Source organism: Roseicyclus sp. (genome assembly GCF_018402035.1).
Classification (GTDB): domain Bacteria; phylum Pseudomonadota; class Alphaproteobacteria; order Rhodobacterales; family Rhodobacteraceae; genus Roseicyclus.
This window is the reverse complement of record NZ_JAGYJN010000004.1, coordinates 167,151-222,313: the sequence shown is the minus strand read 5'-3', so window position 1 is coordinate 222,313 and position 55,163 is coordinate 167,151. Positions and strand designations below refer to the sequence as shown.

The 55,163-nt window shown below is 61.6% G+C and carries 58 protein-coding genes and 5 tRNA genes (2 of these 63 cut by a window edge); 27 read left to right on the top strand and 36 right to left on the bottom strand.

Annotated features, from left to right (window positions below; genetic code table 11):
- Both purM and KG698_RS08975 read right to left on the bottom strand, forming a co-directional pair.
- A protein-coding gene (gene purM / locus KG698_RS08980) for a phosphoribosylformylglycinamidine cyclo-ligase (RefSeq protein ID WP_213685223.1) crosses the window boundary here: on the bottom strand, window positions 1–701 show its 5' portion. Its footprint begins 346 nt before the window's first position; only the first 701 of its 1,047 coding nucleotides appear in the window; it begins with the start codon at window positions 699–701; its stop codon lies off the left edge, out of view.
- A gap of 66 nt (window positions 702–767) precedes the next feature.
- Window positions 768–1,166: a hypothetical protein gene (locus KG698_RS08975; RefSeq protein ID WP_213685222.1), complete on the bottom strand. Its 399-nt coding sequence runs from the start codon at window positions 1,164–1,166 to the stop codon at window positions 768–770.
- Window positions 1,167–1,271: 105 nt separating this feature from the next.
- On the opposite strand from KG698_RS08975, the gene KG698_RS08970 reads away from it, so the two are divergent.
- Window positions 1,272–1,347, top strand: a tRNA-Ile gene (locus KG698_RS08970).
- 117 nt (window positions 1,348–1,464) lie between these two features.
- Here KG698_RS08970 and KG698_RS08965 read toward each other — a convergent pair.
- A complete protein-coding gene (locus KG698_RS08965) occupies window positions 1,465–2,763 on the bottom strand; it encodes an ATP-binding protein (RefSeq protein ID WP_213685221.1) in 1,299 nt (432 codons plus the stop codon).
- A gap of 31 nt (window positions 2,764–2,794) precedes the next feature.
- On the opposite strand from KG698_RS08965, the gene KG698_RS08960 reads away from it, so the two are divergent.
- Both KG698_RS08960 and KG698_RS08955 read left to right on the top strand, forming a co-directional pair.
- Window positions 2,795–3,688, top strand: a complete 894-nt coding sequence (locus tag KG698_RS08960) for an MBL fold metallo-hydrolase (protein ID WP_213685220.1) — start codon at window positions 2,795–2,797, stop codon at window positions 3,686–3,688.
- Window positions 3,689–3,758: 70 nt separating this feature from the next.
- Window positions 3,759–3,833 (top strand) — tRNA-Asn (locus KG698_RS08955).
- A gap of 27 nt (window positions 3,834–3,860) precedes the next feature.
- Here KG698_RS08955 and KG698_RS08950 read toward each other — a convergent pair.
- From KG698_RS08950 to KG698_RS08915, 8 genes are all read right to left on the bottom strand, one after another.
- Window positions 3,861–4,130, bottom strand: a complete 270-nt coding sequence (locus KG698_RS08950; protein ID WP_213685219.1) for a hypothetical protein — start codon at window positions 4,128–4,130, stop codon at window positions 3,861–3,863.
- Between the two features lie 63 nt (window positions 4,131–4,193).
- Window positions 4,194–6,032 carry a CFI-box-CTERM domain-containing protein gene (locus KG698_RS15835; RefSeq protein ID WP_213685218.1) on the bottom strand — a complete coding sequence of 613 codons (1,839 nt, stop codon included), beginning with the start codon at window positions 6,030–6,032 and terminating at the stop codon, window positions 4,194–4,196.
- Between the two features lie 252 nt (window positions 6,033–6,284).
- Window positions 6,285–6,359, bottom strand: a tRNA-Phe gene (locus KG698_RS08940).
- A gap of 330 nt (window positions 6,360–6,689) precedes the next feature.
- On the bottom strand, window positions 6,690–7,547 hold the full coding sequence (gene phnE / locus KG698_RS08935; RefSeq protein ID WP_213685217.1) for a phosphonate ABC transporter, permease protein PhnE: 858 nt from the start codon (window positions 7,545–7,547) through the stop codon (window positions 6,690–6,692).
- The gene (gene phnE, locus KG698_RS08930; RefSeq protein ID WP_300983441.1) at window positions 7,544–8,455 is read right to left on the bottom strand and encodes a phosphonate ABC transporter, permease protein PhnE; all 912 of its coding nucleotides are present in this window, start codon (window positions 8,453–8,455) and stop codon (window positions 7,544–7,546) included. The genes phnE (KG698_RS08935) and phnE (KG698_RS08930) overlap by 4 nt, the downstream gene beginning before the upstream one ends.
- A 19-nt stretch (window positions 8,456–8,474) precedes the next feature.
- A complete protein-coding gene (gene phnC, locus KG698_RS08925) occupies window positions 8,475–9,314 on the bottom strand; it encodes a phosphonate ABC transporter ATP-binding protein (RefSeq protein ID WP_213685215.1) in 840 nt (279 codons plus the stop codon).
- An 82-nt stretch (window positions 9,315–9,396) separates the two neighbouring features.
- Entirely contained in the window at window positions 9,397–10,320 is a 924-nt protein-coding gene (phnD, locus tag KG698_RS08920) for a phosphonate ABC transporter substrate-binding protein (RefSeq protein WP_213685214.1), read from the bottom strand.
- Window positions 10,321–10,779: 459 nt separating this feature from the next.
- Complete coding sequence (locus tag KG698_RS08915; protein ID WP_213685213.1) at window positions 10,780–11,202, bottom strand: cytochrome c family protein; 423 nt, start codon at window positions 11,200–11,202, stop codon at window positions 10,780–10,782.
- Between the two features lie 226 nt (window positions 11,203–11,428).
- Between KG698_RS08915 and KG698_RS08910 the strand changes: the two genes are divergently transcribed.
- Both KG698_RS08910 and KG698_RS08905 read left to right on the top strand, forming a co-directional pair.
- Window positions 11,429–12,745 carry an FAD/NAD(P)-binding oxidoreductase gene (locus KG698_RS08910; protein WP_213685212.1) on the top strand — a complete coding sequence of 439 codons (1,317 nt, stop codon included), beginning with the start codon at window positions 11,429–11,431 and terminating at the stop codon, window positions 12,743–12,745.
- A gap of 24 nt (window positions 12,746–12,769) precedes the next feature.
- The gene (locus KG698_RS08905) at window positions 12,770–13,129 is read left to right on the top strand and encodes a DUF5368 domain-containing protein (protein ID WP_213685211.1); all 360 of its coding nucleotides are present in this window, start codon (window positions 12,770–12,772) and stop codon (window positions 13,127–13,129) included.
- Window positions 13,130–13,294: 165 nt separating this feature from the next.
- Here the strand turns inward: KG698_RS08905 and KG698_RS08900 are convergent, their stop codons facing one another.
- Window positions 13,295–14,335 carry a cytochrome-c peroxidase gene (locus KG698_RS08900; protein WP_213685210.1) on the bottom strand — a complete coding sequence of 347 codons (1,041 nt, stop codon included), beginning with the start codon at window positions 14,333–14,335 and terminating at the stop codon, window positions 13,295–13,297.
- Between the two features lie 420 nt (window positions 14,336–14,755).
- On the opposite strand from KG698_RS08900, the gene KG698_RS08895 reads away from it, so the two are divergent.
- Window positions 14,756–15,883, top strand: coding sequence for a DUF418 domain-containing protein (locus KG698_RS08895; protein WP_213685209.1), 1,128 nt, complete (start codon window positions 14,756–14,758; stop codon window positions 15,881–15,883).
- A 36-nt stretch (window positions 15,884–15,919) separates the two neighbouring features.
- Here the strand turns inward: KG698_RS08895 and KG698_RS08890 are convergent, their stop codons facing one another.
- The 7 genes from KG698_RS08890 to hisD form a co-directional block, all read right to left on the bottom strand.
- Window positions 15,920–16,102 carry a DNA gyrase inhibitor YacG gene (locus KG698_RS08890; protein ID WP_213685208.1) on the bottom strand — a complete coding sequence of 61 codons (183 nt, stop codon included), beginning with the start codon at window positions 16,100–16,102 and terminating at the stop codon, window positions 15,920–15,922.
- A 79-nt stretch (window positions 16,103–16,181) separates the two neighbouring features.
- Window positions 16,182–17,222, bottom strand: coding sequence for a ribonuclease E/G (locus tag KG698_RS08885; RefSeq protein ID WP_213685333.1), 1,041 nt, complete (start codon window positions 17,220–17,222; stop codon window positions 16,182–16,184).
- Window positions 17,219–17,794: a Maf family nucleotide pyrophosphatase gene (locus tag KG698_RS08880; RefSeq protein WP_213685207.1), complete on the bottom strand. Its 576-nt coding sequence runs from the start codon at window positions 17,792–17,794 to the stop codon at window positions 17,219–17,221. The genes KG698_RS08885 and KG698_RS08880 overlap by 4 nt, the downstream gene beginning before the upstream one ends.
- Before the next feature lies 1 nt (window position 17,795).
- Window positions 17,796–18,014 (bottom strand): translation initiation factor IF-1, encoded by a 219-nt coding sequence (infA, locus tag KG698_RS08875; RefSeq protein ID WP_011455993.1) that lies wholly within the window; start codon window positions 18,012–18,014, stop codon window positions 17,796–17,798.
- Window positions 18,015–18,158: 144 nt separating this feature from the next.
- Entirely contained in the window at window positions 18,159–18,614 is a 456-nt protein-coding gene (locus tag KG698_RS08870) for a low molecular weight phosphatase family protein (protein WP_213685206.1), read from the bottom strand.
- Between the two features lie 7 nt (window positions 18,615–18,621).
- Entirely contained in the window at window positions 18,622–19,098 is a 477-nt protein-coding gene (locus KG698_RS08865) for a UPF0262 family protein (protein WP_213685332.1), read from the bottom strand.
- Between the two features lie 2 nt (window positions 19,099–19,100).
- The gene (hisD, locus tag KG698_RS08860; RefSeq protein ID WP_213685205.1) at window positions 19,101–20,426 is read right to left on the bottom strand and encodes a histidinol dehydrogenase; all 1,326 of its coding nucleotides are present in this window, start codon (window positions 20,424–20,426) and stop codon (window positions 19,101–19,103) included.
- Between the two features lie 179 nt (window positions 20,427–20,605).
- Between hisD and KG698_RS08855 the strand changes: the two genes are divergently transcribed.
- The gene (locus KG698_RS08855) at window positions 20,606–21,019 is read left to right on the top strand and encodes a c-type cytochrome (RefSeq protein WP_300983365.1); all 414 of its coding nucleotides are present in this window, start codon (window positions 20,606–20,608) and stop codon (window positions 21,017–21,019) included.
- A gap of 320 nt (window positions 21,020–21,339) precedes the next feature.
- Complete coding sequence (locus tag KG698_RS08850; protein WP_213685204.1) at window positions 21,340–22,086, top strand: PAS domain-containing protein; 747 nt, start codon at window positions 21,340–21,342, stop codon at window positions 22,084–22,086.
- Between the two features lie 42 nt (window positions 22,087–22,128).
- Here the strand turns inward: KG698_RS08850 and KG698_RS08845 are convergent, their stop codons facing one another.
- The 3 genes from KG698_RS08845 to KG698_RS08835 are packed head-to-tail and all read right to left on the bottom strand — an operon-like array spanning window position 22,129 to window position 24,061.
- A complete protein-coding gene (locus KG698_RS08845; protein WP_213685203.1) occupies window positions 22,129–22,593 on the bottom strand; it encodes a DUF2948 family protein in 465 nt (154 codons plus the stop codon).
- Complete coding sequence (gene murA / locus KG698_RS08840; protein ID WP_213685202.1) at window positions 22,586–23,857, bottom strand: UDP-N-acetylglucosamine 1-carboxyvinyltransferase; 1,272 nt, start codon at window positions 23,855–23,857, stop codon at window positions 22,586–22,588. Before murA ends, KG698_RS08845 begins: the two co-directional genes overlap by 8 nt.
- 12 nt (window positions 23,858–23,869) lie before the next feature.
- Window positions 23,870–24,061 carry a hypothetical protein gene (locus KG698_RS08835; protein WP_213685201.1) on the bottom strand — a complete coding sequence of 64 codons (192 nt, stop codon included), beginning with the start codon at window positions 24,059–24,061 and terminating at the stop codon, window positions 23,870–23,872.
- An 84-nt stretch (window positions 24,062–24,145) separates the two neighbouring features.
- Here KG698_RS08835 and KG698_RS08830 point away from each other — a divergent pair.
- Together KG698_RS08830 and KG698_RS08825 are read left to right on the top strand one after the other, a co-directional pair.
- Window positions 24,146–24,220: transfer RNA gene (locus tag KG698_RS08830), tRNA-Thr, on the top strand.
- Between the two features lie 265 nt (window positions 24,221–24,485).
- On the top strand, window positions 24,486–24,842 hold the full coding sequence (locus KG698_RS08825) for a hypothetical protein (protein ID WP_213685200.1): 357 nt from the start codon (window positions 24,486–24,488) through the stop codon (window positions 24,840–24,842).
- 83 nt (window positions 24,843–24,925) lie between these two features.
- Here the strand turns inward: KG698_RS08825 and KG698_RS08820 are convergent, their stop codons facing one another.
- Window positions 24,926–25,564, bottom strand: a complete 639-nt coding sequence (locus KG698_RS08820) for a response regulator transcription factor (RefSeq protein ID WP_367114063.1) — start codon at window positions 25,562–25,564, stop codon at window positions 24,926–24,928.
- A 177-nt stretch (window positions 25,565–25,741) separates the two neighbouring features.
- On the opposite strand from KG698_RS08820, the gene KG698_RS08815 reads away from it, so the two are divergent.
- A complete protein-coding gene (locus tag KG698_RS08815; RefSeq protein ID WP_213685199.1) occupies window positions 25,742–26,182 on the top strand; it encodes a hypothetical protein in 441 nt (146 codons plus the stop codon).
- Complete coding sequence (locus KG698_RS08810; protein ID WP_213685198.1) at window positions 26,179–27,867, top strand: response regulator; 1,689 nt, start codon at window positions 26,179–26,181, stop codon at window positions 27,865–27,867. The genes KG698_RS08815 and KG698_RS08810 overlap by 4 nt, the downstream gene beginning before the upstream one ends.
- Here KG698_RS08810 and KG698_RS08805 read toward each other — a convergent pair.
- Window positions 27,859–28,953 (bottom strand): zinc ABC transporter substrate-binding protein, encoded by a 1,095-nt coding sequence (locus KG698_RS08805; protein WP_300983359.1) that lies wholly within the window; start codon window positions 28,951–28,953, stop codon window positions 27,859–27,861. The two genes, KG698_RS08810 and KG698_RS08805, sit on opposite strands and share 9 nt — an antisense overlap.
- A 74-nt stretch (window positions 28,954–29,027) precedes the next feature.
- Between KG698_RS08805 and KG698_RS08800 the strand changes: the two genes are divergently transcribed.
- Genes KG698_RS08800 through KG698_RS08790 form a run of 3 tightly spaced genes read left to right on the top strand, consistent with a single transcriptional unit; the run spans window position 29,028 to window position 31,083 of the window.
- On the top strand, window positions 29,028–29,531 hold the full coding sequence (locus KG698_RS08800; protein WP_213685197.1) for a Fur family transcriptional regulator: 504 nt from the start codon (window positions 29,028–29,030) through the stop codon (window positions 29,529–29,531).
- Window positions 29,528–30,283 (top strand): metal ABC transporter ATP-binding protein, encoded by a 756-nt coding sequence (locus tag KG698_RS08795; RefSeq protein ID WP_213685196.1) that lies wholly within the window; start codon window positions 29,528–29,530, stop codon window positions 30,281–30,283. The genes KG698_RS08800 and KG698_RS08795 overlap by 4 nt, the downstream gene beginning before the upstream one ends.
- A complete protein-coding gene (locus KG698_RS08790; protein WP_213685195.1) occupies window positions 30,280–31,083 on the top strand; it encodes an iron chelate uptake ABC transporter family permease subunit in 804 nt (267 codons plus the stop codon). The genes KG698_RS08795 and KG698_RS08790 overlap by 4 nt, the downstream gene beginning before the upstream one ends.
- 61 nt (window positions 31,084–31,144) lie before the next feature.
- Here the strand turns inward: KG698_RS08790 and KG698_RS08785 are convergent, their stop codons facing one another.
- A complete protein-coding gene (locus KG698_RS08785; RefSeq protein WP_213685194.1) occupies window positions 31,145–32,344 on the bottom strand; it encodes a crosslink repair DNA glycosylase YcaQ family protein in 1,200 nt (399 codons plus the stop codon).
- 23 nt (window positions 32,345–32,367) lie between these two features.
- Window positions 32,368–34,188: an ABC transporter transmembrane domain-containing protein gene (locus tag KG698_RS08780; protein WP_213685193.1), complete on the bottom strand. Its 1,821-nt coding sequence runs from the start codon at window positions 34,186–34,188 to the stop codon at window positions 32,368–32,370.
- A gap of 246 nt (window positions 34,189–34,434) precedes the next feature.
- Here KG698_RS08780 and KG698_RS08775 point away from each other — a divergent pair.
- Window positions 34,435–34,508: transfer RNA gene (locus KG698_RS08775), tRNA-Gly, on the top strand.
- A 14-nt stretch (window positions 34,509–34,522) separates the two neighbouring features.
- Here the strand turns inward: KG698_RS08775 and KG698_RS08770 are convergent.
- Together KG698_RS08770 and KG698_RS08765 are read right to left on the bottom strand one after the other, a co-directional pair.
- Window positions 34,523–35,188, bottom strand: coding sequence for an SOS response-associated peptidase (locus KG698_RS08770; RefSeq protein WP_213685192.1), 666 nt, complete (start codon window positions 35,186–35,188; stop codon window positions 34,523–34,525).
- A 98-nt stretch (window positions 35,189–35,286) separates the two neighbouring features.
- Window positions 35,287–36,897, bottom strand: coding sequence for a bifunctional UDP-sugar hydrolase/5'-nucleotidase (locus KG698_RS08765; RefSeq protein WP_213685191.1), 1,611 nt, complete (start codon window positions 36,895–36,897; stop codon window positions 35,287–35,289).
- Between the two features lie 122 nt (window positions 36,898–37,019).
- Between KG698_RS08765 and KG698_RS08760 the strand changes: the two genes are divergently transcribed.
- Both KG698_RS08760 and KG698_RS08755 read left to right on the top strand, forming a co-directional pair.
- Complete coding sequence (locus KG698_RS08760) at window positions 37,020–37,355, top strand: DUF952 domain-containing protein (RefSeq protein WP_213685190.1); 336 nt, start codon at window positions 37,020–37,022, stop codon at window positions 37,353–37,355.
- Between the two features lies 1 nt (window position 37,356).
- The gene (locus tag KG698_RS08755; protein WP_213685189.1) at window positions 37,357–38,412 is read left to right on the top strand and encodes a quinone-dependent dihydroorotate dehydrogenase; all 1,056 of its coding nucleotides are present in this window, start codon (window positions 37,357–37,359) and stop codon (window positions 38,410–38,412) included.
- Here the strand turns inward: KG698_RS08755 and KG698_RS08750 are convergent.
- From KG698_RS08750 to KG698_RS08740, 3 genes are read right to left on the bottom strand one after another with little or no spacing between them, the layout of a single operon-like run.
- Entirely contained in the window at window positions 38,396–39,793 is a 1,398-nt protein-coding gene (locus KG698_RS08750) for an MATE family efflux transporter (protein ID WP_213685188.1), read from the bottom strand. The genes KG698_RS08755 and KG698_RS08750 overlap by 17 nt on opposite strands.
- The gene (locus KG698_RS08745; protein WP_213685187.1) at window positions 39,786–40,298 is read right to left on the bottom strand and encodes a PaaI family thioesterase; all 513 of its coding nucleotides are present in this window, start codon (window positions 40,296–40,298) and stop codon (window positions 39,786–39,788) included. Before KG698_RS08745 ends, KG698_RS08750 begins: the two co-directional genes overlap by 8 nt.
- A complete protein-coding gene (locus tag KG698_RS08740) occupies window positions 40,295–40,750 on the bottom strand; it encodes a PaaI family thioesterase (RefSeq protein ID WP_213685186.1) in 456 nt (151 codons plus the stop codon). The genes KG698_RS08745 and KG698_RS08740 overlap by 4 nt, the downstream gene beginning before the upstream one ends.
- 163 nt (window positions 40,751–40,913) lie before the next feature.
- Between KG698_RS08740 and KG698_RS08735 the strand changes: the two genes are divergently transcribed.
- Window positions 40,914–41,276: a MerR family DNA-binding transcriptional regulator gene (locus KG698_RS08735; protein ID WP_213685185.1), complete on the top strand. Its 363-nt coding sequence runs from the start codon at window positions 40,914–40,916 to the stop codon at window positions 41,274–41,276.
- On the opposite strand, the gene KG698_RS08730 is transcribed toward KG698_RS08735, so the two are convergent.
- Window positions 41,273–42,496, bottom strand: coding sequence for a glycosyltransferase family 61 protein (locus KG698_RS08730; RefSeq protein ID WP_213685184.1), 1,224 nt, complete (start codon window positions 42,494–42,496; stop codon window positions 41,273–41,275). The two genes, KG698_RS08735 and KG698_RS08730, sit on opposite strands and share 4 nt — an antisense overlap.
- A 236-nt stretch (window positions 42,497–42,732) precedes the next feature.
- Here KG698_RS08730 and KG698_RS08725 point away from each other — a divergent pair, with 236 nt between their 5' ends.
- The 6 genes from KG698_RS08725 to KG698_RS08700 all read left to right on the top strand — a co-directional run bounded on the left by KG698_RS08725 (window position 42,733) and on the right by KG698_RS08700 (window position 49,378).
- The gene (locus KG698_RS08725; RefSeq protein ID WP_213685183.1) at window positions 42,733–43,134 is read left to right on the top strand and encodes a MerR family DNA-binding transcriptional regulator; all 402 of its coding nucleotides are present in this window, start codon (window positions 42,733–42,735) and stop codon (window positions 43,132–43,134) included.
- Between the two features lie 31 nt (window positions 43,135–43,165).
- Window positions 43,166–44,941 (top strand): acyl-CoA dehydrogenase C-terminal domain-containing protein, encoded by a 1,776-nt coding sequence (locus KG698_RS08720; protein WP_213685182.1) that lies wholly within the window; start codon window positions 43,166–43,168, stop codon window positions 44,939–44,941.
- Window positions 44,942–44,971: 30 nt separating this feature from the next.
- Window positions 44,972–45,184: a hypothetical protein gene (locus KG698_RS08715; protein WP_213685181.1), complete on the top strand. Its 213-nt coding sequence runs from the start codon at window positions 44,972–44,974 to the stop codon at window positions 45,182–45,184.
- A gap of 116 nt (window positions 45,185–45,300) precedes the next feature.
- Window positions 45,301–45,936 carry a glutathione S-transferase family protein gene (locus KG698_RS08710; protein WP_213685180.1) on the top strand — a complete coding sequence of 212 codons (636 nt, stop codon included), beginning with the start codon at window positions 45,301–45,303 and terminating at the stop codon, window positions 45,934–45,936.
- 13 nt (window positions 45,937–45,949) lie between these two features.
- Window positions 45,950–47,161, top strand: coding sequence for an acetyl-CoA C-acetyltransferase (locus KG698_RS08705; protein ID WP_213685179.1), 1,212 nt, complete (start codon window positions 45,950–45,952; stop codon window positions 47,159–47,161).
- 15 nt (window positions 47,162–47,176) lie between these two features.
- Window positions 47,177–49,378, top strand: a complete 2,202-nt coding sequence (locus tag KG698_RS08700; protein ID WP_213685178.1) for a 3-hydroxyacyl-CoA dehydrogenase NAD-binding domain-containing protein — start codon at window positions 47,177–47,179, stop codon at window positions 49,376–49,378.
- 55 nt (window positions 49,379–49,433) lie between these two features.
- Here the strand turns inward: KG698_RS08700 and KG698_RS08695 are convergent, their stop codons facing one another.
- Window positions 49,434–50,522 (bottom strand): mandelate racemase/muconate lactonizing enzyme family protein, encoded by a 1,089-nt coding sequence (locus tag KG698_RS08695; RefSeq protein ID WP_213685177.1) that lies wholly within the window; start codon window positions 50,520–50,522, stop codon window positions 49,434–49,436.
- Window positions 50,523–50,670: 148 nt separating this feature from the next.
- Here KG698_RS08695 and KG698_RS08690 point away from each other — a divergent pair, with 148 nt between their 5' ends.
- Together KG698_RS08690 and KG698_RS08685 are read left to right on the top strand one after the other, a co-directional pair.
- Window positions 50,671–52,302: an AMP-binding protein gene (locus KG698_RS08690; RefSeq protein ID WP_213685176.1), complete on the top strand. Its 1,632-nt coding sequence runs from the start codon at window positions 50,671–50,673 to the stop codon at window positions 52,300–52,302.
- Window positions 52,303–52,376: 74 nt separating this feature from the next.
- The gene (locus KG698_RS08685) at window positions 52,377–53,378 is read left to right on the top strand and encodes a hypothetical protein (protein WP_213685175.1); all 1,002 of its coding nucleotides are present in this window, start codon (window positions 52,377–52,379) and stop codon (window positions 53,376–53,378) included.
- Between the two features lie 12 nt (window positions 53,379–53,390).
- Here KG698_RS08685 and KG698_RS08680 read toward each other — a convergent pair whose 3' ends face one another.
- The 3 genes from KG698_RS08680 to KG698_RS08670 all read right to left on the bottom strand — a co-directional run.
- The gene (locus tag KG698_RS08680) at window positions 53,391–53,954 is read right to left on the bottom strand and encodes a hypothetical protein (RefSeq protein WP_213685174.1); all 564 of its coding nucleotides are present in this window, start codon (window positions 53,952–53,954) and stop codon (window positions 53,391–53,393) included.
- Between the two features lie 332 nt (window positions 53,955–54,286).
- Window positions 54,287–54,919, bottom strand: coding sequence for a uracil phosphoribosyltransferase (gene upp / locus KG698_RS08675; RefSeq protein ID WP_213685173.1), 633 nt, complete (start codon window positions 54,917–54,919; stop codon window positions 54,287–54,289).
- Window positions 54,916–55,163 carry the final stretch of an adenosine deaminase gene (locus tag KG698_RS08670; protein WP_213685172.1) on the bottom strand. Its footprint extends 739 nt past the window's final position, so 248 of the gene's 987 nt are visible here — the last part of the coding sequence; the start codon falls outside the window, past its right edge; it ends in the stop codon at window positions 54,916–54,918. Before KG698_RS08670 ends, upp begins: the two co-directional genes overlap by 4 nt.

The window sequence follows — 55,163 nt, the reverse complement described above, 5'->3', positions numbered from 1 at the left end:
GGTTTCACGTAAAGCCGCGTCGGTGCCAAAAGCGCCGCGCCAAGGCTGCCCTCGCCAAAGGGCGCGGGCGCGTCCCATGCAAGGCCCGTACGTTCCACCACCCGGCGCACCAAGGAATAGCCATTGGAATGGACCCCGTCAGAGGCCAGCCCCAAAAGCACATCGCCCGCCTGCACACCGGCAGGCAAGGCCGCGCCGCGGTTCATCGCGCCGACGGCAAAGCCCGCCAGATCGAAATCACCGGGGGCATACATGCCCGGCATCTCGGCGGTCTCACCGCCAACCAGCGCGCAGCCTGACAGGCGACAGCCCTCAGCGATCCCTGCGATGATGCGCGCGGCGGCATCGACCTCAAGCTTGCCGGTGGCAAAATAGTCGAGGAAGAACAAAGGCTCTGCGCCCTGACAGACCAGATCATTGACGCACATCGCCACCAGATCGATCCCAATCGTATCATAAAGCCCCGTGTCGATCGCGATCTTGAGCTTGGTGCCCACCCCATCGGTGGCCGCCACCAAGATCGGGTCGTCATAGCCAGCCGCCTTGAGATCAAAGAGCGCCCCAAACCCGCCCAGCCCGCTCATCACACCGGGCCGCGTGGTTGCAGCCGCTGCAGGCTTGATACGGTCAACCAGCGCATTGCCCGCGTCGATATCGACACCGGCCTCGGCATAGGTCAGGCCGTTTTGCGGATAGGTCATGAGAAAGCCTCCTTGATTTGGCTGCGCCCCTAGCAGGCGCGGACGCGCGCGTCCATGCGGTTGATGCTATCGCGCCGCGCCGCGCATGGCGCGCCGCCCGATCCACAAAAACAACGCCATCATCGCGCCAGTGCTGAGCAGCACCAAAAGCGTTTGTTGCAACCCCGCAGGATCGGCCAAAATAGCGCGCATCGGTGCCAAGATGATCGCGGGCAAGATAATCTGGACACATGCGAAAATCCCAAGACACATGCCCCAGATGAGCGACCAGTCCGCAACGCGCAGCTTGCGGTTGGATTTGCGGGCGGCCTGATAGCCGATATCGGCAAGCGGCGCGGCAGCCAGAATGACAGCCGTTGCCATCGAATTGGGAAGACCCGCGAGTTGCACGAGAATGCCGAAAATCACCCGCAGCACCAAGAGCCAAGCCAGATAGCGGAGGGCAAGCATCGGCATCAGTTGCATAGGCGTCATCCTTCACTGAACTTGGTTTGGCATAGGCCAAGCGCCCCCAACCCGCAAGTCGCAGCGCTTGACGGGGGGACGATGTCTGATAAGCCATGCGCTGGCGGGCCTGTAGCTCAATGGTTAGAGCAGAGCGCTCATAACGCTTTGGTTGGGGGTTCAAGTCCCTCCGGGCCTACCACCGCCTTGCATGCAGCGATCACTGAACCGGCCATACCGAACCATCCGCGCCAATCATGCTGGACTAGCGCGTGTGGCGTTCGCCTGTTGCGCTGAATGCGATAGAACGCGACATGCTTTAGCGCGGCAAGACCAGATCCACCCGCAGGCCGCCAAGCGCCGCGCTATCGCCCAAGCTTAAGCTGCCGCCATGGCGCTGCGCGATATCGCGCGCGATGGCCAAGCCGAGCCCGACGCCCGACCCCTTGTCTTGGTTGCGCGCTTCATCAAGCCGCGCGAAAGGCACCATCGCCTCGGCGCGCCGCGCGGCGGGAATGCCCGGCCCATCATCCTCAATCGTAAAGCGAATGGATCTCGGCGGAAGGCTGAGGCTCAGCCGCACGGTTGCACCATAGCGATGGGCATTCGAGATCAGATTGCTCAAGCACCGCCTGACCGCTTGCGGACGTAGCATTACCGCCGCACCATGCGCAGGCAGCACCAGATCGACACGCGCCCCCCCGCGCGCCAGATCATCGACCAAGGCCCGCACCAGCGCGACCGGGTCGGTTGCGATGGGATCATCCAAGGCCTCGCCACGCGCAAAATCGAGGAAGGTGGCCAAAAGCGCCTCCATCTCGGCCACATCGCGCAACAGCGCCGCCACCTCCGGCGCCTCGTCGAGCATCGACAGGCCAAGCTTCATCCGCGTCAAAGGTGTGCGCAGATCATGGCTGACCCCCGACAGCATCAAGGTGCGCTGTTCGATCATCCCCTCGATCCGGGCGCGCATATCGAGAAAGGCATGCCCTGCGCTACGCACCTCGGCCGCACCCGAGGGGTGATAGCTGACCAGCCGCCCCTTGCCAAAGGCCTCGGCCGCGTCCGACAGCCGCTTGATCGGCTTGAGCTGGTTGCGCAAGAACAGATAGGCGACCCATGTCATGAAGAGGCCAAAACCGACCATCAACACCAAAAGCTGATGCGGGTTCGAGGCCGATATCCGGCTGCGCGCCACGGACAAAGCGATATTGCCCTCGCGCGTGTCGATGATGATGACAGGGCGACGCCAATCGCTGACCAGATCGACCGCGACCAGCCCCGGCACCTCGCGGCGCAGCACGGCAATCGCCTCGATCCCGGTCAGATCGTAAAACACCCGCTGATCGCGCAACAGATCACGGGGGGCTATGGCGATGTCGATCTCCAGCGCATAGGCCAGCCCGCGCGCCTGCCCCTCGCCGGCGGCGATCGCATCGACAACCAGCCGCAGATCCAGCGCCAGCGCGCTTGACATCTGGCCGGCGACCTCGCGGAAATAGCGTTGCAGGATTTGGCCCGACACGACAATCTGCAGCGTGATGATGGGCACAAGCAAAATCAATGCGGCACGGCCATAAAGCCCCCGCGGCATCATGCGTTTGAGCCATCGAAACATCATGCACCCACATAAACGGGCAGGCAGGCAGATGGAAAGCGAAAGCGGTGTGCGCATGTTGGAAACGGGGCTGCGCTGCGTCACGGCCCCTAACCCCTCGCCGATGACGGCGCAGGGCACCAACACCTATCTCTTGGGCGAAGGTGAGGTGGCGGTGATCGATCCCGGACCGGCCATTCCATCCCATCTCGATGCTATTATGGGCGCTCTTGCACCAGGCGAGCGGATCGGCGCGATCTTGGTGACCCATTCGCACCGCGACCATTCCCCACTGGCGCAAAATTTGGCGCAAAAGACCGGCGCACCGGTCATGGCGGCCGGCCCCTCCGATTGGGGGCGCAGCGCCACGATGGCGGCGCTGGCCACAGCCGGTGCCGTGGGCGGCGGCGAAGGGGTCGACCCCAGTTTCGACCCTGACCAAAGGATTGGCGAAGGTGAGATCATCGCAGGCCCCTGGGGCGAGATCGCGGTGCTGCACACACCGGGCCATATGGCCAATCATCTGAGTTTCGCATGGCAAGGGGCGCTGTTCACCGGCGATCTGGTGATGGGATGGTCCACCTCGCTCGTCTCGCCGCCAGATGGGGATATGGGGGCTTTCATGCGCTCTTGCGCGCGGCTTTTGGGGCGCGATGACCGGGTCTATTTCCCCGGCCACGGCGCGGCGGTCGATGCGCCACAAGCCCGCGTGCAAACCCTGATCGCGCACCGCTTGCACCGCGAAGCACAGATCATCGCGGCACTTGGCACCAAGCCCGGCACGACCGCAAGCGCATTGGCCCATACCATCTATACCGATCTCGCCCCAGCACTCCTGCCCGCCGCCGCACGCAATGTCTTGGCACATCTGATTGATCTTTCAGAAAGAAACCTAGCCGCGCCAATGGGCGCACTCACCGCCGACGCGCCATTCGCGCTGCGATAAGCGAGGGGAGGATTTTTTCCACCACGCCCACTGGACGCCCGAAATCACGCTTGCTATACGCACCCTCAGTTCCGGCGTAGCTCAGCGGTAGAGCAGTTGACTGTTAATCAATTGGTCGTAGGTTCGATCCCTACCGCCGGAGCCAATAATCACCGCAAGCCTCTGATGTTCCTCATGAAACCGCAGTTTCGGATGAAGCGTAGTGGTTTATGGGGTGGCCAGTATCTCGATACAGACTCCACAAAACGGAATCCTTTTCCTTCAGCGGTAAAACCCCGCTGACCTGAGGCGGCATTATCGCACGGATCGCATCCAGCCTTCCCGCAGGACAGGTTTCCCGAGAGCGGCACAGATGTTTGCCGTGCAGGCTGTCGCTCAGTGCGAAGCCCATTGGTTTTCGTTGAGCGCTGCCAATGGCAGCATTAAGGCTGATGACACCCATGCTTCCCGAACGGCGCAGGGACATTGTCAAACGAAACGCAACCTCCGTGCAACATGGCGCGGGTCACGCATCTGTTCGTGCCGCCATGCGTTGACGGTGATGCTTCACAAAACGTGACAAAGCCAGCTTCGTGATTTGCTTGAGACGCGGATAGGGCTCCATCCATCGGGCGAGATATGGCCCAAAGCGGTAATAGAAGATGATAAAGTGCCGCCCGAGTGCCGTTTGGGACAGCACATTGTCCCGGTAAAGGCGGAGATCGGCGACATCGGGGTGATTGGCGTTGCCATAGGCGCAGGTGGCGACAAAGCATGTCCCGCCGGTTCCGGCCTCATCATCGTCGGGCTGTTCATCGTCGTCATCCGAGCCATCGTCGTCATCGGGCGGCCCGTTGTCACCGTCGGAGGCGTCAAGTTCGAGCGACACGAAGGCCACTTCCCAAGGATCAAGGGTCAGGCTCAGCGCACCGGCATTAAAGACCTCCGCAAGCGGCACATCCTCGATCTCTGTGTCGACATTCGGGTCGCGCGGGTCCTGCCCTTCGGCGGCGGTCAAGATGTGGACCCAGCCGCTATCGACGGTGCCGCTGAAACGGGTCAGGTCAAGTTCGATCGTCTGAGCCTCGGCCAAGCGCGCGTTGATGACAAGAAACTGCCGCGCGTCGCTGCCGAAGGCGTGAATGTCGAAATCCCGGCTCGGTCGATCCAACTCAATGGCGCGCAGTCCTTGCGTATTTTCCGACAGGTAGGAAAATACCTTGCCCCCTGGGCGCAGCTCCGTATTCGTGCCCTCGCGCTGCGCGAGCGATACATCGTTTTGCTGCTGCACCGCCCAGAATGCCGCCAGCTCGACATTGTTGACCGCCATTTCGTGGAACATGGCCGCAACGGCACCGGCATGTTTCAGACCAGTGTCCAACCCCTCGCGTTCTGCTTCGGTTGCGCTCGCCCAGTGCAGAACCCCGTTTTGTGTCGCGCTGATGTTCCATTCGGTGACGATTAGCTCCAGATCGCGCCCCACCAAGGCATCGACCTGTTCGGCCTTGATCCAAGGCGCCTGAAAATTGTCGATCGCCTCGTAATCCCTGCTGACATATCGGTGGATGGTGATGGCGTCGATCTTGGCCAAGGCCTCGGGCGTGATCTGCGCAAAGCGTTCCTGCAGCGAGTCCTCATATGTCGCGATGCCGTCGCCATCGATGTCTGCGGTAAAGAAATAGGGCGTGGTCACTAAGCTAAGCAGCGGATGCACATAGCCTTCGGGCAGGTTGCCTACCGCCTGAAACTCTTCGGCAGCGTCATGGATGACATGCGCCATCTCGTCGGCGATCTTGCCGTAGTCGGCGTCACTGACCCCGCACAGGCCGGGCTCGTTGCCGATCTCGATGGCGTGAATGGGCACGCCGCTTTGCAGAACCGTGGTCACATAGTCACGAATGGCGATCTCGTCGGCTTGTGTCAGGATGGTGTCGCGCGTTTCGCCTTCGGCCTTCCAGGCGGTCACGTAGCGCTGGACCGGAACGACGATAATGGCGCCAAGGTCAGCCACGATGGCGTAATCCAAAAAGTCGCTGAGCGGCACCAGTGAAAGGGTGACGGTCTGGCCCAGATCGTTGACGTAGCTGGCGCTCTGCGCATCCGGATTGGCGGGATCGAAAAAGGCTTCGGTGACAGACCCGCCCGGAAAGCGGATAAGTTCAAGCCCCGCAGCCTCGGCACGGGCAGGATAGGTGCCCATGACGCGGTCCTGGCTGAACACGAGATTGCCCCCGAACAGCCGGGCGTCGATCTCGTCACCGACGAAGGTCGGTTGCGGAAGTGAGACTGTCATGGGACCTCGCCAAGCCCGACGCCACGCATTTGCGTAAATCCAGCATCGCGCACGAGGTTGAATATTGCCCACGGCACATCGCATTGATGACGGTCAAACTCACCAAAGCTGACGCGGATGGCGGGTGCCCTCATCGCCAAGATGTCTGCGCGGTCGCACCCCTGAGATGCCCCAGATCTTTGGGCACTTTCATTTTGCCGTAGCGGTCACCCATACCGAGGGCGATGGCCCGTGACACGACCGGGACGCGTCAGATCTATGGTTAGATCAAGAAAAGGGCCATGAGCCCACGGCTTTGATCTTCTTTGCTAAACCTGAAGAAAATGGTGCCCGGGGGCGGAATCGAACCACCGACACGAGGATTTTCAATCCACTGCTCTACCCCTGAGCTACCCGGGCATGGGAACGAAGAACGTTCGGGTGCGCGTGGTCTAAGCGAGGGCCTCAGCACTGTCCAGAGGGTACAGGCAAAAAATCTCGCCACCACACGATCCTACTGGGCTGCGGACGACTGCCCCAGTCACGGCAGCGTCTACCGACATTTGGTCGTCGCGCGCACGCGCCCCCTCCCCGCTCTTGGTGTGGCGAGAGCGGAGAGGGGCAGACACTCTGCTTTACGAGCCGATTTTTACGCCGTGCTCAAAACGGTGGTCTGCAAACAGCATGTTTGGCAGGGGTTTCCACCACAGGACAAAGAGCAATTGACTACCCAAACCCTAAGCCTGACTTTCAGTGCCCGCGCTCACCGATAAAGCGCTTGCGGATCATCCCCGAGCCCCAATCGATCACAGCGATCACGACCAAGATATTAAGGACCACGAAAGCCACTTGGTCAAACATGCCCGCGCGGAAGCGTTCGATGATGATCATCCCCACGCCGCCTGCACCGACAAGCCCAAGGATGGTCGCCGAGCGTGTGGAGGACTCGAAACTATAAAGCGATAGCGACAAGAACACCGGGAAAATCTGCGGCAGATATCCGTATCGGATGATGCGTGCGGGGTCTGCACCAGTTGCGCGCACCCCCTCGACCTGTTTGCGGTCGATATTCTCGATGGCTTCCGAATAGAGCTTGGAGAGATTGCCAATGTCGGAAATCCAGATGGCCAGCACCCCTGCCAGCGGGCCAAGACCCACTGCGCGGACAAAAACCAACCCCCAGACCACACCGTCGATCCCGCGGAAAATATCCAAAAGCCGCCGCACGCCATGGCGGATCACGCCAATTGGCATGGTGTTTTTGGCCGCGAGAAAGCCAATTGCAAGCGCAAAGATCGTGCCCAAGAACGTGCCAAGAAAGGCCATTGCGATGGTTTGCGCAATGCCCACATAGATCTGGCTGTAGTGCCAGCTTGCCATGTCCTGCCAATAAAAGATCCGCGACACCAAGCGCCATGCGCGTTCGGAACTGTCAAAGATCTTGGCAAACTCGAACAGGTGAAACGAGTAAAGCAGGTAGCCGATCGCGATGGACCATGTGGCGATCCGGACCAAACGCATCAGCGGATCACCAAAGGCCAAGGGGTGGCTTTGGCGCACGGCCCTGACATCAGCATCGGTGATATCTGCAAAGCACAGAGCGGTCATTTCAAGGCCTCCTTGCCGATCAAGGCGTGGCGCGCGCGTTCTGACATCAGATCGATCGCCGTGACGGTCAAAACCACCAAAAGCAGCACCGCCGTCACCCGGTCGTCCGAGTAAAAGCTGATGACATGGTTCAGCTCGGCGCCGATCCCGCCTGCGCCCACAAAGCCCACGACAGCCGAGGCACGCACATTGATCTCGAAGCGCCACAAGGCGTAGGAGGTGAAGTTGGGCAAGACCTGGGGCAGCACGCCGTAGCGCATGCGCTGTGCCCATGTACCGCCGACCGCCGTCAGCCCATCGACCGGCTTCATCGAGACATTCTCGTTCACTTCGGCGAACAGCTTGCCCAATGCGCCTGTCGCATGGATGGTGATTGCCAAGATACCGGCCAGCGGGCCGATGCCGACGGCAAAGACGAAGATCAAGGCGAACAAGATTTCCGGCACACCGCGGCAAAACTCCAAGAAGCGTCGCGCAGCAGTCCCAACCCATGGGGCGGGTGTCAGGTTGCGCGCCGCCAGAAAGCTGATCACCACGGCAAGCGCTGTTGCGATCAAAGTGGCGGTGATCGCCATCAAGATCGTTTCCCAGATCAAGGCCAGGTATTTCCAAAAATCATTGTACCAAAAGCCGATGGAACCGGGCGGAAAGCGCCCCTCGGCATTGCGGGATTCAAACAGCAAATCCCATTGAAAGCTGGGCATCACGCTGCCGAAATACTCGAAGATGCGGGGAATACCGGCGGCCAAACGGTCGGGCCAGAAGCGTGAAACATCGATTGACCACAAAAGCATCACCACAAAGCCACCCAGCAACAGCAGGTTGACCCATAGCTTTTGACGCCGCATTTCGGCGCGGTGCGCCTCGAACAGGGCGACGGCATCCTGTCCGGGCTGGATTGGGGGCATCGTCACGGAAACGGCCATATCAAGCCACCGTCGCGCCGGCGGCGACCTGCGTTGCGACCGTGGCATCGCTTGCCGTTGTGCTGCCCAAGCTGGTCGAGGTCATCGCCTCATTGAACGCCTCGGCCGCCTCGGCACCGTAGATCTCACGCGCCATGCGGTCGGTCAGCTGTGCGGCGGTGCCGTCAAAAACCACGCGCCCGTCCTGCATCCCGATGATGCGGTCACAATAGCTGCGCGCCGTGTCAAGCGTATGCAGGTTACACACCACGGTCAGCCCATCTTCGACGTTGATCGCGCGCAGCGCATCCATCACGATCTTGGCGTTCAGCGGATCAAGGCTGGCGATGGGTTCATCGGCCAGCAAGATCTTGGGTTCTTGCACAAGCGCGCGCGCAATCGCCACGCGCTGTTGCTGTCCGCCAGACAAGGTGTCGGTTTGTTGCAGCGCTACATGCGCCATGCCAAGCCGGTCAAGTGCGCGCACCGCAAAGGCACGTTCGCGCGCCGAGAACAGGCCCAGCATCGAGGTGCCAAAGCCATGATGAAACAGCCGCCCCGACATGACATTCGTCAGTACATTCAAGCGACCGACAAGATTGAACTGCTGAAACACCATTGCGCATTCATTGCGCCACTGCCGCAGCTCGCGGCCCTTGAGCGCGGTCACATCGCGCCCTTCATACAAAAGTTGCCCCGATGTCGCATCATTGAGACGATTGATCATCCGCAACAAGGTTGATTTGCCTGCACCCGAGCGGCCAATCACGCCCACCATTTGACCGGGGGGAATATCGAGCGTCACCTCGCTGACCGCGCGCTTGGCGTTAAATTCCTTTGTCAGCTTTCTGAATTCGAGCATCTTCTTCCCCGTCATGGGCCCGGACCTGCCGGAATGCAAAAAGGCCCCCGCACAATAGCGGGGGCCGTTGGTCTGTTTGGGTTCAGCGCGAGGCCGCGATTTCCTGACGGCGCAGGGCGATCGTGGACTCGTAGAATTCGTGCTCGACCGCGACGTAGCCCGCACCATCACCGCCGATGACCGAGGTGTAGCACTCGGGGTGGCGCACATTCATGTTGAGGAACAGGTCAAGGACCGCTTCTTTTGCTTCGACGGGAAGATCCTTGCGCAGAACGGTCGGGCCATTCGGGATCAGGTTCGATTCCCAAATGATCTGGATCTCGTCCATATTCAGCAAGCCGTTATCGACCATCCGGCGCAGGTTGCCGCGGGTGTAGCCCTCGGCATATTCGCCCTGCAGCGAGGACCAAGTCGCTGCTGCATCATACTGGCCGTTCAACACGGCGACGACGCCCTGCTCATGGCCACCCGAAAAGCCGGTGGAACCGAAATAGTCATCCTCGATACCGATCAAACGCAACTCAGCGCGCGGCACCAGATAGCCCGAGGTGGAGTTCGAGTCGGCATAGGCAAGCGTTTTGCCGGCCATATCTTCCAACGACTCGATGCCGCTATCGGCGCGGGTCAAAAGGACCGCGAAATAGCCAAGCGAGCCATCGACATTGGACGAGGTCATCACCGGCTCGACCGCATCGGGATCTTGCAGGAAAATTCCTGCATAACCCGCCGGGCCAAGACCCGCCTGATGCAGCTGACCGGCCAAGAGCCCCTGCATCACGCCAGCGTAATCGGCGGCAGGAAACAGCTCGACCGGGACGCCCAGCGCGTCTTGCATCAATTCCTGCATGCAGCCGTAGCGGCGCAGGCGGTCGGCTTCGTTCTCACCCGACAACAGGCCGACATTATACGTGCCGAAGCCGCTGCGCCAATCTTGCGCCGTGGCCGAGGACACCGAGAGCGCGCCAACAGCCAAGGCTGTCGTTGCGAGAAACAAGTTGCGGAACATGCGTATTCTCCATCTGTGCAGAAAGGGACCCATGCAGCGCTTTGGGCTCCCCGAAACCAGCGATGAGCGGGGGCTAAAGGCAAACTATGAAGGGCGCGTCACAGCTGGATGAAACAATTGTAAACGCCCACCACCAGCGTTCTGACTGACCGATGCATCCAGACGCAAAAACAGCCAAAGCACCCACAGGTCTGCCAGACGGTGTTTTATGCATGAAAACATGCACTGAGCTGACCGGATAGGGGAACGCGTATCGTTCGGCTGCGCGTGGTCACAGCGGGGGACCGCAGCACTGCTCACAGGGCAGAGGCAAAACATCTTGCCCCCGCGCGCAGACTTGGGGGGCAGCATGGCAGGCGATAGGATAGCGCCAATCGCGTGTGGGTGGTCTTTACCGCCATCAACAGATTGCAAAGCACCACTCACAGGCCAAAGACCTGCGAGTGGTGTGTGGCAAGATCACTGAGCGAGCTGGACCAAATAGGCATAGAGATCGCGCGCATCGGTTTCGTTGCGCACGCGGAATGACATGGAGCTGCGCGCAGCGCCATTGCCTGTGGCTTGCCGCACAAAATCCGATGGATCTTGGACATAGGCGACAAAGTTATCCTCGGTCCAAACCACAGCGGCATTCTTGAGCGCCTCAAGCCCGCCGGAGTAGCGAAACCCATCTACGGCGCCTGCTGGGCCACCTGCGACACCATATAAATTCGGCCCACTCCGGCCAGCCCGACCGGCCAGCGTGTCGCCTGTGGGCGTTGTGACCACATGGCAAGCCACGCATTGACGAAAGGCGGCCTCACCTGCGGCGGCATCGCCCTGCGCTGTGGCGGGCGTCGCCGCAAGCAAGGCAAAGACCGCGCTCAATTTCCAAAGTCTCATCTTCTCTCCTCAATGTTGAAGAGCCGTCACTTCGCAGCCATTGCACGGCGCTGCGCCTGTATCTTGGCGGGCAAAACAAATTCAAACCATCGCATATGTTGTCGCGGGTCAGGCATCGCAGTGGCGCAGAACGCGCATCAGATTTGATCTATGTCAATTTTCGCAAATGATATGTTTCGTAAAGACCGGGCGCAGGATCTTGAAGCACGACACAGGGAGACGCGTCATGCCCGGCCAATTTGAAACCAGCCGCCGAAGTTTTTTGGGGCTCCTTGCCGCCGGGGGTGGGGCCGCCGCCCTGCAAGTGCCACAGGCCCAGGCGCAGATGCGCGCCACACATGCGCGCATCGTGATCATCGGGGCGGGGGCAGCCGGCACAGCACTGGCCAATCGCCTCGTGCGCCGGTTAGAGGGCGCGCAGATCACAATCATCGACCCGCGCGTTGAACATCACTACCAGCCGGGCCTGTCACTGGTCGCCGCAGGGCTCAAGCCCGCGCGCTATGTCGTCAGCCAAACCAGCGATTGGCTGCCCGATGGGGTCAGCTTGCGCGCGGAGCGTGTGGTGGCCGTCGATCCCGTGGCCCAAAGCGTCACAACTGATGCAGGCGCGCAGTTGGATTATGATTTCCTCGTCGTGGCACCGGGACTGATCCTTGATCATGACGCTATAGATGGGTTTTCGCTTGATATGGTGGGGCAAAACGGCATCGGCGCGCTTTACGGCGGGCCGCAATGTGCCGCGCGCACCTGGGATGCGGCGGCACGCTTTGTCGAGGAAGGTGGGCGTGCCGTTTTCACCCGGCCCGCGACCGAAATGAAATGTGCCGGTGCGCCACTCAAACATAGCTTTCTGATCGATGACCTTTTGCGCCGGGCGGGCAACCGCGGCGCGGCAGAGCTGGCCTATATCGTGCCGCAAACGTCGCTTTTCGGCGTCCCGATCGTGTCGGAAAAGGTGCGGATGCTGTTCGATGATCGGGGCGTGAACAGCATCTTTCAGCGCACACTGACATCGGTCGATGCCGATCGCAAGATCGCCACCTTTCGCGATCAAGATGGCGGCTTGCATGACGAGGCTTACGACTATCTGCATGTGATCCCGCCGCAGCGCGCGCCTGATTTCGTGGTGCAGTCGGGGCTGTCTTGGGCGGATCGTTGGACCGATCAAGGCTGGGTCGCCTGTGATCCCGCAACGCTGCGCCACAATAGCTATCCCAATATCTGGGCCTTGGGCGATGTCGCGGGCGTGCCAAAGGGCAAAACCGCCGCTTCGGTCAAATGGCAGGTGCCGGTGGTCGAGGATCATCTGATCGCTGCCATCGACGGCCGCGAGGGGACAGCGACCTATGACGGCTATACCTCTTGCCCGCTGATCACGCGCATCGGTCGCGCGATGCTGGTGGAGTTCGACTATCACAACAACCTCGTGCCGTCCTTCCCCGGCATGATCGCACCGCTGGAAGAGCTGTGGATCAGTTGGCTGATGAAAGAGGTGGCTCTCAAGGCGACCTATAACGCCATGCTGCGCGGCATGGCCTGAGGGACAAGGACAAGGATCAGAAAAATGAAAGAATTGACCCTAGAGACCTTGATTGCCGTCTTCCAAGAAATGTTCGGCGCGGGGCTGTTTTGGGCGCTGGTTGCTGCCGCGCTGCTCATCACGGCGGGCTGGATCTATGTGTTGTTCCGCGACCGCAGCCTTGGGATGCGGCAATTCCTGATCGCACAGCTTTTCATGCCCTTGGGCGCGGTTTTGGCGGTGTGGTTCGTCATGGCAATGACCGATAGCCGCCTGTCCGATATCGGCGGCCCTGTCGATCTGATCGTGGTCTTGGGCATCGCGGGTTTGGGTGCCGTCGGGGGCGCGATCCTCGTCTATACCACCGAGCGCTTGTTCTTTCGCAAGGCCACCCCCCCTGCGTGAGACTGGGCCATGCACCACATATAACTGCGTCACCAAAAGGGCCGCCCGAGGGCGGCCCCTTTATGTTGCGGGCCGTGGTGGAAGGGAGGACACCACCCGCAACCTTGGTTTGATGCGCGTCCCCAAGACAGGAGATGGAATGCGCGCGGCCAAATATCGTTGCACCTACATCGGTTCGGGGCGCGGGGTCTTACTGGTCGACGCGGGCAAGATCGGATGCACGACCGTAGGGATCTCGCCCGTTAAGGTCCGCAAGAAGGCGGCGATATCAGCGACCTGTTCGTCGCTCAATTCGGCGCCGAGCTGCGACACCCCCATCACCGCGACCGCCTCTTCCAGCGACCAGACCACGCCCGAATGGAAATAGGGCGCGGTCAGCGCGATGTTGCGCAAGGGAGATGCGCGGAAGACGTAATCATCCGACGCGGTTGCCGTCACTTGGAAGCGACCACGATCCCCCTCGGGCAAAACGCTTGCGCCGGGACGTTCGACCAAGCCGAAGGGATAGTAATCCTGCCCGCCCATGTTCACCCCGGCATGACAAGCCGCACAGCCCTCGTCAATAAAGGCGTTCAGCCCGCGCAATTCTTGCGCGTTGAGCGTGTCTGCGCCGTTGAGATACTGGTCGAAACGCGAATTGGGTGTGGTGAGCGTCGCCTCGAAGGCTTCAATCGCAAGCGCGAAATTCTGAAAAGTGACCGGCTCGGCCTCGCCCGGAAAGGCGTCTTGGAACGCCGCGATATATTCCTCCATCGAATTCAACGTCGCAAGCAGCCGTTCGGGGGTGTTGTTCATTTCAACCCCGGCCTGCACCGGACCCATCGCCTGTTCGGCAAGATCGGCCGCACGGCCATCCCAGAACTGGGCGACATTGAAGACTGCGTTGTAGACGGTGGGTGAATTGCGCGGGCCTTGCTGCCAGCCATGCCCGATGGAGGTCGTCAAGCCGTCAACGCCGCCAAGTCCAACATTATGGCACGATTGGCAGGAAAACAGCCCCGAACGCGACATGCGCGGATCAAAGAACAGCTTTGCCCCAAGGTCGACCCGCTGGCGGCTGATGATATTGCCTGCGATGTCAGGCGTGGACATTGGTATCGGGTCGAAAAGATCATTGGCAAAAGCGCGCAGATCATCATTGGCCCAGGCCGGTGCGGCAACAACCGCCGTGATCGCAATTGTGACGGTAAAGGATAAATGTCTCATGGTCGGTCTCTCGCTGAAAGTGTTGCGCGCTTGCTTTGCCCCGCGGGTCCTGCGCCGACACAAGAACGCATAACGACCGACAATCGTTTGACATAGATCAAGAATTTCGCGATTATGGGGCTGTAAATCTGCGACATGCGGTCACGCAAAGAGGCGGCCTCGGGCTAGGCGTTTCGGGTGTTGTAACGCTCGCCCAAGTGCCGAAAGCCCATAGAATAACATGGCAAGCAGAGCGCACTGCACCCGCGACGCACTCTCCTTTGGCATTGTGATTTACATCCTGATCGATCCGCGCATAGGGCGTGGGCAACGCCATCGGTAGCCTTCGCAAGATTGGTTTGACCTGCCACCATCTCATGAGCGAAGCTACCCCGACTGTCAGAACACCTTGGCTGTTTTCGACAAGGGTAAGGCGCAACCATGATCCCCCAAAGCGACCGAGCCACGCGCGCCTTGATGCCCGATTACCTGCGCCTTATCGCGCTTTTCGGTATCGTCGTGGTCAATGTGCAATTCATCGGCTTTTCTGCGTTGCACGGATTTGCCGATCCGCTTGGCGAAAGCGCGGGTGACGCGGTCGCGCTTTGGCTTGTTAACGGGCTAGCACTTTTCAAGACATATGGGCTATTTTCATTCATGTTCGGCGTGGGGCTTGGGTTCTTGATGCGAGCAGCGCCCCGGCGCGGGCTGCCTTTCGGGCGGGTTTATCGCAACCGGATGATCGGGCTTGCCATCCTTGGCATCGCGCATGGCTGCTTGTTTTTCCCCGGCGATATCTTGACGATCTATGCCATCACCGGGGCGGCACTGTATTTGGCCCGCGATTGGCCCGTGCAACGGCTTATGGGCGCGGGTGCCGCGTTGTTGTTTGCACAGATCGTGATCGCGCCAATCTTGCTGTTGGCCACACCCGCGACACCGCCCGATATCGTCGCGCTCGAGCGTGATATCCTGACCCACGGCAGTTTCTTTGATGCTGTCGCTCTGCGCAGCATTGGGTTTGCCTTTATCATGCCGTCCTTTCTTGTGATCCAAGGCATCGCGGCACTTGGTTGGTTTTGCCTTGGCCTAGCTGCGCTCAAGGCGGGGATGATCGACGACAGCGCCCATCCGCTGTGGCAGCGCGCGCGGCGATGGTGTTTGGGGCCGGGGGTTTTCATGTCACTGCTCGCGGCGGCATTGTGGCAATGGGGCCCGTCGGTGCCCGGTGCGGTTCTGACACTCGTTGCTGCACCCATCGTGACGCTGGGCTATCTTGGCCTGATCGCGGCCATCGCGCGACCACCGGGGCCGATGTTGGCGCAATTGCTTGCTGCGGGTGGATCGAGCCTGAGCATCTACCTGGGGCAATCGATCATCTTATCCAGCATATTCGCGGGCTATGGCTTGGGCCTATGGGGCGCTGTGGACCGCGTGGAGGCGATAGCTATCGCGGTGGCGGTGACGGCGGGCTTGATCGGTGCAATCAGTGTTTGGCGCAGGCGCTTTGCGCTTGGGCCTTTTGAATGGGTCTTGCACCAGATGACCTATCCGCGCGATGCGCGTTAGGGGGCTGTGCGCGGTTTTTGCATGGGGATGAGGGGGTTAATGCGGCTTACTCGGAAGCTGCTCTATGGCCTCGGCGGCGGCGGCAACATCCTCGGGCGCGTCCGAGGGGATCGCGTAGCTGCCATTCAGCCAGCGCGCGAGATCAACATCGGCGCAACGGCGCGAGCAAAAGGGGCGTGCCTCGGGGCTGGGCGCTCTTGCGCAAATCGGACAGGCCATGGTCAAGGCTCCGTGTGACGAGATCGCGATCAATATGAAATGGGGCATTGCGGATCGCAACCCCGTCGCGCCGGACGGATCAGGGATAAAGCCGTGCCAAAGGCAGGCGGTCGCGTTTTTTCTGCAATTCGAAACAGCCCAAGGGTGTCCAGCCCGCCAGCACCACTTCGGCCCCATCCTCGCGGAAAGCGCGGCGCAGCGCATCCTCCAGCACGCGGCGGTCTTTCTTGGGCATGGGGGCCAGATCGAGCGTGATCTGCCCCGCGAGCCCCTTAACCCGCAACAGCCGCGGCAGCGCGCGGACTAATGCCAGATTGGCCTTCAGCCCCGCCGCAAGCGATGTGTCCGGCCCGGTGTTCACATCGACCGCTACCATGGCATGGGTGGGCTCGATATAGGCATAAGCACCGCCGGTCAGCGCCGCGCGGGGGCCAAGCATCTCTTCGATTGCGTCGATCACGCCATGGGTCTCGAAACAGCCGGGCGTCTCGATCACCTCGTCGGGGTCGGGGACAGCCCAGTCGCGCCATGCTTGTTCATGGGCATCGGGCGCATCGACCAGACATTCGGGCGGCCCGTCCGTATCGGCCAAAACCGCCGCCGCCAACTCGCGCATCGCGGTGATATCGGCGGCAAGTGTCTCGCTATCCACCTCCTCGGCGGCAGAGCGCAGGATCAGCCCGTGATCCTCGGGCGCGCCTGCCATCGCCTCATGCGCAATCTCCAACAGGCGGTCGCGTTCGGCCTCGTCGCGGATCTGGCGCGAGATATTGATCCCCGGCGCCGCAGGCGTGACGATGGCGTAGCGGCTTTTGAACAAAAGGCGCGGGCTGACAGGGGCGGCCTTGTCCGGCTCAGCGGTGGCGGAGACTTGCACCAAAAGCCGCTCACCGGGCGTGATCCCCTTGGCTTGGCGCAAATAGCCCCGATGCGGACCCATGTTGAGCGTCAGACCGCCCTGCCCCGGCATCGGCCTATCGGCCACCGCGCGGTAGATCGCACCGGGCATTGCCAGATCGCTGGCTGGATCGATCAGCACATCTTCAAGCCGCCCATCGACCATCAACGCGGCCGCCGCGCGATCGCCGACGCGGTCAAGCAAGATCACCCGCCCCTTCATCCCTGCCCCCAAACCGGCCAACCCGCCGCAGCCAAGACCTGTGCAGTTTCGGCCAATGGCAGGCCCACGATGGCCGTGTAGCTGCCCGATATCCACGGGATGAAAGCCCCCGCCGGCCCTTGGATCGAATAGCCACCCGCCTTGCCCTGCCAATCGCCGGTGGCGATATAGGCGTCGCGCTCAAGGTCGCTGAGGGATTTCATCTTGACCCGCGCCTCGACGATCCGGTCCCACCGGTGATCGCCGCGTTTGACGGCAAGTGCTGTGAAAACGCGGTGGCGACGGCCCGACAACAGATCGAGAAAGTGCCGCGCCTCATCTGCATCCTTGGGCTTGCCCAAGATGCGTCGACCAAGCGCCACGGTCGTGTCGGCACAAAGCACGATATCATCGGGGCCTGCGGGAATGGCGGCGGCCTTTTCGCGGGCGATGCGCGCACAGTAGTGATGCGGCAACTCACCCTTGGCCGGGTCTTCGTCGATATCGGGCGGCACAATCGCGTCAGGCACAATGCCCAAAACCGCCAGCAATTCCTTGCGGCGGGGACTGCCTGATCCGAGGATCAGCCGCACCTTACTTGAATCGGTAATTGATGCGGCCCTTCGTCAGGTCATAGGGGGTCATTTCCACCTGAACCTTGTCGCCGGCAAGAACACGAATTCGGTTCTTGCGCATCTTTCCTGCCGTATGTGCGATGATCTCATGGCCGTTTTCAAGCTCGACCCGGAACGTCGCATTGGGCAGGAGTTCCTTCACGACACCGGGGAATTCGAGCATTTCTTCCTTGGCCATGGTCACTCCGTTTTATACGCACCATGCGGTGCAGGTGGCGGCTAGATGCGCCCGTTGCGGGTATTTTTCAAGGCCAAACTGCGCAAGACACCGGATTGAGCCGCTAAGGGTGATTGGCAGCGGCCAACGCCCACGCCGCATGGGTCAGCCTTGCGGTGGGCCAAAGCGCGCAAGGATGCGCCCCGCAATCTGGTCGCGCGCTTGCCGATAGGCGCTGAGCTTGGCCTCGCGCGTCTCGCCAAGGCCGGTGGGGTCAAGGATGGGCCAATACTCCACCTCAAGGTGGAAATGACGCGTCAATTCCAGCGCATGGCGCTGACTTGCGGGTGAAAGTGCGACGATCAGGTCAAAGCCCGACAGATCATCGCCCCATTGGGCCATTTCATCGAAGCTGCGCACGCGGTGGCGCTGCAACTCCACCCCCAATTCGGCGCAGACAGTGACCGCGAAACCGTCAATCTCAAGATCGTTTTTCACCCCCACCGACTGCACATAGGCGCGGTGGCCGTAGAATTTCTTCATCATCCCTTCGGCCATGGGCGAGCGCGTCGCGTTGTGATCGCAACAAAACAGCACCGAAGAGGGGAAATGCGCGCTCACCGCCGTCTTAGACCCCGAAATGCAGGACGCATATCAGCGTGAACAGGCGGCGCGCGGTGTCGTAATCGACGCGGGCCTTGCCCTCCAGCCGTCCTTGCAGCACGCGCGCCCCTTCGTTGTGGATGCCGCGCCGTGCCATGTCGATGGCCTCGATCTGGCTGGGCGGCAGGCGCTTGACCGCGTCATAATAGCTTTCGCAGATCTGCCAGTAATCCTTGACCACCTGCCGGAAGGGCGAGAGCGAGAGGTGAAACTCGGCAGCGTCACGCGCATCTTCGGTGTCGACATCAAACACCAGCCGCTTTTCGCGGATCGCCAAGGTGACATGATAGGGGCCTGCGGCCTCGGGGCGGTCGTCGCGGGCGGGCAACGCGAAGGAGTTTTCTTCGAGCAGATCAAAAATGGCGACGCGGCGTTCTTGCTCGATCTCGGGCGTGGGCGCGGGCATGCCCGACATGTCGATTTCGATATGGGTGATATGCATGTTCATTCCCCCTCACCTTCACCGGCGGTCCGGTTGAGCCGTTCAAGACGCGCGCGCACCGACAGGCCATGTGCCTCAAGGCTTTCGGAGATCGCCAAACTTTCCGCCGCAGGGCCGATGGCGGCCAATGCTGCGGGTGTCATCTGGGCGAGCGTGGTGCGCTTCATGAAATCAAGCACGGAAAGCCCCGAGGAGAACCGCGCCGAGCGTGCGGTAGGCAGCACATGGTTCGGCCCGCCGATGTAATCGCCAATCGCCTCGGGCGTCCAACGGCCCAGAAAGATCGCGCCTGCGTGGTGGATCTGTTCGCTCAACGCCTCGGGGTCGGCGACGCAAAGCTCCAGATGCTCGGGCGCGATGCGGTTGGTCAGATCAGCGGCCTCGGCCAAATCGCGCACGGTAACGATGGCACCGTAGTCGCGCCAGCTTGCCCCTGCAATCGCGCGACGCTCCAGCGTCTCAAGCCGCTTCTCGACGGCCACAGCGACCGCCTGACCGAAGGCGGCATCGGTGGTGATCAAGATCGATTGTGCGCTTTCGTCATGTTCGGCTTGCGACAAAAGATCGAGCGCGATCCAATCGGGGTCGTTGTCGCCATCGGCCACGACGAGGATCTCAGAGGGGCCCGCGATCATGTCGATCCCCACCCGGCCAAAAACCCGGCGCTTGGCGGCGGCGACATAGGCATTGCCGGGGCCGGTGATCTTGTCGACGGGTGTAATGGTGGCGGTGCCATAGGCCATGGCGGCCACGGCTTGCGCGCCGCCGATACGGTAGATGGTGTCGACGCCTGAAAGATGGGCGGCCAAAAGCACCAGCGGATTGGCGCGGCCATCGGGTGTGGGCGCACACATCACCAGCCGCTTTACCCCCGCGACCTGTGCCGGGATCGCGTTCATCAAGACGCTGGAGGGGTATGAGGCCAAGCCGCCCGGCACATAAAGACCCGCCGCCGAGACAGGCGTCCAGCGCCAGCCAAGTGTCGCGCCCGCCGCGTCGGTCCAGCGCGCGTCGCTGGGGCGTTGGCGTTCATGATAAGCGCGGATGCGGTCTGCGGCGAGTTCGAGGGCCGCGCGCTCATGGGCGGGCACCTTGTCGATCGCCTGCGCGATCTCCGCGGCGCTGAACGCCATGGTCTCAGCGGTGAGGCGCAGCCGGTCGAAACGTTCGGTCAAATCGATCACAGCCGCATCGCCGCGCGCGCGCACATCGGCGATGATCTGGGCCACGGTCTGATCCACATCGGGCGCATCTTCGCGCTTCATCTCAAGCAGCGCAGCAAAGCGCTGTGAAAACCCCGCATCCCGGCTGTTGAGAAAAATTGGCATCGTCATTCCGTTCCTGCACGCGCACCCCCTCTACCCTCTCTCGCCGCGCGGGTGAAGCGCCCATTGCGCCATGTGCCATTGCAATGCGTTTCGTCAAGAACCCCGCGCGGGCCAGCGCCTAGCATATGGCCCGGGTCGATCATGACCCATGCAACCAATCAGCCAAAGGAGAGCGTGCAATGCGCAACATAAAACAAGGTTTAGCCGCGATCGCGGCGACATTGACGATCATGGGAATGACCCAAACGGCATCGGCACAATCCGCCGCAGGGGCCGAGGAATACGCGCGCGCATGCGCAAGCTGTCATGGGCTGACCGGGCGCGGCGACGGGCCATTAGCCGAATACATGTCAATCCCCGTTCCCGATGTAACGCAGATCCGCGCGCGCAATAATGGCGTCTTCCCGATGCTGGAGGTGATCCATCTGATCGATGGGCGCTCGGGGCTGCGCGGTCACGGCGGCCCGATGCCAATCTGGGGCGACCGTTTCGAAGCGGCTGTTGCCTCAGAGCTGGGCGATGTCGGCACCGAGATCGCGGTGCGTGGCCGTGTCTTGGCCTTGGCCACCTATCTGGAGGCGATTCAGCAATAAGGCGGCTTGTGCGCCGAGGGCTCGGGCCTTGCGGAATAAGCTCTCGCATTGCGATCCAAACGGCCTGAGCTAACACATTATAAAAATTGAAAAATTATCATCATCGCTTGCCGCGAAATGCTTGGTATCATTGATGCATGGCGCAAAAAAATTGACGCGATGCGGCTCTTGAAGTCCCATGCAAAAATGCGATACTCCTCCGCACTAGGGCAGTTGAACGAAACTCCATTTCGGTGGGTGTTTCTCAGCAGAATCGCGAATAAAGGGTCGATGGATTAGTATAGATCCGCCAAATCAGAAGCCCTGAAGAGCGGCCAGCCATGAAAAAAGATCTTGTTGCGCATCCACCCGTTGGATTTTTTTCGCTTATGATCGATAGCAATGGTGAGCTGAGAGAGATCAAAGAGATCCATGCCCTGTGGGCCACTCTCGGACAAAGCGATATCAAAAAACCCAATCAACTATCTTACTTTTCAAGTATTTTTCGGCAATCAAGTAGAAAATCAATTTCTGCAATCATGGCAGAGTTACAAAGCAAGAAACACGACGCAGTATCAGGGTATTTCACCTTTGGACTTGAGCAAAAGTTCTTGAAGTTCGATTTTGTACTGAAAGAGAAAACTGGCACATTTCTTAACGTTCTTGGCTCGGTCACTGATTTGACAGATATCAGTTTAATTTCGATTCATTATCAAGATGTTCTTGATGCAGCTCAGGCCTACACGTGGCATCTTGACCTTCAAAAAAACGAAGCGGTTTTTGGTCCAAGTTTCACGCAGCATTCAAACTATGGACCCGGAAAACTAAGTATTTCGCTTACTGATTGGAGTGCCATACTGCATCCTGATGATGTTGCGCATGCAAACCAAGCTGTCCAGGACTTGCGAACAGGAAAAAAGCGGAAAGTCGTGATTGAGTATCGACGCCGTGACAAATTCGACAAATGGATATGGCTGCGCGTTCATGCCGGTGTCAGTCGATATGATTTTGACGGAAAGCCCATCGAAATCAAGGGCATCAGCTTTAACATCACCGCCCAACGCGATGGGAGTGAGGCAAAGGCATGATGATGATGCCTTTAGGTTGCTGACCTGAGGGCGGGATAGCCCCTAATCCGGGTGGCGCGGGGCCTTGCCCGAGGGGGCAAGATAGGGCCGGGTGACATCGCGCAGCGTGACGTCCATCGCCTCGACATCGATGGCGATGGCCCCATCGCCCGCAAGCGTAATGACGATCTTGCCCGTGCCATCTTCGCCCGGCGCCCATGCCAGCGTCAGCACCGAGAGCACCAGATCGCGCGCGTTACGCTCAAAGCCTTGGGTGGCGACATGCAGCGCATCATCGATCACCAGCACCGCTTGCACCCGCTCGGGCGGGTTGGCCCCGACATCTTCCCAGCGGAAGCGGTTGAGCAAAAGCGCAAAGCGGCGGCGGCGGCGGTCCCATGTCATCTCGGCGATGGGAAAGACCGCGTCTTGGGTCAGCGTGGCGATGACCGCGAGGTCATCCCGATCATAGGCGCGCAAAGCGACGGGGCGCGGGGCCGCATCTTCAAAGCGCGCATCCTCAGTCATGTTCGCGCACCCGCTCGATCTTGGCCCCGACATTGCCGAGCTTTTCCTCGACCCGCTCATAGCCACGATCAAGGTGATAGACGCGGTTGACGACCGTTTCACCCTCGGCCGCCAACCCCGCCAAGATCAGGCTGACCGAGGCGCGCAGATCGGTGGCCATGACCGGCGCACCCTTCAGGCGTTCGACACCGGTCACCGTGGCGGTGCCGCCATGCACATCGATCTTGGCGCCCATGCGCATGAGTTCAGGGGCATGCATGAAGCGGTTCTCGAAAATCGTTTCTTCCAAGACCGACACGCCCGTCGCGGTGCACAAAAGCGCCATCATCTGCGCCTGTAGATCGGTGGGAAAGCCCGGAAAGGGTGCGGTGCGCACATCCACGGCGCTGACGCGGCCATTCTTGCGCGTGACCTTCAGCCCTGCCGCGGTCTGTTCGACCGACACACCGGCGGCATCAAGCTTTTCGGCAAACGCCGCGACAAGCTCCATCCGGCCGCCCAAAAGCTCCACCTCGCCGCCCGCGATGGCGGGGGCCAGCATATAGGTGCCAAGCTCGATCCGGTCGGTGACCACAGGATGGGTAGCCCCATTCAAGCGATCAACACCTTGGATCGTGATGGTCGATGTCCCCTCGCCTTCGATCTGCGCACCCATGCGGCGCAGGCATTGGGCCAGATCGACGATTTCGGGCTCACGCGCGGCGTTTTTCAACACCGTGGTGCCGCGCGCCAAGGTGGCGGCCATCAGCGCGTTCTCCGTGGCCCCGACCGAAACAACCGGGAAATCCACCACGGCACCTTTCAGCCCGCCCTTGGCGGTTGCATGCACATAGCCATCGCGCAGGTCCAGATCAGCGCCCATCGCCTCCAGCGCCTTGAGATGCAGATCGACGGGGCGCGCACCAATCGCGCAACCGCCGGGCAACGACACAATCGCGCGCCCATCGCGCGCCAGCATCGGCCCCAGCACAAGGATCGAGGCGCGCATTTTGCGCACGATATCGTAATCGGCGGTGTGATTGTTCAACCCATGCGACGACAGCGCCAGCACCCGCCCCCCGTTGAGTGCTGTCACCTCGGCACCCAGCGATTGCAACAGCGTCGTCATAGTGCGGATATCGCTCAACCGCGGCGCATTGGTCAGCGTCAGCGGCTCATCGCTGAGAAGCGTGGCGGGCATCAAGGTCAGACAGGCATTCTTGGCACCCGCGATAGGGATTTGCCCCGACAGCGCGCCGCCACCTTTTACCACGATCTTATCCATCACAACGCCCCTTTACTGCTCTTGCGCATTGGTGCCGGTCTGTCCCGGCCTTTTGTCATCTTCATCGGCGCCGGTCTCGCTTGCGCGGGCGCGTGCTTGTGCCTTGCGGCGGGCCAGATTGGCCTTGAGTGCCGCCTTGAGCCGCGCATTGCGCGGATCGCTCGGCGGTTTGGCCGGTCGATTTTCAGGATCTTTCGCTGCCATGGCTGAGGGTTTACCCCTCTGGGGCGGGGGCGTCCAGATTGCGCTTGCAGTAGGTGGAAGATGCTTTTAAGTGACCGCCGACGCGCCGCAGTAGCTCAGTGGTAGAGCGCACCCTTGGTAAGGGTGAGGTCGGGAGTTCAATCCTCCCCTGCGGCACCATCCCACCCCATCAAAACAACGGCCTGCGCGACGCATGGACGCGGGCGTTTATCGGGCCTTTCTGCGGAAAATCGAGGGGCTTTGGCGCACCTCGGACAGACCCAACGCGCAAGCGGCACGTGACGCAGCGGAAGCGCCGCCCTCACGACGAAGGATAATTTGTGACACACACGGGGAGTTTTTAGAGTCAACGCTCAAGATAAGGATGCGCCAAAGACCGCCCGTGCCAGTGGGTCAGACGCATCTCCATGAGGGAGCACCCAAAGTGAACACAGCATCCTTTCTCGACCAAGACCTGCGCAGCGTCTTGAATCCCGAGGCACAAGCCAACACGCTGCGCCCCAGCGTGATCCGCTCGGAGTTTTTCCGCGACTATTCGCTCAGACGGATCCTTGATGCACCCGAGGCGGCATGGTTCGATCTTTTGCACACGCGCGGCGTTGGCGGCAAATCAACCGGCGCGGTCGCGCAGGTGGTGGCAAAGGAATTGGCGGATCGCTTTCCCGATGATTGGGCAAAGGCGCAAGCGCGCGTCACAGCCGACAATACCGACGATGCGCCTTGGCCCATCGCGGCGCTTGTGCAATTCATCCATATCTGGCTGACGCCCGCCAAAGGTTAAACGCGCAAGCCCAGGCAAAGAAAAACCCCACTGTTGGCGGGGTTTTTTACATCTCCAGAAAACGGCCTTTGCGCTGTTTGGCGTCAGATCAGCATACGCTCGCGCGCGATGATGCAGGCATGCGCGCGGTTGCGTGCGCCAAGTTTGGTGCAGATATTGCGCATGATCATCTTAACCTGTGTCTCGGTCACGGCCAAGGCGCGCGCGATTTCCTTGTTGGTATCGCCATCGGCGGCAAGGCGCAGCACATGCACCTCGCGGTCAGAAACGGGTTCGCGCTTGACCGGGGTGGTGGGCTGGTCGGTTTCCGCCGGGCCATCGATATGCGGGATAAAGGTCTGACCACTGCGGATCAGTTGCAGCGCGCTTTGCAGCGATTTGAGCGGCATGGTCTTGGGAATATAACCGCTCAGCCCCAGCTTGATGGAATCATCAAGGAATTGCCGATCAAGCTGACCGGTGAACAAGACAACCTGTCCATCGCCCGCGCGCTTGACCACCTCTGCCACGCTCGACAGGCCATGCATGCCCGGCATCCGCAGATCCAAAAGCACCACATCATAGGGTGATTTTTCGAGCTCATCGACCGCACCTTGGCGCGATGTTGTCACGGCGACGTCAAACCCTGCCTCTTCGCGCAGCGCATGGGCCACAGCCTGCGCCAACAACGCATGATCATCGGCAATCAGAACTTTCATATCGGCCACGCGATTTTTATCCACGATTTCATATCCTTTGTCGGGAGCTGTCTTTCGACCGACTACGACATACGTCGCTTCATAAGCTACTCATCATTGGTGTCTCTTTTTATTAGCTTTCGCAAGAGTTTCACACGAAAGATATTTTATAAACTTTAGATAGTTTGCCAGTGCCTAGGCGCTGTGGCTATCGTATAAAAGTTGAAATTAGCGCACGAATGGTGTCTGTGCATTAAACGGTATTTCACGATGAAGCCAGTTGCGCCCCGGTGTTACCTTATTTCTATCTCCGCCCATTTTTCGGCAAGCGCGTTGATTTCTCGCAATGCGCGCCTTGATACAGGGCCATTGTGGGCGCGCCAACACAAGACCGCGGTGCGAAGGGTCAAGACAACTCCGCCGGCCCAGCCATGGGCCAGCCATGTAACGACGGCCTATTGGAAGAACGAACAGATCACCCGCGCGGAACACATCCGCCAAAGCCTGCACAAGATGATGCGGGCGGCTGCGATCCGCCCAAAGCGGAGCGCCAGATTTGGCCTGATGGCAAAAAAATCCTTGCACGGATTTGCCATCGATTATCGCCGCGCGCATCCAACCCTCTTGCGCAAATGGCAAATGCCACCCGTCGCCTGCACATGAGCGTGTTTACGGGGATATCGCCGATCAGGGCCGCATCGCCCGCCTTGGTCAGGGTGCAGTGCGCGGGCATGCTGCGCGCAATTGTGGTTGTTCTGGCCATTCTATTCATTGGATTGGCAGTGAAACTATATCACGATATCAATATGATGCGCCGCGCCGATAGCACAGTTGCGGCTTGGAAACTCACGCAGTTCGCGGTGGATTACCGCGATTTGCAAAATGCCTCGCGCGCCGCCAAACACGCCACCCGGCTTTGGCCCAACACCGACAGTGCCACGGCGATTGCGCAATTGCGGCTGGCAGTTGCCCATTTCGATGCCGGCATGGACATGGCATTTGCGGAATTGTACGATAAAGGTTTGGCCACCGATTTCGCGACCGATATCGCCGCACTTGATGCAGCATGCCATGAACTCACCGCGCGGATCATGATGATCACGGCTGGGCCCGAGATTGCCCGCGCGCTTGTTCCACTCCATCAGCAGGTCAATGGGATCAATGACTTGGTGCAGCAGCTTAGCATCGATGCTAAAAAAGATATGCTGGCCAAGGCCGAAGCGTTTCGCGCCCAAGAGCGCAATCTGCGCGCGGCCATGTCAGGGACCAGCATCACCATGCTGGTGCTCATCATGGTGGCGATGGGGTTTGCCTTGCACCTTTGGCGCAACCATGCCGCCGTCGATGCGGCGAAAGATGATCGCGGCGCGCAAGAGCGTTTTCTTGCGACAATGAACCATGAGTTGCGCACCCCCCTGCATGGTCTGCGCGCAGCGCTTGATCTGCTGCGGCGTCAACCGCTTTCGGAAACAGCCCTGAAACTGGTCGAAAGCGCACAGGAAAGCTGCACCCATGCGCTGAAGAAAACAGACACAGCCTTGGACGCGATGCGCGATGCGGACAGCGCGCCGCCTTTTGTACCCAACCGATCTGCGGTTGTGCGGGTCATGGGCAAATCCGCCCTTGTCGTGGATGATGCGCAGATCAACTGCACTTTGGTTGCGCAAATGCTGGGTATGCTTGGCTTTCGGGTCGATACCGCCTTTTGCGGCGAACAGGCCGTCACACAGGCGATGACAAACGCCTATGGGCTGATCTTGATGGATTTTCAGATGCCCGGCATCAGCGGCCCCGCGGCGGCGGAACGGATCAAATCATCAGGGGCATCAACCGATGCCGCGATCATCGGCATCACGGCACAGATCGATGCAATCGCCGAAGCGGCGCAGAGCGGGCATTTTGCCCATTTCTTGGTGAAACCCTTTGGTTTGGCCGATCTTGAGGCCTGTTTGAGCCTTGGCGCGGCACCGATAGACCCGGCTAGTTTTGCGCCAAGCGACGATGAAATGGCGCTGTTGCGCGCCACGCTCGAGATGTGCGGCGCAGCACTTGGCATGGCGCTGTTGCACGACACCTTGGGATTGGCGGCGCAAGCCTTGGCCGAAGTGACACAAGACCCCGCACGCGCAGCCGAGACAGCGCATCGCGCGGCAGGTGCGGCCATGATGGCAGGGTTTCACGAATTGGGCGCAGCCCTGCGCGCGTTGGAAGTGGCAGCGGGCGCACAGGCCGATGCCGAGGTCATCGCCACCTTGCGCGACGGGCTGGCCAGTGCCACGGCCAAGGCGCAAGCGACGCTGCGCGAGATCGCAGCACTAAGCGACAATGACCCGCCTGCCTTAATCTGACAGGCAGCTTTCAAACGATGCCGCCATGCCCGTCAAAAGCGCATCGTAAAGGGCCGCACCGGGCGTCAGCGTTGCGCCAAGCGGATCGATAATGCCGATATTAACACCCGTGCCCGCGAAAACCGCATCGACCATGCCACGGTTAAACTGCGGCTCGGCAAAGACACAGGTGATCGCTTGATCGGCCACCAGATCGCGGATTTCGGCCACCCGCGCCGGGCCGGGAGGTGCGGCATCCGACAGGCTGATCGCGCCCGCGGCCTCGACCCCGAAACGGGCCTCGAAATAGTGATAGGCGTCGTGAAAGACGATGAACTGGCCGCTAAGCGGCGCCATGCGCGCGGCAATCTCGGCCTCAAGCGCGGTCATGCCTGCCTGCGCCTGCGCGGCATTCGCCGCGTAACGCGCGGCGTTTTCAGGATCAAGGCGCGACAACGCATCCGCGATCACGCCAAGCCAAACCCCCGCATTGACCGGATCAAGCCAAGCATGCGGATCGGTGCCGGCATGATCGTGCTCGTCGTGTCCATGATCATCATGGGCATGATCGTCATGCGCATGCTCTTCATTCGCATGTTCATCGTGGCCATGGTCGTCATGACCATGCTCTTCATGGCCCTGGTCGTCATGACCATGCTCTTCATGACCATGTTCTTCGTGGCCGTGATCGTCATGCGCGTCTTTCTCCCCATCTGCGTCATGCGCGTCATGATCATGGGCCGCAAAGCTGACACCTTGGCGGAAATCCAACAGCCGTACGCCGTCGGCCTTAAGCAAGCTTAGCCGCGCGGCATCGGGGGCGAGCGTGTCCAGCGGATCGGCCAGCCAAGGCGTCAGGCCCGGCCCGACCCAAACCACCAGATCGGCCTCTTGCAGTAGCGCCGCCTTAGAGGGGCGCAGCGCATAGCCATGCGGCGAGGCACCGGGCGGCACGACCAGATCAGGCATACCAACCCCGTCCATCACCTTGGCGACCAAAGCATGGACCGGCGCGATATCAACCGCCACGCGCGGCACATCGGCCAGTGCAGGGGCGCCAAAAAGCAGGGGCAAAGCAGTCAGACAAGCCAGCTTGGGGGTGTTCATCGCGGTCCTCATATGTGATAACATAACATCAACGGCCACTTGTTAGACGTTATGCAATAACATATCAAGACCCCATGACAGCCACACCGCCCCTGCCCGCGCCAATCGGCTTTGCCCGCCATGACCATAGCGCCTGTATCACCGATACGGTCGCTTCCGTGGCCGCGCGCTGTGCCGCCGATGGCTTGCAATTGACGCCTGTGCGCCGCCGCGTGCTTGAGATCTTGCTTGAGCGGCACCGCGCCTTGGGCGCTTATGAAATCCTCGATGTCTTGCGCGACGAAGGTATGGGCTCGCAGCCACCCGTCGCCTATCGCGCCCTGGAGTTTTTGACCAAGCACGGCTTTGCCCACCGGATCGAGCGGCTCAACGCCTTTGCCGCCTGTAGCCACCCCGGTGCCGATCACGATGCGGCTTTTCTCATCTGCACCGGTTGCGGCGTGGTGGCCGAGGCCGTGCCGGACGCCGCGCGCGCCGCGCTGACGCAAACGGCCAAGGCCGTGGGATTTACCATCACCCGCAGCGTGATCGAGGCCGAGGGGCTTTGCCCAAGCTGCAACAAGGCCAACGCATCATGACCTTGGCCCGATTGGAGAAGGTCGATATGCGCTTTGGTGGCCAAAGCGTGTTGCAAGGCGTGGATTTCGAGATTTCGCCCGCCGAGATCGTGACCATTGTCGGGCCAAACGGATCAGGCAAATCCACCTTGCTGCGGCTGCTGATCGGGGCGGAACGCCCCTTTGCCGGCAAGGTGTGGCGCAAGCCGGGGCTGCGCATCGGCTATGTGCCACAAAAGCTGCATATCGACCCGACCCTGCCGCTGACAGTGCGCCGCTTCCTCGACCTGCCCAACCGCATCCCCGAGGCGGTGGCAAACGAGGCGCTGACGCGCGCAGGCGCAGGGCTTTTGGGCGGGCGGCAAATGGCCGACCTTTCGGGCGGGCAGTTTCAGCGCGTGCTGTTGGCCCGCGCGCTTCTCAGCCGCCCCGACCTGTTGATCTTGGACGAGCCGACCCAAGGGCTGGACCAGCCGGGATCAGCGGCCTTTTATCGCCGCATCGCCGAGGTGCGGGCGGAACTTGGCTGTGCCGTGGTGATGGTCAGCCACGAGTTGCATGTGGTGATGGCAGCCTCTGACAGGGTGATCTGCCTCAACGGGCATGTCTGCTGCGCGGGGCACCCTGAACAGGTGGCCTCGGCCCCGGAATACCGGGCGCTCTTTGGCACAGGCACGCAAGGCGCGCTGGCGCTTTACCGCCATGAACATGCCCATGGGCATGATCACGATCATGACCACCCCCATACCCATTCCCATGAGGCGGCAGAATGACCGCGCTTTTGGATGATTTTTTGATCCGCGCGACATTGGCGGGCATCGGCGTGGCGCTGGCCGCCGCCCCCTTGGGCTGTTTCATCGTCTGGCGGCGCATGGCCTATTTCGGCGATGCCACGGCGCATGCGGCGATCTTGGGCGTGGCGCTGGCCTTGGCCTTCAACTTGTCGATCATGCTGGGCACGCTGGTCATGGCACTGGCCATGGCGCTGTCGGTCTCGGCGCTGTCGGGGCGGGGGCGCGCGATGGATACGCTTTTGGGGGTCTTGTCACATTCGGCACTGGCGGCGGGCTTGGTCGCGGTGTCGCTGTTGCAAGGCGTGCGGCTGGATCTTTCGGCGTATCTCTTTGGCGATATCTTGGCCGTGGGGCGCGCCGATCTGGCGGTGATCTGGGGCGGCGCGCTTTTGGTCATGGGCCTAATTTGGGCGCGCTGGTCGGCGCTCTTGACCGCGACCTTATCGGCCGATCTCGCAACGGCGGCGGGCATCGATCCGCGGCGTGAGCAATTGATCATGACTTTGGCGCTGGCCGTGGTGGTGGCTGTCGCGATCAAGGTGGTGGGGGTTTTGCTGATCGCAGCGCTCTTGATCATCCCGGCGGCGGCGGCGCGCAGTTTTGCCCGCACGCCCGAGGCGATGGCGCTGATCGCAGCCAGCATCGGCGCAGGCTCGGCGGTTTTGGGCATGATCTTGGCCTATCATTTCGACACGCCCGCTGGCCCCTCCATCGTCTGCGTGGCTGCGGTGGCCTTTGGGGCTTCGGCACTGGCCGATCTGGTGCGACGCGCGGCCTAAGGCCGTGCGATATGCTAAAGTTTTACTTTAACAAAAATCAACAAATATATGAAATATATAATTATTTTAAAAATCCTTCAGCGAAAGAAACGCTGTCACATCCCGCCAATGGCAGCAGCCTGTGCAACTCTGCCTCAAGCCTGTTTTGCCGACCCTGGCCCCAACTGATACCCGCCTCGGGCCAGAGCGCGCGGACGCGTAAGCAGCCGGTCTCACGATCAGCGCGCATGTCGATGCGGCCGACCATCCGGTCGCGCTCCATCAGCGGAAAGACGTAGTAGCCATAACGGCGCTGCGCTTCGGGGACGAAAATCTCGATCCGGTAGGAAAAGCCAAAAAGCCGCTCGGCCCGTTTGCGGTCGCGCAATGCGGGATCAAAGGGCGACAGCACCCGCAGGCGCGGCGCGGGGTCCGGCAGGTCAGCGGCGCGCGCCAAGGTGTCGGGCCAGATCAGCACCCGGCGCGGGGTGCCATCACCGCCCATCACCATCGCTTCGGCAATCTCACCCCGCCTGCGTGCGGCATCGGCCCATGCCTTGACCTCAAGCGGCGTGATCAGCGCCCAGAAAGCCGCCAATTCGCCCGCCGTCGCACAGCCCAAGCGGTCCAGCGCACTGCGGCAGGCCCAGTCGATCACGCGCTCTTCGGGGAGATGGGCGTTCAAATGCTCGGGCGGGATCACGCGTTCGGTCAGATCGTAGAATTTGCGAAACCCCTCGCGCCGGGTGATCGCCAATTCACCCGTGCGCCAGAGATATTCCAAAGCGATCTTGGACGGGTGCCAATCCCACCATCCTGTCGATTTCTCGGCGCGCTTTTCACCGATCTCGGCGGAATGAACCGCGCCATGAACGCTGATATGGCGCAGCACCGTGTCGATTTCCGCGTGAAAGGCGGACCCGTGCCAATCCTTCCAGCGCGCGCGCAGGCGCTCACGGTCACGGTCAAACCGCAGCCGCCAATGCGGGAAGAACGCCGCCGGGATCACGGCGGCATCATGGGTCCAATGCTCGAATATCGCGCGGTCGCGGTCATTGAGCGCGCGCAGCGCTGCGGGGCGATAGGCGTTCTGGCGCGACCACAAGATCAGGTCATGGGCGCGCGCCATGGTGTTGACGCTGTCGACCTGCACAAAGCCCAAGCGCTGGATCAACTGGGCCAGCCCCGCACCACCGCCGGGGCCGCTTGGCCGGTCCAACAGCGCGTGCGTATCAAGAAACAGCCGCCGCGCGGTCTGATTGTCGATGATCGGCAGGTTCATCGCGCCCCCCTGCCCCAGCCGCCTTATTCGGCGGCCAGCCCTTCGGTGAATTGCAGCCGCGCCAGACGCGCATAAAGCCCGCCCTGCGCCACAAGGCTGTCATGGCTGCCCTCGGCCACGATCTTGCCGCCCTCGAACACAAGAATGCGGTCGGCCTGTTTCACAGTTGCCAAGCGGTGCGCCACGATCAGCGTCGTCCGCCCAGCGGACAGGCGCGTGACGGCATCTTGCACCGCGCGCTCGGATTCCGCGTCAAGCGCGCTGGTGGCTTCATCAAGCAACAAAATGGGCGCATCGCGCAAAATCGCGCGCGCAATCGCGATGCGCTGCTTCTGCCCGCCCGATAACATCAGGCCACGCTCGCCCACATAGGTGTCATAGCCCTTGGGCAGTGCCGTCAGGAAATCATGGGCAGCGGCGGCTTTTGCGGCCTCCTCCACCTCGGCATCTGTGGCATCGGGGCGGCCAAAGCGGATGTTTTCACGCGCGGAGGCCGCGAAAATCACCGGGTCTTGCGGCACCATGGCCATCGCGGCGCGGAAATCGGCACGGGTCATCGCGCGCAGATCGGCACCATCAAGCGTGATACGCCCTTCAACCGGGTCATAAAAGCGCAAAAGCAACTGGAAAATCGTGGATTTACCCGCCCCCGATGGGCCGACAAGCGCCACGGTCTCGCCGGGCTTGATGGTAAAGCTGACACCATCAAGCGCCGATGTTTCGGGCCGCGTCGGATAGGAAAACCGCAAGGCGTCAAAGACGATCGCGCCGCGCCCGCCTTGGGGCAAGGCGATGGGCTGGGCGGGGTCAGCCACGCTATCGGTGGTGCGCAGCAATTCGACCAGCCGCTCGGTCGCACCAGAGGCGCGCTGCAACTCGCCCCAGATCTCCGACAGCGCACCGACCGAACCCGCGACCATGATGGCATAGATCAGGAATTGGATCAGCTCGCCCACGCTCATCGCTTCGGCGCGCACATCGCGCGCACCAGTCCACAAGACGCCGACAATCCCCGCAAACACCAGCGCGATCACGATCACCGTCATTACCGCGCGGGTGGCGATGCGTTTCTTGGCGCTGTCAAAACTCTTTTCGGTCACGCGCGAGAATGTCAGCGCCGAGGCAATCTCATGCGTAAAGGCCTGCACCGTTTGCACCGACAAAAGCGCCTCGGACGCATTGCCCGAGCTTTCGGCGATCCAATCTTGGTTCTCGCGGCTCAGGTTGCGCAAACGCCGGCCCAGCACGACGATGGGCACAATGATCAAGGGCACGATCAAAAGCACCGCCCCCGTCAGCTTGGGCGATGTCACCATCATCAGACCCAGCCCGCCGATCAAGATCAGCAGATTGCGCAGCGCCACCGAGACCGAGGAGGAGATGACCGACAAAAGCAGCGTGGTATCGGTGGTGATCCGGCTCAACACCTCGCCCGTCATGATCTTTTCATAAAAGGCCGGGCTCATCGCGATCATACGGTCAAACACGGCCTTGCGGATATCGGCCACGACCCGCTCGCCCAAGCGCGTTACAAGGTAATAGCGCAGCCCCGTTCCAAGCGCGAGCAGCGAGGCGATGCCAAGCGCCGCCAAGAAGTACTGATCCAGCAGCGCCGCAGTCTCGGAGTTGAACCCATCCACGACGCGGCGCACCGCCAAAGGCAGGGTCAGCGACACGATGGCGGTCAAGACCAAAGCTGCAATCGCGGCGGCGATCATGGCGGAATAGGGTGCCATGAACGGCAAAAGCGCACGCAAGCTCCCGATACGGCGGGATTTGGCGCGGTCTTCACTGGCGCCAGCGGCAAGGCCGGCTTTCGGGCTGGTGGAATTATCTGAGGTCATGGGCCGTCTAATCGTTTGCGTCGCTTGGCGTTACAGCCATGTCCAGCGGCCCGCAATGGGACGGGCTGACGCGTCACTGTGCAAAGCCATAGCGATCAAGCAACTCTTGGCGGGTGAAAACCTCGGGCGGCGGCAATTCAATCCTGTTTGCGGGCGTCAATCTCGCCCTTCTCGACAATAGCGACCCCATCTTCTGACGGGTGCTTGACGGGCGGGGCCATGGGCTTTACCTGACAGCGCAGCGCTGCGGGCGTTGTGTAATGGTAAGACCCTTGCCTTCCAAGCAAGAGACGCGGGTTCGATTCCCGCCGCCCGCTCCAATCTGCCCTGCACCTCAGCCAGCGATGTCTTGGGTCAACCCCACCCCTTCGGCGCGGTTGGAATTGACGCGCGGATCGACGCGCCAGCGCTGGTAATACGCCGCCGGGGCCGGGCGCATCAACGGCGCGGCCTTCTCGCCCGTCTCACCCAGCCAGCGCGCCCAATCATCGGGGGCAAGCGCCACAGGCTCACGATGATGCGTGTCCGCCATCCAAGGGCTGGCCGCCGTGGTCAGGATGGCAAAGCTTGTCATCGCCGCCGCGCCCTGCCCCCAATCCTGCCATACCCCGGCAAAGACCAAGGGCGCGCCATCGGCAGGCGTGAAATACCAGGGCAGGCGGTTGCCCGCGTCATCCTTGGTCCATTCGTAAAACCCCGTCACCGGCACAAGACAGCGCCGTGCGCGCACGGCTGTGCCAAAGGCCGGTTTTTCCGCGATGGTTTCGGCGCGCGCATTGATCAAAAGCGGCCCATCCGTCGGCGTCTTGTACCAATGCGGCAAGAACCCCCAGCGCATGGGCCGATAGCTGCGCCGCCCCTGCCCGGCGCAGATCACCCCCACCGCCTGTGTCGGACAGATATTGTAGCGCGGCACAAGCGGCAGATCATTGGCAGGCGCGGCATCGAAAAGCCGCGCCATTGCATCGCTGGGATGGGTCATGGTCATGCGTCCACACATGGCCCAACGATAGAAGCGCGCGCAGCGCGGCGAAAGACCCAGATACAAAAAGGCCGGCGCGCGCGCTGCGCACCGGCCCAAAGGCTTTTCAGCGATCCTTATTCGGCGGTCGCAATCCGGCCATCCGTATAGGGGGTATAGGGGCTGTTCTGGCTGAGGTAGGTGGCGGCGACCTCTTCCAGACCGGGGCCGTAATCATAGGCGTTCAGCGCGTTATTGGCGAAAACGCGGTAGCCGTCACCGCCCCCACGCATGAAGTTGTTGGACACCACGCCGTAAACGGCCGCCGGGTCGAGCGGGGACCAAGTGCCGCCCATGTCCACCTCGGCCGAGACGATGCGCGCGCCGGGTTCCGCGGCAGGGTTCCACACAAAGCGCAGCCCCGCGACCTGCGGGAAGCGCCCAGCCCCTTCGGCGACTTCGCTGACGCCATTTTCGAGTGCGGCCAGCACATCGGCACCGGTCATTTGAAAGGTCGCAAGCGTGTTTTGGAAGGGCAGCACGGTGAACACTTCACCCATCGTCACCTCGCCCGCATCGATGGAGGCGCGCAAGCCACCGCCATTGGCAATCGCGATCTGAATACCTTGGTCGCGCACGCGGTCAAGCATGGCATCAGCGACCAGATTGCCCATCGCACATTCCGTTACGCGGCAGACCGCGCGGTCGCCTTCGACAAAGCCGGTGGTCTCACCCACGATCTCGGCCATAGCGGTCTCAATCGGGCCTGCGAGTTCCGCCACCCGCGCGGCAATCGTCGCATCGGGCGTGACGGAGGCGTCGAGAAGCATGGTGTTGCCCTCGGCATAAACGACATTGCCCGCATCGTCGAAAGTGACCTCAAGATGGCCAAGATACTTGGAATAGGCATAGGCCTGCACGATGGGCACCAGCGCGCCCTCAGGATTGCTGATCCACAACGGATAAGGCCCATCGCGGCGGGGGTCGTTCTGGCTGAGGTAGCTATGGGAATGGCCACCGACGATCACATCGATGCCCGTCACCGCCTCGGCGATGCGAATATCGGCGGGCAGGCCCACATGGGTCAGCGCGATGATCTTATCGACACCTTGCGCGGTCAGCGCATCGACATCGGCCTGAAGCGCGTCGATCTCATCTTGGAAGATCACGTTTGGGCCAGGCGATGAGATCTCCTGCGTATCGCGTGTCAGCGCGGCGATGATGCCCACCTGCATGCCGTTGACATCCAGAACGACATGATCTTGCACCCGACCGTTCAGCGTCGGGTCGCCCGTGACATCGAGATTGCCCGACAAGACCGGAAAGCTCACCTTATCCAGAAGCGGCAAAAGCCCCTCGGGGCCGTTGTTGAACTCGTGATTGCCCAGCGCCATGGCGTCAAAGCCGATGGCCTCCATGAACTCGCCCGCCGCCGCACCACGATAGGTGGTGAAGAACAAGCTGCCCTGATACTGATCGCCCGCATCCAGAACGATCACATTCTCGCCTGCCGCAACCAGCGGCCCGCGCAAGCTGTCCACCGCCGTGGCGATCCGCGCCACGCCGCCGAAACACTCCCCTGCCGCGTCATCCTCGGCGGGGCAGGTGCTATCGAAGCGGTTAATCGGCTGGATACGGCTGTGCAGATCGTTGATGTGCAGGATATGCAGTGTCGTTTCGGCATGTGCCGGCGCAGAGGCGGACAGCGCGGCGATGATCGCGGTTGTGCCCAGAATACGTGCGGTCATGGGAAGACTCCGATTGATTGTTACCGGCCCGAGATTGGCGGGCCTTGCCCTTTGGGTAAAGCCGCTTCATGACACCGGCATAACAGGTGGCGACATGACATTGTCAGGCCAAAGGGGGCGGCATGCGCATTTATAAGATTCTTCGCGCACCAGAGTGGGAGGCGCTTGCCGCCGCAGGCCAGACCATGGGCGCGCCTGTCGATGTCGCTGATGGCTTCATCCATTTCTCGACCGCCGCGCAGGCCGCCGAAACGGCCGCGCGCCATTTCGCAGGCGTCGAGGGGCTGATCCTTGCGGCATTTGAGGCCGATAGCCTTGGCCCCGCTTTGATATGGGAGCCATCGCGCGGTGGCGCGCTATTTCCCCATCTTTACGGGCCATTGCGGCTGGCCGATGTGATCTGGCACGCCCCCTTGCCGCTGGTCGCGGGCGCGCATGTCTTTCCGGAGATGGGCTGAGATGTTGGAACGCCTTGGCCTTGCGGTGATGCACCGGCTTGACCCTGAACGCGCGCATGGGCTGGCCATCGCGGCGCTGAAGGCCGGGCTGGTGCCAGCGCCGGGGGCTGTGAGCGCGGATATCTTGCGTGTGGATCTGGCGGGGCTCAGCCTGCCCAACCCAGTGGGGCTGGCTGCGGGTTTCGACAAGAATGCCGAAGCCGTGACGCCGCTTGCGCGTGCGGGTTTTGGCTTTCTCGAACTGGGCGCCGCCACGCCCCGCGCCCAGCCCGGCAATCCCAAGCCACGGCTTTTCCGCCTGTCCGAGGATCGCGCGGTGATCAACCGCTTTGGCTTCAACAACGACGGCATGGAGGCGATCGCCACGCGCCTTGGCGCCGCCTATCCTGCGGCTGTGCCCATCGGCCTCAATCTCGGGGCCAACAAGGATAGCACCGACCGCGCCGCCGATTTCGCAACTGTCTTGGCGCGCTGCGGTGCCTTTGTCGATTTCGCCACGGTCAATGTCTCCTCGCCCAACACTGAACGGCTGCGCGAATTGCAGGGGCGCGCGGCCTTGCAAGGCTTGCTCGACGGCGTGATGGCCACCCGCGCGGATCTGGCCCGCCCGATCCCGATCTTTCTCAAGATCGCCCCCGATCTGGAGGCCGACGCCTTGGCCGAGATTGCCGAGGTGGCGCAAGTCACGGGTATCGCGGGCGTGATCGCCACCAACACAACGCTCGCGCGCGAGGGGCTGGCAAGCCAACACCGTGGCGAGGCGGGCGGGCTATCGGGCGCGCCACTTTTTGCGAAATCGACGCGGGTGCTGGCGCGGCTTTACCAGCTGACCGGCGGCACCATGCCGCTGATCGGTGTGGGCGGGGTGGCAACTGCGGATCAAGCTTGGGAAAAACTGCGCGCAGGTGCCAGCGCGGTGCAGCTTTATAGCGGGCTTGTCTATGGCGGCATTTCGCTTGCCGCGCGCATCGCCGAGGGGCTTGCCGCGCGCGCGCGCGCCGAAGGGATCGCCAATATCTCCGAAATCACCGGAACCGGTGTCAGCGATTGGGTTTGACACCGAATTTTCGTACGAAAATTCGCGAGATGCGATTGTTCGTCCGAACAATCGCATCCTCACCCGCGCTGCGTTCCAAGGCCGGGTAGCAAAGCGCAAGCGTCACCCCGCGCAGTGCGAAAAACCCCACCAGCGCCGCCCATAGCCCGTGATTTCCCCAGAGCGGCACTAGCAGCAGCACCAACACCACATAGCCTGCGAAACTGACGGCCATCATGTTGCGCATATCGCCCGTGCGCGTGGCCCCGATGAAAATCCCGTCCAGCATCCATGAGGCCCAGCCGATCAATACGCCCGCGATGATCCAAGGCAGAAACGCGCGCGCAGCCAATCGCACATCTGGTGCCGTGGTCATCAGATCGATCAATGCCCCGCCCCAGATCGCAAAAACACCGGCCATCACTCCACAAACGACCAGCCCCCAGACACTCGTCAAAATCGCGGCACGCCTCAGCCGCGCGCGGTCACGCGCGCCCATGGCGCGCCCCACCAGCGCCTCGGCGGCAAAGGCGAAGCCGTCCATGGCATAGGCCGTGACATAGACGAACTGAATCAAGACCTGATTGGCCGCAAGCGGCACATCCCCGAAATCAGAGGCCAGCATCAGAAATGACGAAAACCCCAGCATCAACAAAACCGAGCGGATCAAGATATCGCCATTGACCCGCGCCATGTGCAACAGACGCGCCCGGTCGAAAACGCGCGGCCAATCGCGCCAAGCGGGCAGTTTGAACGCCCCCCGGCACAGCCATAGGCCAAGCGCCAGCCCCGCCCATTCCGCGATCAGCGTGGCCAGCGCCACCCCCGGCACGCCCAGCCCCAGCCCCAGCACGAACCACGCCGAGAGCGCGATATTGAGGCCGTTTTGCCATAGCTGCAAAGCGAGGACCGCGCCTGTGCGTTCTTGCGCGATCAGCCAGCCGGTGATGCCATAGCCCGCGATCGCGGCTGGTGCCGAAAAGATCCGGATGCCGAGATAGGCGATCACCAACCCCTCAACCGCCGATGAGGCAGGCGATATCCACAAGGCCAGCGCGATGATCGGCCATTGTAGCGCGATCAGCGCAATCCCTGCCCCGCCGCCGATGATCAATACCCGGCTGAGAAGGGCCGCCACCTCGGCCCGGTCGCCTGCCCCGATGGCCTGAGCTGCCAGACCCACCGTGCCCATCCGCAGAAAGCCGAAAACCCAGTAGATCGAGGTCAAAATCACCGCGCCCAGACCCACGGCCCCAATCGGTGCGGGATCGCCCAGCTGGCCCACGACACCCGTATCGACCAATCCCAAAAGCGGCACGGTCGCATTCGAGACCACGACGGGCAGGGCGATGCGCAACACCCGGCCATGGGTCAGCCGGCCTTGATCGCCCGCATCAGCCATCGCGCGGTGGCATCAGGAAATGGCCCGTGGCTTGCGCAAAAAGCTTTTGGCGATGATCTTGCCACGCCTCGACATGCACCGAGGCATAGCGCCGCCCCTGTCGGTTCACCCGCGCCCGCGCATAGGCATCGCGCGGCAGGCCGCTGCGCAGGTAATCGACCGTGAAATCAATCGTCTTGGGCAGGCGCGGCAGGGTTGCGGGGCCAAGGTTCTCGGCATCGATCCGGCCCTGCTCTACATCGTCCCAGAGCATGTTGAACGACAATTCCATGATCGCCGTGACCTCGAGAAACGAGGCGATGGCCCCCCCATGCAGCGCGGGCACCAGCGGGTTGCCGATTAGCTTGTCATCATAGCCCAGAACGGCGGTCAGTTCATCGCCGCGCCGGTCGAACTTGACGCCCAGAAAGCCGATATAAGGCACTGCTCCCACAAGGGCTGCCAAGGTGCTGTCGCGGCGTTGCTTGATCAAGGCGACGGGTTCGGGCAGGCGGGGTGATCTCATGATTTGCCCCCATCACGCGGGGTGATCCGCTCGACCGTAAAGGCCCCGGTTGCGGCAGCCACGGGGCGGGTGCGATCCTCATCCCATGCCTCGGCGCGGACGAAAGCCACCGAGCGGGTCAGGTGATAGCATTCCGCCCGCGCGGTGATGCGCTGACCGCTGGTGGCCGCGCGCATGTAATCGATGCGCAAATCAATCGTTGCGGTGCCGGCCAGCGCCTGTGGATGGCTCATCACTGCCGCGCCCCCGCATGTATCCATCAAGGCCGAGACAGCACCACCATGCACCACGCCCAATGTCGGATAACCCACGATCATCTCGGACCATGGCATGGAAATGACGGCCACACCTTCGCCGATCTCTTCGAGGCGCATCTGCAAGGCGCGCGAAAACGGGATCGCTTCGATGAATTGGCGCGCAATGCGCGCCTTGTCCGCGCTTGATTGATCCATCACCTGTCCCGTCTGATGCTGTGGGGGCAATCTCCCCCGGCTGAGCGCGCGGCGCAAGGGGATGTGGGGCTTTCGCGACGCATCGCGATTTTCTATGCTGACGCGCAGGTGCGTATATGTATGGGCCGATCTGTGTTGGCCAGCGTGTTAGGGGGTATCGCTTATGACAGAGCGGCTGAGTTTCAAACAGATGTGTGCCCGCTTCGACGTCACACCGCGCACCTTGCGCCATTACGAATATATCGAATTGCTCTTTCCCCAACGCGAGGGGCGCGCGCGGTTCTATGGCGCGCGCGAAGTGGCGCGGATGACGCTGATCATGCGCGGGCGGCGCTTTGGCTTTTCGCTGGAACAAATCCGCCAATGGCTGGCCATGTATGGGGCCGACCCGCAAGGCGACTTGCAACGCCAGACATGGCTGGCGCTCGCCGATGCACAACTGGCCGAACTGGCCAAACGCCGCCGCGAATTGGACGAGATCATCGCCGAGCTACGCGACCTGCGGGATGTGACGGCGCGCGTCTAAGGACGACCTCCGGTCAAACTCGCAACCTCCTGCGTGACGGCGTCAATATCCACGGACCAGCGATCCCCATCACAGGCTTTTCCGACAACGGATTGGTAATTCAACCCTAAACGCGCCGCGACCACAGCAAAAGCGAGAGTACCTTTATTGGGGTGAAAGAGTTCAACGATTGAGGCATCGGGACGCGCCGCCACCAAATTTGCCAAAGCCCCCCCGTGGGGTGCAATGATAACCTTAGCTGCACGCATTGCGGCCAACTGCGCCGGGCCTGACAAATCCTCCATGTCGATCGCCGCGAAGCCATTTGCTTCTAGGCACTCGATCAGTTGGCTTTCGTTCTCCAAACGGCGGCGTGCCGTCTTCCTGCGTGCAAGATAGATCAAGTGTCCACGGTCAGCCGTTCCACGTGAGGCTCCGACGGATGCGTTGGCAAATGCCGCAAGGACTGAAGGATCGGCAACGTGGAATGGGTGATGCTTAAATGTGGGTAAGGTAATGCTCGTCGGCAAACACAATTCTTCCGTGAAATAAAGCTGATCCGGGTAAACCGTCATAAGGTTAGGATTAATCGCTTGTTGGAGCGTTTGATTCACCGGAGCACGGGTTGCAGGCAGAAAAATCTCAGACGGACTGAACCCGGCATCAAGCAGCAATATAGCCGTGCTCAAATGATCCCCTAGAAAATGCGCAGGATTGTCCGGGGAATGCTGATTGCCGCAGTAAATCAAACGAGCGACGCGGAGCGCAGAATTCCTCCGAAGGTCCATCAAACACCTGTACGAGGGAAGCGCTGTGGCGTTGGCGTCAACAAAAGCGTCATTCAAGATGCAGAACCTGTCCCCACGGTGGGCAAAGTACACATTCCGATAGGTAATCAAACAGATTGGCGGCGGCACCACGTTTTTTGCAAGTCCCGGTAGGCTGTTGCCTGAACCAACACGTATTCGTGCCAGATCAAGCTTTGGCCAATCTGGAGGTTGGGCAATCGGTGCGGAGATACCACCTTGAGCCAGATCCGCTTCCTGCAAGTCTGCTAGAAAGCCTACATCTTCAAAGGGACGCAGATCATTTAATATAAGCCCTGCGCTGTTGTAAGGATTGGGGGCAAGGCCAAGACGCCGACGCAGCAGATTGATCGGCCAAAGATACGGCCCCTTTTCAAGGAAACGCGTTCCCTGAGGGTTGCCAAGGCCAAGCCCCTTAAGGATACGCGCTAGCATCGTCTAGCCTACACACAACAAAAGAAACCGCAGAACCAATACTCTTGTCACCACTTTGCCCATGCCGCCACCAAGGGCAAGCGCGCTGATCTGCGGGTTGTCATGATTGACGCACCGTCATCGATCAAAGTTACGTGACGTCGCCTTTACGTCAACGTCATGCTATCGTGTAATCCTTGTGCCGACTCATGTGAAAGGGCGGCTGATCAACGATGTTTGACATGGACGATCCAGATATGACCGCAGATGTAATGACGATACGCGAGATGTGCGATGCTTTCGCGGTGACACCGCGCACATTGCGCTTTTACGAGCAAAAAGAGCTGCTGTTCCCCGCGCGTATGGGCCAAAAGCGGTTGTTTTCCCGGCGCGACCGCGCCCGGCTCAAGCTGATCTTGCGCGGCAAGCGCTTTGGCTTCAGCCTTGAGGAGATCCGACAGCTTCTCGACCTTTACTATGTGGGCGACCAGCAAGCGACACAGCTCAGCCGCACGCTCGATATCGCGCGCGACCGCCTGCAAGACATGGAGCGCCAGCGCGCCGAGCTTGATGTCGCGATCTACGATCTGAAATCGCAAATGGGGCTTGTGGAAGAGATGCTGGCCACCGTCGGCATTCCGCAACGCGCCGCCCAGTAACCGCACCCAGCAATCATCGGGAGCCATCTTTATGCCCAGCTACACCGCCCCCAGCAAAGACATGCAATATGTGCTGCACGATGTGCTCAACATCGCCGCAAGCGATATTCCCGGCTATGGTGATCTGGACCGTGATTTCACCGCCGCCATCTTGGATGAGGCAGGCAAGATCGCGACCGAGGTGCTTTCGCCCCTCAACCCGGTGGGCGATACGGTGGGCTGCAAAATGGAAAATGGCGTGGTCTATACGCCGCCCGGCTTCAAGGATGCCTTTGCCCAGATGCAGGCGGGCGGCTGGCCCGGCATCGATATGCCCGAGGAATTCGGCGGCCAAGGCCTGCCTTATGTGATGGGCACAGCGGTGGGTGAGTATTTTTCCTCTGCAAACCAAGCGTTTACCATGTATCAAGGTCTGACCCACGGCGCGGCCTCGACGATCTTGGCCCATGGCACTGCGGATCAAAAGGCCACCTATCTGCCGAAAATGGTCGCCTGCGACTGGACCGGCACCATGAACCTGACCGAGCCGCATTGCGGCACCGATCTGGGGCTGATGCGCACCCGCGCCGAGCCGCAAGCCGATGGCAGCTATAAGGTGACGGGCCAAAAGATCTTTATCTCGGCCGGTGAACACGACATGGCCGAGAATATCGTACATCTGGTCTTGGCCAAGATCCCCGGCGGGCCAGAGGGCATCAAGGGTGTCTCGCTTTTCATCGTGCCAAAAGTCTTGGTGAATGACGACGGCAGCCTTGGCGCGCGCAACGCCGTGTCATGCGGCAAGATCGAAGAAAAGATGGGCATCCACGGCAATGCCACCTGCGTGATGAATTACGATGGCGCGACCGGCTATCTTTTGGGCGAAGAACACAAGGGCATGCGCGCCATGTTCACCATGATGAACGAGGCGCGGTTGGGCGTGGGGATGCAAGGCCTCGCACAGGCCGAGATCGCGTTTCAAAATGCGCTTGCCTATGCCAAGGACCGGCTGCAAGGGCGCGATGTGACAGGCGTGAAAAACCCCGATGGCCCCGCCGACCCGTTGATCGTGCATCCCGATATCCGCCGCAACCTGATGGAACAGAAAAGCTTTGCCGAAGGGGCGCGCGCCTTCTTGCTGTGGGGCGCCACGCTGATCGATGCGGCCCATCGCAAGGGCGACGCCGATGCCGACGGGCTGATCTCGCTGATGACGCCGGTGATCAAGGGCTTTTTGACCGACAAGGGCTTTGACATGACGGTGCAGGCCCAACAGATCTATGGCGGGCATGGCTATATCGAGGAATGGGGCATGTCCCAATTCGCCCGCGATGCCCGGATCGCGATGATCTACGAAGGTGCCAATGGTGTGCAAGCGCTTGACCTTGTGGGCCGCAAGCTGGCCCAAGATGGCGGCAAGCATGTGATGGCCTTTTTCGATCTGGTCAAAGCCTTCTGCAAGGAAAACGCCGAGACCGAAGGCATGGCCGAGTTCATCGAGCCGCTCAAGCGCGCCTCCAAGGATCTGCAAACTGCGGCGATGTATTTCATGGCCGAGGGGATGAAAAACCCCAATGCGGCACTCGCGGGCAGCTATGACTTCATGCATCTGTTCGGTCATGTCTGCCTTGGGCTGATGTGGGCCAAGATGGCGCGCGCATCAAACGCGGCGCTGGCCGCAGGCACGGATGATCCGGTGTTTCACCAAACCAAGCTGGTCACGGCGCGGTTCTATATGACCCGTCAATTGCCGATGACCGCCACCCATCTTGCGCGTATCCAAGCGGGGGCGGGGGCGGTCATGGCGCTTGAGGCTGCGAATTTCTGAGGCGACACCGCGTCATAAAGGGAAAAGCCCATGCCCAAACGCCTTCGCTTGACCCGCCGCCCCAATATCGCGATGAGCGAGGATGGCTACCGCAAGCTGCGCGCGCTGTCGCAAGAGGCGGGCTTGGATGATGGCGAATTCCTGTCCTTTCTCTTTGAAAGCTGGGGCAGCGTGATCAACGAAGAAAAACTGATCGCGCGGCTGCGTCTGTTCAATTCCGAGCTTGAGGAGCGCAAGTCATGACCTGCGCAGGCGGGGGCAAGGGGGGCGCGCGCACCTTAAATGATCATGATGCGCCTTCATCTTTCCAAAAATACGCATAACAGTCGCGCCACACGCGCAATGTCTGGGAGGATGCGATGACCAACACACTTTATTGCTTCGGCGAGTCCGGAAACGCCTATAAGGCGGCCATCGCGCTGCAGCTTGCCGGCGTTGATTGGACCGCGCGCCATGTCGATTTCTTCGCCGGTGAAGCGCGCGGCCCCGCGTTTCGCGCGATCAACCCGATGGGCGAGGTGCCGGTGCTGGACGCAAACGGCCTGATCCTGACGCAATCGGGCGTCATTCAGGATTGGGTGATGGACACCACCGGCAAGCTTTGCGGTGACGGTTCCAAAGCGACGCGCCGCGAGATCCTGCGCTGGACGATTTTCGACAACCAAAAGGTCTCAGGCCAAGCCGGGCCTTTGCGGTTCTTGATGAATTTCTTGCCCGAAGACAAACGCCCTGCCGAGGTGATCGGCTTTCTGGCGGGCCGGATGAAGGCCGCGCTTACCGTGATGGAGGGGGAATTGTCCGGGCGCGACTGGCTGGTGGGCGACAGCCTGACCATGGCCGATCTGTCGTGCTGTGGCTATCTCTTCTACCCCGAGCCGTTTCAATTCGACCGCGCCGAATACCCGGCCATCGATGCTTGGCTAACACGTATCGCAGCCCAGCCCGGCTGGGCGCATCCTTATGATCTGATGACGCGGGCCTTTCCCGCCACCTGACCGGAGACGAGCAATGACCGATGCCTATATCTATGACGCGATCCGCTCACCGCGCGGCAAGGGCCGCCGCGATGGCGCTCTGCACGAGGTGACGGCGGCCCGGCTTTCGGCGGTGATGCTCAACGCGCTCAAAGACCGCAATGATCTAACGGGCCATGCGGTCGAGGATGTGATCTGGGGCAATGTCACCCAAGTCATGGAACAGGGCGGCTGCTTGGCGCGCACGGCCGTTCTCGCATCGGACCTTGATGAGCGTATCCCGGGGCTGGCGATCAACCGCTTCTGCGCCAGCGGGATGGAGGCGGTGAACATTGCCGCCAACCAGGTCAGGGGCGGCGCGGGTGCGGCCTATATCGCGGGGGGCGTCGAGATGATGGGCCGCGTGCCCATGGGCAGCGATGGGGCGGCGATTGCCGTCGACCCGTCCATCGCGATGGAGACCTATTTCGTCCCCCAAGGGATCAGCGCCGATATCATCGCGACCGAATACGGCTTTTCGCGCGAGGATGCCGATCGGTTGGCGGTGGAAAGCCAGGCCCGCGCGGCGCAGGCTTGGGCCGAGGGGCGTTTTGCGCGCTCCATCGTGCCGGTGACCGATATCAACGGGCTGACGATCCTTGCCCATGATGAATACATGCGTCCCGGCACCGATATGGAAACGCTCTCAGCCCTCAAGCCCGCCTTCAAGGAGATGGGCGAGATGATGCCGGGTTTCGACCAGATCGCGCTGATGAAATACCCTCATCTGGAGCGGATCAACCATATCCACCATGCGGGCAATTCTAGCGGCATCGTCGATGGGGCGGCGGCCCTGCTCATCGGCAACGCCGCCTTTGGCAAGGCCCATGGGCTGACGCCGCGCGCGCGCATCCGCGCCACGGCCAAGATCGGCACTGACCCCACCATCATGCTGACAGGCCCGGTGCCCGTGACTGAAAAAATCCTATCCGACAGCGGCATGGCGATTTCCGATATCGACCTTTTCGAGGTGAACGAGGCGTTCTCGGCAGTGGTGCTGCGCTTCATGCAGGCTTTCGATGTCGATCCGGCCCGCGTCAACGTCAACGGCGGTTCCATCGCGATGGGCCATCCGCTTGGCGCGACGGGGGCGATGATCATTGGCACGCTGCTTGATGAGTTGGAGCGCAGCGGCAAGGGCGTGGGCCTTGCCACGCTTTGCGTCGCATCCGGCATGGGTGCGGCCACGATCATCGAGCGGATTTGAGGGGAGACTGGGACAATGACCGATTTCACCATGGAAATAGGCAGCGATGGCGTTGCCATCATCACCTGGGACGTCAAAGCGCGCTCGATGAATGTGCTGACCCGCGCGGCTTATGCGCTCGTCGATGCGTTGGTCGATAAGGCGCTGGCAGATCCGACGGTCAAGGGGATCGTGCTGACCTCGGGCAAAGAAACATTTGCGGGCGGCATGGACCTGAACACGCTGGCCAGCATCGCGGCCGAGGCGGGCGATGATCCGGCGCAGGCGCTCTTTGATTTCACCATGGGCGGGCACCGCGTCTTGCGCAAGCTCGAGCGCGCGGGGATGGACCCAAAGACCAACAAGGGCGGCAAGCCCGTGGCCGTTGCGATCACCGGCACCTGCGCGGGCATCGGCACCGAGATTGCGCTGGCCTGTCACCGCCGCTTCATGGCCGACAATCCCAAGGCCAAGATCGGCCTGCCGGAAATCCTCGTGGGGCTGTTCCCCGGCGGCGGCGGCACGACGCGCTATAGCCGCATGGTGGGCGCGATGGCGGCAGCCCCCGTGCTGCTTGAGGGCAAGATGCTTGACCCGAAATCCGCCAAATCGGCGGGGCTGATCGATGAGGTCGTGGCGGCCGATGCGCTTCTTGCACGCGCCAAGGAATGGGTGCTGTCGGCAACCGACGCCGATATCGTCAAACCTTGGGATGTGAAGGGCTGGAAAATGCCCGGCGGCGCGCCCTATCACCCGGCGGGTTTCATGACCTTTGTGGGCGCCAGCGCCATGATCAACGGCAAGACCAAGGGGGTTTATCCCGCGGCCAAGGCGCTGCTCAGCGCGGTTTATGAGGGCGCGCTGGTCGATTTCGACACGGCGCTGTGGATCGAGGCGCGCTGGTTCACCCATGTCCTGATGAACCCCTCATCGAGCGCGATGATCCGCTCGCTGTTTCTCAACAAGGAAGCGCTGGAAAAGGGTGCGAACCGCCCTGCCCTGCCCGATGAAAAGGTGACTAAGCTGGGTGTCATCGGCGCGGGCATGATGGGGGCGGGTATCGCCTATGTCAGCGCCAATGCCGGCATCGAGGTGGTGTTGATCGATGCCACCCAAGAGGCCGCCGATCGCGGAAAAGCGCATGCCGAGGGCATCCTCGACAAGGGCATGAAGCGCGGAAAGGTCAGCCCAGAGAAAAAGGCGCATGTGCTGGACCGTATCCATGCCACGACCGATTACGCGGCCCTTGCGGGGTGCGACCTGATCGTCGAGGCGGTGTTCGAGGATGTAGGGGTCAAGGCCGAGGTGACGAAAAAGGTGCTGGCTGCCGTTGGCCCAGAGTGCATCTTTGCCACCAATACATCGACGCTCCCCATCGGGGAACTGGCCAAGGCCAGCGATCGCCCCGAGCAGTTCATCGGCATCCATTTCTTCAGCCCGGTCGACAAGATGGCGCTGGTCGAGATCATTCGCGGCGCCAAGACCGGCGACCGGGCCGTGGCCAAGGCGCTCGACTTCGTGCGCCAGATCCGCAAGACGCCCATCGTCGTGCATGATGCGCGCTTCTTCTACGCCAATCGCTGCATCCTGCCTTACGTGAACGAGGGTATTCGCATGCTCGCCGAAGGCGTGGCACCCGCGCTTATCGAGAATGCGGCCAAGCTGATGGGCATGCCGCTGGGGCCGCTGCAACTGATCGACGAAACCTCGATCGATCTCGGTGTCAAGATCGCGCGCGCCACCAAGGCCGCGATGGGGGACGATTACCCCGATGACGCGGTCGATGCGGTGGTGTTCTGGATGGCCGAGCAAGGCCGTCTGGGCCGCAAGGCCAAGGCGGGCTTTTACGCCTATGACGACGCGGGCAAGCGTATCGGGCTGTGGGAGGGGTTGGCCAATCGCTACCCCGTGGCCGCGACCCAGCCCGATCTGACCGAGGTCCAGCATCGGCTGATGTTCGTCCAAACACTCGAAGCCGTGCGCGCATTGGAAGAAGGCGTCTTGACCGATATCCGCGAGGGCGATGTCGGTGCCATCCTTGGATGGGGCTTTGCGCCATGGTCGGGTGGGCCCTTCTCATGGCTTGACATGCTGGGCACGCCTTATGCGGCGGAACGGTGCGACGAACTTGCGGCCGCATATGGCGCGCGCTTTGCCTGCCCGCCGCTCCTGCGCGAAATGGCCGACAAGGGGCAAAGCTTCTACGGCCGCTTCGGGGTCAAGCCGCAAGCGGCCTGACGCGAAGCGGGTGGAAAAACCGGGGTTTTTCGGTGCGTTTTCCGCGTGGAAAACGCTACCCCACCCGACAAGCCGCAAGTGCTTCCTCATCAGGGGCGAGCCCCAAACCCGGCGCATCAGAGACCGCCAACATCCCCCCCGCCATTTGCGGCGGGGTGTCGGTCAATAGCCGCACGATGCGGGCCTGTGCGCGGTGAAGCTCCACCGCACCTTCAGCCATTGCGCCGCACATCCAATGCAGATTGACCAGATCCCAGCCCCCCGCAGGCGACACAGATAGCCCATGGGCCACCGCCCCGCGCGCCGCCATGACAGCCGCGCCAATGCCGCCTGCAAAAACCGCATTGGGTTGGATGACCGTCACCCCCGCCTCGGCCAAAAGGTCGAAGCGGTCGGCACTTTGTTCCATCTGACCCGCGCCCAAGGGCATGGGTGCGACTGCGGCCAAAGCGGCCAGCGCGCGGCGATCATTGGCTTTCACGGGTTCTTCCAGCCACGCCAGATCGAGCGCTTCAGCCTTGCGCGCGAAATCAAGCGCTGCCTCCAGATCCCAGCCGCAATTGGCATCGGCGATCAACTCGGCCTTTGGGCCGATGGCTGACCTTACGGCGCGCAGGCGCATCAGATCCGCGTCCACACTCCGCCCCTTGGCGGCGACCAGCACCTTAACGCCCCTTGCACCGGCCAACACCTCATCCGCGCAGGCGCGCACCAGCGCGTCGATCTCAAGGGCCGGAAAGCCGCAAGTCACATGGACCGGCGCGCCGGGCCGGGCCGCGCCCAGCATCGCCGCCACGCTTTGACCCGACCGCTTGCCCGCCAAATCCCACAGCGCCACATCAAGTGCCGACAGCGCCGAAATCACCACCCCTGTCATCGCGCGCGGGTTCAATTGACGCGCAAGATCGGGCAAAGGGCCGGGGCGCGCCAGCGCCTCGGCCACCGCGCCATTGAGCAGATGCGCCACCTCAGCCACGCAGAACCGCCCGGTGAAGCCCTCGCCCGTGCGCCCATCACCATCCCGAACCTGAACCCGCAGAAAGGTGAAGCTATCCTCGCCCGCATAGGGGGCAGGGTCGCCCGGTGCGGCGGTGGCGCGATGCACATGCGCGCGGACCTGCAATGGCCCCTCGATCTCGATCATCGCGACCCTCCCATTGACGGATTTGGCGCAACCCTATCCTTCCGCAGCTGCAGGGAAAAGGCACGCTTTGGCGCGCGCCGCCCCTTTCCTTTTCTTGCGCGATGCCCCAAGTCATGGATCATATTCTTGCGCAGATCGGAGGTGTCGAATGGGTTGGATGAAGGATGAGGCAGGGCTAGAAAAACGCGCCGCCAATTATGTGGCACTGACACCGCTCAGCCATCTGATCCGGGCAAACCGTATCTTCACCGACCGTACCGCGCTGATCGATCGCGGCTACCGCGCCAGCTACGCCGAGCTTTTCGTCCGTGTCAGCCGCTTGGCCTCGGCCCTAACCGGGCGCGGCATCCGCCCCGGCGATGTCGTGGCCACGGTACTGCCCAACACCGCCCCCCATGTCGAGGCGCATTGGGGCGTGCCCGCTTGCGGCGCGGTGTTGAATGCGATCAACACCCGCCTCGATATCGGCACGATCAGCTATATCCTTGATCACGGCGAGGCGAAGGTCGTGCTGGTCGACACGCAGTTCTTGGGTGTCGTCGAGGAAGCGATCAAGGCCCAAGAAGGGCCAGCGCCCCTGATCGTCGAGGTGCCCGATGTGGCGGCGGGCTATCATGCCACGGGCCGTCACCTGACCTATGACGCCCTGTTGGCCGAGGGCGATCCGGGGTTTGACTGGATCATGCCTGTCGATGAATGGGAAAGCCTTGCGCTGAACTATACCTCTGGCACCACCGGGCGGCCCAAGGGCGTGGTCTATCACCATCGCGGCGCATACCTCATCACCATGGGCACGCCGATTTCGTGGCGGATGACGCTTTATCCCCGCTACCTGACCATTGTGCCGCTGTTTCACTGCAACAACTGGTGCCATGTCTGGACCATGCCCGCCGTGGGCGGCACGACCGTGTGCTGTCGCGATATCACGGCCAAGACGATCTATGACGCCATCGCTGATGAGGGGGTCACCCATTTCGGCGGCGCGCCCATTGTTCTCAACATGCTGGTCAATGCCAAACCCGCTGATCGCCGCGATTTCGCCCAGACCGTCGAGGTCTTCACCGCAGGTGCGCCCCCTGCCCCCGCAACGCTTGCTGCGATTGAAACCATGGGCTTCAACGTCACGCAGGTCTATGGCCTGACCGAGACCTATGGCCCGGCCACCGAATGCACCTTCAAGGATGGGGAATGGGATCACCTGCAAGGTGACGACCGCGCCGGCGTCAAGGCGCGTCAGGGCGTGCCGATGCCCAATATGGACCATATCACCGTCATGGACGCCGAGACGATGGCGCAAATCCCGATGGATGGCGCCGCCTTGGGCGAGATCATGATGCGCGGCAATTCGGTGATGAAAGGCTATTACAAAAACCCAGCCGCGACCGAAGAGGCATTCGCGGGCGGTTATTTCCACACCGGCGACATCGCGCGCCAGCACCCCGACAGCTATGTCCAGATCGCCGACCGCGCCAAGGACATCATCATCTCAGGCGGCGAAAACGTCAGCTCGGTCGAGGTAGAGGGGGTCTTGATGCAGCATAGCGCCGTGCTTTTGTCGGCGGTGGTGGCCAAACAAGATGAGACATGGGGCGAGGTGCCTTGCGCTTTCGTGGAGTTGAAAGAGGGCGCCACCGCGACCGAGGCCGAGATCATCGCCTTTGTCCGGCAACGCCTTGCAGGGTTCAAAACCCCCAAGCGCGTGGTGTTTCAAGAATTACCCAAGACCTCGACCGGCAAGATCCAGAAATTCGAGCTGCGCAAGATTGCGGCCAGCTTGTGATCCGCATCCGTCGTTGAGATGTTACAGCACCCGCGCTATGCTTGGCGCAAAAAAGGACCGAGCAGTGCGGGCCCATGACAGCGCTTGAGCAATATTCTCGTCTTGAGGCGACCGGCCTTTGGCATGAAGGGCCCGATGCGCAGCGCTGTGAGGTGCTTGTATCGCTGGGCAAGGCGACGCTGATCATCGCCACCCCGGCCGAGGTTGCCCGCACCCATTGGTCGCTGCCTGCGATTGTCCGGCTGAACCCCGGCAAGCGCCCCGCGCTTTATGCGCCGGGTGAACAAGCCGCCGAGCGGCTGGAAATCGATGATCGCGATATGATCGCCGCGATTGAAAAGCTGCGCATGGCGATTGAGCGGCGGCGTCCCCATCCCGGACGGTTGCGGCTTTGGATCGGGGCAAGCCTTGCGGCGGTGATGTTGGGGATCGCACTATTTTGGTTGCCCGGCGCGCTGATCCGGCAAACTGTGTCGGTTCTTCCCCCCGCCGGGCGCGAGGCGATTGGCCAGCAATTGCTGCAAGAGATCGGGCGGCTGGCTGGACCATTGTGTAGCCCCGTGGCCGGATCAGGTGCCCTGACACGTTTGGCACAGCAGATCGTGGCCGATGCGCCGCCGCGTCTGGCGGTGCTGCCGTCAGCCACACCTGCGACGCTGGCCTTGCCGGGCAATATCATCGTGATCAATGCCGCCCTTTTGGAAGACCATGAGACGCCCGAGGTGGTGGCAGGATACATCTTGGCCGAGACGGTCCGCCGCGAGGGGACCAAGCCGATGCTGCGGCTCTTGCAAGCTGCAGGTCTGATGGCGACCTTGCGGCTTTTGACCACCGGCCAGCTTGATCGCGCAGCGCTACAGGCGCATGCGCTTGCCCTTTTGTCGCAAGAGACCGGCCCCGTTCCCGGCGCGTCCCTCAGCCCGCTGTTTGACATGGCGGGCATTTCGGCGCGCCCCTATGCGGCGGCGGTGGGTGCCACGGATCTAGGGGATGCGCCCGCATCCAGCGGCGCGCCGCCCCGTGTGCTGATCAGCGATGCCGATTGGGTCAGCTTACAAAATATCTGCAACCGATAGCTGTCGCAGCGATTACGGCTGCACGATCACCAGCCGCGCGGGTACCAGCGTGGCCGGGCCCGCATCGCGCGCGACCAGCCCGATCATGCCGCGCGGCGCGCTGCCGACCAGTCGCCTTGGCACCGTGTTGGTCCAGACCTGTTCCATCTGCCGCTGGCCGCCCGCCATCGCAAGACCGCGATAGGGGTTTAGCCGCCCATCATCCCATGCCGCGCGATAACCGGGCGGTGGCGCAATCTGGTAGCGCACCAGCTGACGGATCGCGGGCTGGGCATGTGCGCCAAGCGCGCTTGTCTGCTCCGCACCGCGTGCCGCATCGCCGGGATGCACGGCTTGCGGGCCGCAGCGCACATTGGCACCGGTGAAATAGCCCCGAATATCTGCCGGAAGATTGGTACAGGCCCCTTGGGTCGCCGCAGGTGCTGCCGGGCGCGGTGGCGTCGCAATATAGCGCGGCTGGGCGGCGGGCGGGCGCGGCTGCGTTGCCACACTGCGTATAGCGGGTGCCACTTGCGCGGGTGCGCTTGCCGCCCCGCCGATCACCGTCAGGCCGGGCTGAACGCGCGGCGCGGCCACAGCAACAGGCGCTCCGCCAGCCCCACGACTGGGTGAAAGGCCGCATATCTGACCCCTGTCGCGTCCCACACGCGGCACCCATTGCGTATTGCCGCCAACCCCCACGCGCACAAAGGCGCAGCCGCGGCTATCCACATATTGATCGCCCCTGAAATTGGCGGAAGGTATCTCCGCAGGTACACCTTGGGCCAAGGCTGTACCACCGCTTGCCATCAGGGCGAAAGCCACGATAGCAGCGACCAAAGATTGTCGCATCACATACATGCAAACCCCCACGTTTGCGCCGCCTTCACACTGGCCGATGGCGGGGGGCAAGTAAAGTCAAGAATTCATCATTTTGTGCCAAACATGCGATCACCCGCATCACCTAGTCCCGGAACGATGTAACCATGGTCGTTAAGATGGCTATCAAGGGCGGCCGTGATGATGGGAACATCGGGATGTGCTTGCTTCATGCGGGCCACGCCCTCGGGTGCGGCGAGCAGGCACAAAAAGCGGATATTATTTGCGCCCGCCGCCTTTAAAAGGTCAATCGCCGCGACCGAGGAATTGCCCGTAGCCAGCATCGGATCAACGACGATGGTCAGCCGGTCCGCCAGCGAGTCCGGCACTTTGAAATAATATTGCACCGGCTTGAGCGTCGCGGGGTCGCGGTAAAGCCCGATGAACCCCACCCGCGCATTGGGAACCAGTTCCAATATCCCATCCAAAAGCCCGTTTCCCGCCCGCAAGATCGACACCAAGGCCAGCTTCTTGCCCTCGATCGTGGGGGCGCTCATCGGCTCGATGGGGGTATCGATACGCTTGGTGGTCATCGGCAAGGACCGCGTTACCTCATAGGCTAAAAGCAAGCTGATCTCGCGCAAGAGCTGGCGGAAGGATTTGGTCGAGGTCTCAGCCTCGCGCATCAGGGTCAGCTTGTGCTGCACCAGCGGGTGATCGACGATGGTCAGATGCGCGGTCATCTTTGGGTTTCTCCCAGTCGTTTGGCGATAGTTTGCTTGGTGGCCGCGTCGCAAAAGGCAGCGTCAAGCGCCGTGCGATTGACTTCGGCGAAAACCGCGTCGTCCCACCCGAAATGCCGGTTCAGGTTTTCATAATCCGAGGTCATGGTAATGCCGAAAAACGGCGGATCATCGGTCGAGACAGTCACCTTGACCCCGCGTGCGCGCAGCCGCTCTATGGGGTGGCTGGGCCAATCCTTGAAGA

Coding starts and splice junctions, on each gene's coding strand:
- KG698_RS08960 (WP_213685220.1), top strand. CDS start 2,795: ATGGAAAGCGAAAGCGGTGTGCGCATGTTGGAAACGGGGCTGCGCTGC.
- KG698_RS08850 (WP_213685204.1), top strand. CDS start 21,340: ATGAAAAAAGATCTTGTTGCGCATCCACCCGTTGGATTTTTTTCGCTT.
- phnE (WP_300983441.1), bottom strand. CDS start 8,455: ATGCCCCCAATCCAGCCCGGACAGGATGCCGTCGCCCTGTTCGAGGCG.
- KG698_RS08895 (WP_213685209.1), top strand. CDS start 14,756: ATGATCCCCCAAAGCGACCGAGCCACGCGCGCCTTGATGCCCGATTAC.
- KG698_RS08865 (WP_213685332.1), bottom strand. CDS start 19,098: ATGCATATCACCCATATCGAAATCGACATGTCGGGCATGCCCGCGCCC.
- KG698_RS08795 (WP_213685196.1), top strand. CDS start 29,528: ATGACCTTGGCCCGATTGGAGAAGGTCGATATGCGCTTTGGTGGCCAA.
- KG698_RS08780 (WP_213685193.1), bottom strand. CDS start 34,188: ATGACCTCAGATAATTCCACCAGCCCGAAAGCCGGCCTTGCCGCTGGC.
- KG698_RS08715 (WP_213685181.1), top strand. CDS start 44,972: ATGCCCAAACGCCTTCGCTTGACCCGCCGCCCCAATATCGCGATGAGC.
- KG698_RS08740 (WP_213685186.1), bottom strand. CDS start 40,750: ATGGATCAATCAAGCGCGGACAAGGCGCGCATTGCGCGCCAATTCATC.
- KG698_RS08790 (WP_213685195.1), top strand. CDS start 30,280: ATGACCGCGCTTTTGGATGATTTTTTGATCCGCGCGACATTGGCGGGC.
- KG698_RS08810 (WP_213685198.1), top strand. CDS start 26,179: ATGAGCGTGTTTACGGGGATATCGCCGATCAGGGCCGCATCGCCCGCC.
- murA (WP_213685202.1), bottom strand. CDS start 23,857: ATGGATAAGATCGTGGTAAAAGGTGGCGGCGCGCTGTCGGGGCAAATC.
- KG698_RS08950 (WP_213685219.1), bottom strand. CDS start 4,130: ATGGGTGTCATCAGCCTTAATGCTGCCATTGGCAGCGCTCAACGAAAA.
- KG698_RS08910 (WP_213685212.1), top strand. CDS start 11,429: ATGCCCGGCCAATTTGAAACCAGCCGCCGAAGTTTTTTGGGGCTCCTT.
- KG698_RS08835 (WP_213685201.1), bottom strand. CDS start 24,061: ATGGCAGCGAAAGATCCTGAAAATCGACCGGCCAAACCGCCGAGCGAT.
- KG698_RS08735 (WP_213685185.1), top strand. CDS start 40,914: ATGACAGAGCGGCTGAGTTTCAAACAGATGTGTGCCCGCTTCGACGTC.
- KG698_RS08725 (WP_213685183.1), top strand. CDS start 42,733: ATGACCGCAGATGTAATGACGATACGCGAGATGTGCGATGCTTTCGCG.
- KG698_RS08690 (WP_213685176.1), top strand. CDS start 50,671: ATGGGTTGGATGAAGGATGAGGCAGGGCTAGAAAAACGCGCCGCCAAT.
- KG698_RS08745 (WP_213685187.1), bottom strand. CDS start 40,298: ATGAGATCACCCCGCCTGCCCGAACCCGTCGCCTTGATCAAGCAACGC.
- KG698_RS08885 (WP_213685333.1), bottom strand. CDS start 17,222: ATGAAGGGGCGGGTGATCTTGCTTGACCGCGTCGGCGATCGCGCGGCG.
- phnC (WP_213685215.1), bottom strand. CDS start 9,314: ATGCTCGAATTCAGAAAGCTGACAAAGGAATTTAACGCCAAGCGCGCG.
- KG698_RS08770 (WP_213685192.1), bottom strand. CDS start 35,188: ATGTGTGGACGCATGACCATGACCCATCCCAGCGATGCAATGGCGCGG.
- upp (WP_213685173.1), bottom strand. CDS start 54,919: ATGACCGCGCATCTGACCATCGTCGATCACCCGCTGGTGCAGCACAAG.
- KG698_RS08905 (WP_213685211.1), top strand. CDS start 12,770: ATGAAAGAATTGACCCTAGAGACCTTGATTGCCGTCTTCCAAGAAATG.
- KG698_RS08685 (WP_213685175.1), top strand. CDS start 52,377: ATGACAGCGCTTGAGCAATATTCTCGTCTTGAGGCGACCGGCCTTTGG.
- KG698_RS08785 (WP_213685194.1), bottom strand. CDS start 32,344: ATGAACCTGCCGATCATCGACAATCAGACCGCGCGGCGGCTGTTTCTT.
- KG698_RS08965 (WP_213685221.1), bottom strand. CDS start 2,763: ATGTTTCGATGGCTCAAACGCATGATGCCGCGGGGGCTTTATGGCCGT.
- KG698_RS08695 (WP_213685177.1), bottom strand. CDS start 50,522: ATGATCGAGATCGAGGGGCCATTGCAGGTCCGCGCGCATGTGCATCGC.
- KG698_RS08855 (WP_300983365.1), top strand. CDS start 20,606: ATGCGCAACATAAAACAAGGTTTAGCCGCGATCGCGGCGACATTGACG.
- KG698_RS08730 (WP_213685184.1), bottom strand. CDS start 42,496: ATGCTAGCGCGTATCCTTAAGGGGCTTGGCCTTGGCAACCCTCAGGGA.
- KG698_RS08705 (WP_213685179.1), top strand. CDS start 45,950: ATGACCGATGCCTATATCTATGACGCGATCCGCTCACCGCGCGGCAAG.
- KG698_RS08845 (WP_213685203.1), bottom strand. CDS start 22,593: ATGACTGAGGATGCGCGCTTTGAAGATGCGGCCCCGCGCCCCGTCGCT.
- infA (WP_011455993.1), bottom strand. CDS start 18,014: ATGGCCAAGGAAGAAATGCTCGAATTCCCCGGTGTCGTGAAGGAACTC.
- KG698_RS08800 (WP_213685197.1), top strand. CDS start 29,028: ATGACAGCCACACCGCCCCTGCCCGCGCCAATCGGCTTTGCCCGCCAT.
- KG698_RS08700 (WP_213685178.1), top strand. CDS start 47,177: ATGACCGATTTCACCATGGAAATAGGCAGCGATGGCGTTGCCATCATC.
- KG698_RS08890 (WP_213685208.1), bottom strand. CDS start 16,102: ATGGCCTGTCCGATTTGCGCAAGAGCGCCCAGCCCCGAGGCACGCCCC.
- KG698_RS08755 (WP_213685189.1), top strand. CDS start 37,357: ATGTTGGAACGCCTTGGCCTTGCGGTGATGCACCGGCTTGACCCTGAA.
- KG698_RS08805 (WP_300983359.1), bottom strand. CDS start 28,953: ATGAACACCCCCAAGCTGGCTTGTCTGACTGCTTTGCCCCTGCTTTTT.
- KG698_RS08720 (WP_213685182.1), top strand. CDS start 43,166: ATGCCCAGCTACACCGCCCCCAGCAAAGACATGCAATATGTGCTGCAC.
- KG698_RS08900 (WP_213685210.1), bottom strand. CDS start 14,335: ATGAGACATTTATCCTTTACCGTCACAATTGCGATCACGGCGGTTGTT.
- phnE (WP_213685217.1), bottom strand. CDS start 7,547: ATGACCGCTCTGTGCTTTGCAGATATCACCGATGCTGATGTCAGGGCC.
- KG698_RS08765 (WP_213685191.1), bottom strand. CDS start 36,897: ATGACCGCACGTATTCTGGGCACAACCGCGATCATCGCCGCGCTGTCC.
- KG698_RS08760 (WP_213685190.1), top strand. CDS start 37,020: ATGCGCATTTATAAGATTCTTCGCGCACCAGAGTGGGAGGCGCTTGCC.
- KG698_RS08915 (WP_213685213.1), bottom strand. CDS start 11,202: ATGAGACTTTGGAAATTGAGCGCGGTCTTTGCCTTGCTTGCGGCGACG.
- KG698_RS08710 (WP_213685180.1), top strand. CDS start 45,301: ATGACCAACACACTTTATTGCTTCGGCGAGTCCGGAAACGCCTATAAG.
- phnD (WP_213685214.1), bottom strand. CDS start 10,320: ATGTTCCGCAACTTGTTTCTCGCAACGACAGCCTTGGCTGTTGGCGCG.
- KG698_RS08975 (WP_213685222.1), bottom strand. CDS start 1,166: ATGCAACTGATGCCGATGCTTGCCCTCCGCTATCTGGCTTGGCTCTTG.
- KG698_RS08750 (WP_213685188.1), bottom strand. CDS start 39,793: ATGGCTGATGCGGGCGATCAAGGCCGGCTGACCCATGGCCGGGTGTTG.
- hisD (WP_213685205.1), bottom strand. CDS start 20,426: ATGCCAATTTTTCTCAACAGCCGGGATGCGGGGTTTTCACAGCGCTTT.